Below are 56,235 nucleotides of genomic sequence, written 5' to 3' on the forward strand. Positions count from 1 at the left end.
CCGCCGCCCAGGCGACCGCCGCCGCGCCGACCGCCGAGGCCGACGCCGCGCCCGTCCAGACGGCCGCCGCCGCCCAGGCCGCCGCGCCGGAAGTCGCCTCCGTCACCGCCAAGACCGTCAAGGCCGCCGAGCCGAAGACCGCCTCGACCACGGCCACCGCCGTCGCCGCCGCGGTGGCCGAGGCCGCCGCCGAACCGGCCCACGGCCCGGTAGTCGCCTCGGCCCACGCCGCCACGACGGGCGAGGGCTCGACCCAAGGCGGCTCCCAGGATCAGTCCAGCGCCCAGGGCTCGCCCCTGAAGGAGGCCGCGCCGGTCGTCGCCCAGGCCGACGCCCCGGCGACCGCCCCGACCTTCATGGCCCCCGGCACCGCCGCCGCCCCGGCGCCGGTCGTCGCCGCCCAGCTGCCCAAGGCCGGCCCCGAGACGGTCAGCCACCTGACGACCGAGATCGCCAGCAAGGCGGTGGTCGGCAAGACCAGCCGCTTCGATGTGGTGCTGCAGCCGGAAGGCCTGGGCCGCGTCGACGTGCGCATCGAGATCGCCAAGGACGGCAAGCTGACCGCCGCCCTGAACTTCGACAACCCGGCCGCCGCCGCCGACATGCGCGGCAAGTCGGCCGAGCTGCGCCAGGCCCTGGCCGCAGCCGGCTTCAACGTCGCCGACAACGCCTTGAGCTTCGACAGCTCGAGCCAGAACCAGAGCGGTCAGAGCCAGAACGCCTTCTTCGACTTCCAGAACCAGCAGGGCGGCGACGGCCGGCAGGCCTTCCACGGCCGCGCCTTCCAGTCCGCCCTGAACGAAGACATCCCGCTCGCCCCGTCCGCCCTGCTGCCCGGCCTCCGCGTGGCCGAGGCCAGCGGCGTCGACGTCAGAATCTAGGAGAGCCGCCCATGGTCGCCGCCACCAGCAGCACCGGCACTAGCGTCACCGACAAGATCAACAACTCGCGGAACTCGCTCGCCAACAACGAGCAGACGTTCCTGAAGCTGCTGACCACCCAGCTGAAGAACCAGGACCCGCTGTCGCCCACCGACACGACCCAGATGACCAGCCAGATCACCCAGATGACGGGGGTCGAGCAGCAGCTGGTGACCAACGACCTGCTGACGGCCCTGGTGGGTATGAACACCAGCGGCGGCATCAGCGACGCCGTCAACCTGATGGGCAAGCAAGTCACCGCCGAGACCGACAAGTCGGTGCTCAAGGACGGCAAGGCGACCTGGAGCTACACCCAGAGCCGCTCGGCCACCGGGGTGAAGATCGAGGTCATCGACAAGTTCGGCAAGACCATCCGCACCCAGCTGCCGGACGACATGTCGGGCGGCGACCACACCTTCGAGTGGGACGGCAAGAGCGACGACGGCACGGTGCAGCCCGCCGGCGGCGCCTACACCATCAAGGTCACGGCCACCGACCCCGAGGGCTCGAACATCACCACGACCTCGAAGGGCCGCATCGACGGCGTCGTCACCAAGGTCACCAACGAGAGCGGCGTCAACATGGTCTGGATCGGCGACACCAAGGTGCCGATCGACTCCGTGATCGGCGTCACCGACGCGCCCGCGGCCAGCAGCTAGGCCGGCCAACAAGATGATCGGGCGTCAGAATGACGCCTTTGGGACCCCCGCGGGGGTCCGAACGCAAACCGCGCTGAACCCTCAAACCCCTTCCGTTTTGAATTTCATCGCAGGATCACAGTCATGAGCATCAACAGCGCCATGCTCGCCGGGGTTTCCGGCCTGATCTCGAACTCGTCGGCCCTGGCCGCGATCTCGGATAACATCGCCAACGTCAACACCGTCGGCTACAAGCGCAGCTCGGCGAACTTCTCGACCCTGGTCACCTCGCAGAGCAAGAACGCCACCTACAGCGCCGGCGGCGTGAAGGCCCAGACCCACCAGTTCGTCAGCCAGCAGGGCCTGACGCAGGCCACGACCTCGAACCTGGACCTGTCGATCGCCGGCTCGGGCTTCTTCGTCGGCACCGAGAAGCCGGAAGGCCTGACCGCCACCGACACCCGCTCGTTCACCCGCGCCGGCTCGTTCCAGCTCGACAACCTGGGCTACCTGCGCAACGACGCCGGCCTGTACCTGCAGGGCTGGCTGGCCGATCCGGTGACGGGCACGATAACGCCTGACCCCTCGGACCTGACCCAGCTGTCGTCGATCAACGTCGGCACCGTCGGCGGCACCGCCGAGAAGACCACCCGCGTCGGCGTCAACGCCAACCTGCGCTCGGAACAGCCGGTCTCGGCCGCGGCCAACGCCGTGTCGACCAAGACCGCCCTGGTCGACAGCAGCGGCGCGACCAACAACTACTCGATCTATTACAGCCCGACCGGCAACGGCAACGAGTACGCCGTCGAGATCCGCCAGGCCGGCGTCAGCGTCGCCAAGGGCGTCAACACCTACGACCCGATCACCGGCCTGCTGACGGGCACCACCCTGCCGGGCACGGCTCCGAACGTGCAGATCGCCGCCGGTCCGCCCGCGGTGACCCTGACCCAGACCCAGCTGGGCCTGAACAACAAGACCGACGCGGTCAACAGCGGCGCCTACGACCCGGCGACCCGCTCGATGTCGGACTACGCCGAAGACCCGACCACGGGCGTCAAGCCGGACTTCGAGATCCAGATCCCGGTCTCGGACTCCAAGGGCGGCCAGCGCACCGTCACCCTGTCGCTGCTGAAGGGCCCCGGCCCCAACGAGTGGTTCGCCGAACTGCGCGCCAAGCCGGGCGACCTGGACAACAACACCAACGGCCTGATCAGCTCGGGCAAGGTGACCTTCACCACGGACGGCAAGCTGGCCTCGGTCGGCAACCTGTTCGGCGGCGTCACCCCGACCGCCATCAACATCGGCGCCTCGGACCCGGCCGTGACCAACCTGGCCCCGCCCGCCGTGACCCCGCCCCGCTGGGCCGACGGCCTGGGCATCGACGCCCAGGACATCCAGATCGACCTGGCCAGCGCCGCCGGCGGCCTGACCCAGTACAACAGCCAGTCGGTGGTCCAGTCGGTCAACACCAACGGCACGGCCTTCGGCAACCTGACCAACATCGAGGTCGACGACCAGGGCTACGTTTCGGCGATCTTCGACAACGGCGTCACCCGCCGGATCGCACAGGTTGCGATCGCCACCTTCTCGAACCCCAACGGATTGAAGGGGGTGAACGGAAATGCATATCGCGTCACCAACGAAAGCGGCACCTATAGCTTGAAGACTCCGGGACAAGGGGGAGCGGGCGTGATTGCTCCGTCCACGCTGGAAGCTTCGACGGTCGACCTGTCGACCGAGTTCACGGGGTTGATCACGACGCAAAGAGCCTATTCGGCTTCGTCGAAGATCATCACCACCGCTGACCAGATGCTAGAAGAGCTTCTGAGCATTAAGCGGTAATTACAGGTCTTAACTGACCTTAATTACCCTGTGTCACATTGATACATCACAGGAGTAGGGAGAAAGCCTCGTGTTTCAGTCTTTCTTTACTATTGGAATTAAGCGCCTGTTATTTCCCGGCGCGTATGTTCCTCTCCAACAGTGATGGTTGTGGGAAAGGCGTAAAGCCATGTTGCAGCAGCAGCGCACGAACAGCCGGGGTGAGAAGTACGTGATCGGTCCGACCGGCGCGCCGCTGACTCTCTCCGACTTGCCGCCTCCGGAAACCCAGCGTTGGGTGATCCGGCGCAAGGCCGAGGTGGTGGCCGCCGTCCGCGGTGGTCTCCTCTCGCTCGACGAGGCGTGCGATCGATACAAGTTGACCAACGAGGAATTTCTCGCCTGGCAACAATCGATCGACCGTCACGGCCTGGCGGGTCTTCGGACCACGCGGCTTCAGCAGTACCGCTAGTCGGCGGGCGTTGAAGCGTTAGGAAACGCCGGGGTTTCACCCCTTCGGCGCTTCCCGTTGTACAGATCGGCGGCCGCGTTCCCCTGGGACGCGGCCGCGACCTTTTGGCGCCCCCGCCACCCCCTTGGCGCCCCCTTTTGTAAACGACCCGTTTACCTTGCACTGGGTAAATCCTGCCTAGCGACGGCGTGCTCCGGCGCGTGTGGCTAAGCGTCCTCGTCGGGAGGCCGTTCAGGGTTTGGGGCGTAGGTTGGACAAGTTCCTCGGTGCGATTCAACGATTTGGCGTCGGTCGTCTGGCCGCCCTGATTGGCGTCGCCGCGGGCGCGATCGCCGTGATCGCCGCCGTGATGATGATGATGAGCAAGCAGCCCAACGAGCTGCTGCTGTCGAACGTCGACCCCAAGGAATCCGCCGCCGCCACCGCCGCCCTCGACCAGGCGGGCATCAAGTACGAGACCAAGGCCGACGGTTCGACGATCTATGTCGCCCGCGACAAGGTCAATTCCGCCCGCCAGCTGATCTTCACCAAGGGCCTCGTGACCTCGGGTTCGGTCGGCTACGAGATCTTCGACACCTCCAGCGCCCTGGGCCAGACCGACTTCGTCCAGCAGCTGAACCGCCAGCGCGCCCTGCAGGGCGAGCTGGAGCGCACCATCCAGGGCTGGGACGGCGTGCGCGCCGCCCGCGTCCACCTGGTGATCCCCAAGCGTCAGCTGTTCGAGGAAGACGCCGAGAAGCCGACCGCCGCCGTCACCATCAGCATGGGCCGCGAACCGTCGGCCGACATGGTCCGCGCCGTCCAGAACCTGGTGGCCGGTTCGGTCGCCGGCATGAAGCCCGACGCCGTCAACGTCATCGACCAGCACGGCAAGACCCTGTCGGCCGGCAGCGACGAGAGCCTGGCCGGCAAGCTGGCCCAGGACGCCAAGAGCGAGGCCGAGGGCCGCATCGCCAAGACCGTCAAGGACATGATCGACGGCGTGCTGGGCCCGGGCAAGGCGCGCGTCAACGTCACCGCCGACCTCGACCTGAACCGCGTCACCACCCAGGAGCGCAAGTTCGATCCGGACGGCCAGGTCATCCGCTCGGAAAGCACCAACGCCAACGACGCCAGCGAGACCAAGAACGACGACACCGGCGGCGTCACCTCGACCCAGAACATCCCGGGCCAGACCCCGAACGGCTTCCAGCCGCTGGGCTCCAAGTCCAACAGCAACGAGAGCGTCACCAACTACGAGATCTCGGAAAGCACCACGACCACCGTCCAGGAGCCGGGCAAGGTCCGCAAGGTCGCCGTGGCCGTGGCCGTCGACGGGATCGTCGCCCCTCCGGGCAAGGACGGCAAGCCGGGCGCCTACACCCCGCGCACCGCCGCCGAGATGGCCCAGCTGGAGCAGCTGGTGAAGACCGCGGTCGGCTTCGACGCCTCGCGCGGCGACCAGGTCTCGGTGGTCAACGTCCGCTTCCCGCAGCCCGAGGACCAGGGCCTGGGCAAGGCCGGCCTGCTGGACGGCATGGACAAGAACGACCTGATGCGCATCGCCGAGCTGGGCGTGCTGGCGGTCGTGGCCCTGCTGATCCTGCTGTTCGCGGTCCGCCCGTTCCTGAAGAGCCTGATGAGCCCGCCGCCGACCCCGCTGGGCATGGCCCTGGCCACGCCGCAGGTGACCCGCATGGTCACCCTGTCGGACGGCTCGACGCAGGAAGTCGTCATCGACCAGACGGGCGAGGCCATCGCCATCGCCGGCCCGGTCAGCGACATGGACCAGCGCATCGACATCGCCAAGATCGAAGGCCAGGTGAAGGCCTCGTCGATCAAGCGGGTCTCCGAGTTCGTCGAAAAGCACCCCGAGGAATCCGTCGCGATCCTCCGCTCCTGGCTGCACGAGTCGGAGTAAGCGATGAAGGCCTCAGTCAACGACGTCAAAAGCCTGGCCGGACCCGAGAAGGCCGCCATCGTGCTGCTCGCCCTGGGCGAAGAGCACACGGCGATCTGGGAAGCGCTGGACGACGAAGAGATCAAGGAAGTCTCCCAGGCCATGGCTGGCCTGGGCACGGTCTCGGCCTCGGTCGTGGAAGAGCTGCTGGTCGAGTTCGTCTCGGGCATGAGCTCGACCGGCGCGATCATGGGTTCGTACGAGCAGACCCAGCGCCTGCTGTCGGCCTTCATGCCGCCCGAGAAGGTCGACCAGCTGATGGAAGAGATCCGCGGTCCCGCGGGTCGGACCATGTGGGACAAGCTGGGCAACGTGAACGAGGCGGTGCTCGCCAACTATCTGAAGAACGAATACCCGCAGACCGTCGCCGTGGTGCTGTCGAAGGTGAAGAGCGACCACGCCGCGCGCGTGCTGGCCTCGCTGCCCGAGGACTTCGCCCTGGAATGCGTCACCCGCATGCTGCGGATGGAGCCGGTCCAGCGCGAGATCCTCGACAAGATCGAGCAGACCCTGCGCACCGAATTCATGTCGAACCTGGCGCGCACGTCCAAGCGCGACAGCCACGAGATGATGGCCGAGATCTTCAACAACTTCGACCGCCAGACCGAGGCCCGCTTCATCGCCGCGCTGGAAGAGCGCAACCGCGAGGCGGCCGAGCGCATCCGCGCCCTGATGTTCGTGTTCGAGGACCTGTCGAAGCTGGATCCGGGCGGCGTCCAGACCCTGCTGCGCGCCACCGGCAAGGAACAGCTGGCCCTGGCCCTGAAGGGCGCCTCGGACAAGCTGCGCGAGATGTTCTTCTCGAACATGTCGGAGCGCGCCTCGAAGATCATGCGCGAGGACATGGAAAGCATGGGTCCGGTCCGCCTGAAGGACGTCGACCAGGCCCAGGTCGCCATGGTGCAGGTCGCCAAGGACCTGGCCGCCAAGGGCGAGATCATGCTGGCCGGCGCCGGCGCCGAAGACGAACTGATCTACTAGGGGGATGGCTGAATGACCGACATGACCCCCCGCCGCTTCACCTTCGACACCGTGTTCGACGATCACGGCGGCATGACCGCGCCCGCGCGGGTGAAGAAGAACTTCACGCTGGAGGAGCTGGAGGCCGCCAAGGCCGAGGCCTACGCCGCCGGCGAGCAGTCGGCCGTCGCCCAGGCCGAGCGCGAGGCCGCCATGGCCCTGAACGCGATCGGCCAGGCGATCCACGGCGCCTTCTCGACCCTGACGGCCGTGGCCCACGAGCATCGCGAGGGCTCGGCGATGCTGGCCCTGGCCTGCGGCCGGGCCATCGCCGACGCCGCCCTGGACCAGTTCCCGGCCCAACCCGCCCAGGCGGCCCTGACGGCCCTGGCCCGCGAGGTCGAGGCCAGCCCGAAGCTGACCGTCCGCGTCGCCCCGCACCTGGTCGAGCGCACCCAGGCCGCCCTGGAGCAGACCGCCAACGCCATCGGCTTCCCGGGCCAGATCCTGGCCCGCGCCGACGCCCACCTGCCGGCCGCCGCCTTCGTCCTCGACTGGGGCGACGGCCGCGCGGCCTTCGACCCGACCGACGCGGCCGCCCGCGTCGCCCAAGCCCTGGAAGCCGCCATCGCGGCCGAAGGGCTCCACGCCGAACCCCTTCTGCCTAGCGAAAGCTGACCGCCATGTCCGAAGACAACCTCACCCTCGACGAATTCGGCGGCGCCATGCTGGCCTCCGAAATGCCGGTCGAACTCAGCGACAAGATCGCCTCCGATCTGGCGCCGGTCTTCGACGTGCCGGTCAACATCTCGGCCGTGCTGGGCCGGGCCCACATGTCGGTGGCCCAGCTGCTTCAGCTGTCGGCCGGCTCGATCCTCGAGCTGGACCGCAAGGTCGGCGAGGCGATCGACATCTATGTGAACAACCGCCTGGTGGCGCGCGGCGAGGTCGTCGTCGTCGACGAGCGCCTGGGCGTGACCATGACGGAAATCATCAAGGACGGCGACGCCGCGGGCTAACCCCAGCGACGTCGAGTGAACTTAACCAGTTGAACTGCCGGGGCGGCAAAGCCCCAACGGAGATAGAACGATGCGCCTCCTGGTCGTCGGAAAACTGAACGGACAGCTCTCGGTCGCCGTGAAGATGGCGATGAACACCGGGGCCAAGGTCTCGCACGTCGAGACCACGGAAGCGGCGACCCACGCGCTGCGGGCCGGGCAGGGCGCGGACCTGATGATGGTCGAGTACACGCTCGACATCGCGGGCCTGATCGCCACCAACGAGTCCGAGCGGATCCGGGTGCCGGTGGTGGCCTGCGGCGTCGACGCCGACCCGATGCGGGCCGCCGCGGCGATCAAGGCCGGGGCCAAGGAGTTCATCCCGCTGCCGCCGGACGCCGAGCTGATCGCCGCCGTCCTGGCCGCCGTCACCGACGACAACCGCCCGATGATCGTCCGCGATCCGGCGATGGAGAACGTCATCCGCCTGGCCGACCAGGTGGCCCCGTCGGAAGCCTCGATCCTGATCACCGGCGAAAGCGGTTCGGGTAAGGAAGTGATGGCCCGCTACGTCCACGCCAAGTCGCGTCGGAGCAAGGCCCCCTTCATCTCGGTCAACTGCGCCGCCATCCCCGAGAACCTGCTGGAAAGCGAGCTGTTCGGCCACGAGAAGGGCGCCTTCACCGGCGCCGTGGCCCGCCGCGTGGGCAAGTTCGAGGAAGCCAACGGCGGCACCCTGCTGCTGGACGAAATCAGCGAGATGGACGCCCGCCTGCAGGCCAAGCTGCTGCGCGCCATCCAGGAGCGCGAGATCGACCGCGTCGGCGGCCAAAAGCCGGTCAAGGTCGACATCCGCATCCTGGCCACGTCCAACCGCGACCTGGCCCAGGCCGTGAAGGACGGCACGTTCCGCGAGGATCTGCTCTACCGCCTGAACGTCGTGAACCTGCGCCTGCCGCCGCTGCGCGAGCGTCCGGGCGACGTGATCACCCTGTGCGAGCACTTCGTGAAGAAGTACTCGGCCGCCAACGGCATGCCGGAAAAGCCGATCTCGGCCGAGGCCAAGCGCCGGCTGATCGCCCACCGCTGGCCGGGCAACGTCCGCGAGCTGGAGAACGCCATGCACCGCGCGGTGCTGCTGTCGCCGGGCGCGGAGATCGAGGAGTTCGCCATCCGCCTGCCGGACGGCCAGCCCCTGGCCCCGGCGCCGGACGTTGCGGTGGCCCGCGGCGCCCAGATGGCCGCCGACGCCGTCTCGCGCACCTTCGTCGGCTCGACCGTCGCCGAGGTCGAGCAGCAGCTGATCATCGACACCCTGGAGCACTGCCTGGGCAACCGGACCCACGCGGCCAACATCCTGGGCATCTCGATCCGCACCCTGCGCAACAAGCTGAAGGAATATTCCGACGCCGGCGTGCCGGTGCCGCCGCCGCAGGGCGGGGTGGCCGCGGCCTGATCTGGATGAACTCCGTTCGGGGCCGCGACCATCGGTCCGGCGCCCGACATGGCTAATTTCGATTAAGACCCTGGCGGGTTCGCGCAAATCGCTTCATCGCGGATTCAAGCTCCACTACGGGATCGAAGATTTGAATGGCTGACGCCGCCGTCCCCAAGGCCGCAAGCTCCATCCCCAGCGCCAAGTCGCTGTGGGAAGGGATCCTGCGCGGCGAGATGGGACTGGCCCTGGGCGTCGTGGGCATCATCGTCCTGCTGATCATCCCGGTTCCGGCGATGCTGCTGGACCTGCTGCTGGCCATCTCGCTGACCGGCGCGGTGCTGATCCTGATGACGGCGGTGCTGATCAAGAAGCCGCTGGAATTCACCTCGTTCCCGACCGTCCTGCTGGTCGCCACCCTCTATCGCCTGGGGCTGAACATCGCCTCCACGCGCCTGATCCTGGGCCACGGCCACGAGGGCGGGCACGGGGCCGGCGCGGTCATCGCCGCCTTCGGCAACCTGATGATGCAGGGCAACTTCGTCATCGGGGTGATCGTCTTCATCATCCTGGTGGTGGTGAACTTCATGGTCGTCACCAAGGGTTCGGGCCGGATCGCGGAAGTCGCGGCCCGCTTCACCCTGGACGCCATGCCCGGCAAGCAGATGGCCATCGACGCCGACCTGTCGACCGGCCTGATCGACCAGGACACCGCCAAGCAGCGCCGTAAGGACCTGGAAGCGGAATCCACCTTCTTCGGTGCCATGGACGGCGCCAGCAAGTTCGTGAAGGGCGACGCCGTCGCCGGCCTGATCATCACCGGCATCAACATCGTCGGCGGCATCCTGATCGGCGTCGTCCAGCACAAGGTGCCGATCGGCGAGGCCGCCTCGACCTACACCCTGATGACCATCGGCGACGGCCTGGTCAGCCAGATCCCGGCCCTGATCATCTCGATCGCCGCCGGCATGGTCGTGTCCAAGGCCGGCGTCGAGGGCAGCGCCAACAAGGCCCTGACCACCCAGCTGGCCATGAACCCGGTCGCCCTGGGCATGGTCTCGGCCTCGTCGGGCGTCATCGCCCTGATCCCGGGCATGCCGATCATCCCGTTCGCGGCCCTGGCCGCCGGCGCGGGCTACCTGGCCTATCGCCGGGCCACCGCGCCGCCCAAGCCCGAGCCCCTGACCCCGGCCGAACTGGAAGCCGCCGCGGCCTCCGCGGAGCCGGAGGAGGAGCCGATCAGCGCCTCCCTGGCCATCGACGACGTCAAGATCGAGCTGGGCTACGGCCTGCTGACCCTGATCAACGACCTGGACGGCCGCAAGCTGACCGACCAGATCCGCGCCCTGCGCAAGACCCTGGCCACCGAGTTCGGCTTCGTCATGCCGCCCGTCCGCATCCTGGACAACATGCGCCTGGCCAACCAGGGCTACGCCATCCGCATCAAGGAGATGGAGGCCGGAACCGGCGAGGTGCGCCTGGGCTGCCTGATGGCCATGGACCCGCGCGGCGGCCAGGTGGAGCTGCCCGGCGAGCACGTGCGCGAGCCGGCTTTCGGCCTGCCGGCCACCTGGGTGGAAGAGGCCATGCGCGAGGAGGCCACCTTCCGCGGCTACACCATCGTCGATCCGGCCACCGTGCTGACCACGCACCTAACCGAGATCCTCAAGGAGAACATGGCCGACCTGCTCTCCTACGCCGAGGTGCAGAAGCTGCTGAAGGAGCTGCCCGAGGGGCAGAAGAAGCTGGTCGACGACCTGATCCCCTCGGTGGTCAGCGCCACGACCATCCAGCGCGTGCTGCAGGCCCTGCTGAAGGAGCGCGTGTCGATCCGCGACCTGCCGCAGATCCTGGAAGGCATCGGCGAGGCCGCGCCGCACACCGGCTCGGTGGTGCAACTGACCGAGCAGGTCCGCGCCCGCATCGGCCGCCAGCTGTGCTGGGCCAACCGCGGCGAGGACGGCGCCCTGCCGATCATCACCCTGTCGGCCGAGTGGGAGCAGGCCTTCGCCGAGGCCCTGGTCGGTCCGGGCGAGGACAAGCAGCTGGCCCTGGCGCCGTCGCGCCTGCAGGACTTCATCCGCGGCGTGCGCGAGGCGTTCGACCGCGCCGCCATGGCCGGCGACAGCGCCGTGCTGCTGACCAGCCCGGGCGTGCGGCCTTACGTCCGCTCGATCATCGAGCGCTTCCGCGGCCAGACCGTGGTGATGAGCCAGAACGAAATCCACCCGCGCGCCCGCCTGCGCACGGTGGGGATGGTCTAGGCGAGGCTCGGGCCAGGCTGTAGCTTGGCCTTTTCCTGATCCTCGGGCTTCGATGGCGACGACCACCATAGCGGTACATTGGGCGTTGCGGCGCATGGACGTCGCCGCCTGTTCCAGGCTCGCCCATCGCCACTTCGCCCTGCTCGGGAGGGCGTCTCCCAACCTGGCCGACTGGTACGAGAAGGGGGCGCGCAAGCGTCTCTCGCCGAAGGTCGACGTCGGGTCCGTCGACGCCTTGGAGCGTCGCCTGGCCAAGGGCCTGAACCGGCGCGACATCGACGGCGCGCCGATCTCGGAGCTGGGCTGGAGCCTTGGCCTCTGGAACGGCGACACCGGGGGCTGGTCGTCCAGCACGGCGATTCACTGCGGTCTTTTCTCGCGCAACCCGAACCTGTCCAACGCCGCGAGCGTGTCGGTCGACGGCGACCTGGAGGCCTCCGCCGCGATCGCCCTTTTCCGGGGGCTGATCGAGATCTGGTCGCCCGACAAGGGCTTCGTGAGGCGCAACGAAGGTGGCGTGGAGCAGGGCTGGGCGTCGTACCAGACCTCGCTCGCGGCGCGGCTTTGGGGCAGGGGCGAAAGGTTCGCTCAGGGGCGACTGACGCGCTTCGAGTAGAGCCACGGAGCGGTCCAGCTGTGCGCCCGCCATGGGGGCTTTCGCCCAGAAAACGCCTGGAAACGCCCAGAAATGGTCACGGGTTGTTACTGACTATTTCGGAACCGTTGCCGATAGGTCGCGTTCGTTTTGCCAAGGCGGGGGCCTTCACGACGGAGCGCTACTGATGAAAACCAAGATCGCCATGTTCGCCGCCGCCGCGACTCTCTCGCTGGCCGGCGCCGCTTTCGCCCAATCGACCGCCCCGGCTGCGAAGCCGGCGGCCGCGACCACTTCGACGACCACCACGACGACGGCTCCGGCCCAGTCGACTACTCCGGCCGCGCCCGCGGCCACGACGGCTCCGGCCACGCAGGCGACCCCGTCGGCCGCCCTGCCGGGCGCGCCGACCCAGTCGACCACCAGCAGCACGACCAGCACCACCAGCACCGCCGCCGACGCCGACGCGGCCGGTACGCCGTCCTCGGCCAACGTGGCCCTGGACCTGAAGGTCGGCTCCGAGGTCAAGGACCCCTCGGGCGCCGTCGTCGGCACGATCGCCGGCACCACCACGGGCGCGGACGGCGCCACCAACGTGGTCGTGACCAGCGGTGAGAAGAAGTTCGCCTTGCCCAAGGCCAGCTTCAGCGCCGCCGCCACCGGCGGCCTGCAGACCACGGCCACCAAGGCGCAGATCGACGCCACCCTGGCCGGCGCCAAGCCGCAGTAGGCGAACGTCGCCGCCAACGATCGTCGGCTGACGATCAGCGAGCCCGCTCGGCATTGCCGAGCGGGCTTCGCGCTGCTAGCGATGGGGTCAGTACCCGGCGGAGCTCCCGCTGACATGAGGGGTGTCGGATGGCTCCGGCCAGAAATTCCAGGACAAGTGGTTCGAGCGGTCTGTTCTGGGACCTGCTGACCTTCGACCGTCTGGTCACCGGGCCGGTGATCCACCTGATCTACTGGGCCGGCCTGGGGGTCGTGGCCCTGTTCGCGTTCTCCGTGGTCGGCGCGGCCGTGGGCCTGGCCCTGAAGGAGCCCGGTCTGCAGTCGTTGCTGCTGGCCTTCCCCGTGCTGGTCGCGGGCCTGCTGGTGGCCGCGGCCATGGTGCTGCTTTGGCGCGCGTTCTGCGAGTTCTACGTCGCCATCTTCCGCATCAGCGAGGACCTGCGGGCCCTGCGCCAGGCCAGCGACGCCGACCACGCCGTGGCCGCCGTCACCCGCCCGCCGAACCCGGCGGCGGCTCCCAAGCCTGCGACCGAATAACGCGGTATACGAAAATTCACCCTCAAGCTTGAGGGCAGGGGTCTTCCCCGGCGTCTAAGCGTCGAGGAGACGTATTTCGTCTCCTGCTGGAGACGTATGTTGGCCGCTGATCAAGAACCTCACCTCGTCGACGTCCATGTGGGCGGCCGCGTCCGCATGCGCCGCAAGGCCCTGGGCCTGAGCCAGACCCAGCTGGCCGACAGCGTCGGCATCACCTTCCAGCAGCTGCAGAAGTACGAGCGCGGGACCAACCGCGTCAGCGCCTCCAAGCTCTACGGCATGGCCGTGACCCTGCAGACCTCGGTCGCCTGGTTCTTCGAAGGCATGCCGCCGCTGGAGACCGATGACGGCGACCGGCGCGCCATGGCGGTGCGCCGCTTCATGGCCACGGAGGAAGGGGTGGAGCTGGCCTCGCTGGTGCCGCAGCTGCCGATGGCCCAGCGCCTGCAGATCCTGGCTCTGGCCAAGACCCTGAGCGTGGGCGACGAAGAGCAGGCCTGAGCCGAGGCGGCGGCCGGGCTAGTCCCGCCGCGCCGGCGGGCAGGCGTGATCGATCACCTCCAGCCGCGCGATCGTGTCGCCCACGGCGTGGATCCTCACGCGGCTGTCGGCGTGGATCGGACCGCCGTGCGACTCCGATTGGTTGAAGCCGGAGGTCAGAACGTAGTCTGAATAGGTGAAGAGGCGGCCGCCCACCCGAATCCGCTCGTCGTCGTGGCCGGCCTCCGGCATCGGGTGGAAGGTCTCCAGGCAACCCTCGCTGACGACGGCCTGGCCGGACTCCAGCCCCTGCCGCAGCTCGTCCGAGCCGACGAAATAGCCGCCGATGACCAGGACCGACATCGTGGACGAGAACAGGAAGTAGAACCAGGAGAACACCGTGCGCGCCGCGCCCTTGGGGCCGTTCGGCAGGAGCCTTTCCATGGTCTTGGGCATGAACACCAGCAGCGCGCCGACCCCGGCCAGCACCAGGGGGATCAGCATGAAGGGGCTGAACCCCGCATTCGGAGTCGCGGCGTCGAAAACAGTGCGGTACGGCAACGGAGTCCCCCGACTTCGATGGTGTGCTGGCGACGGCTAGGCCCGGAACGCCTCGACCAGCGCCGCCGCGCCGGCCTTGGGCCGTCCGGCGTCGTCGAACACGGCGGGCGCGTCGCTCGCGTTCTCTTTCTTCAGCCACGAGTCGCGGTCGCGCAAGCCCCACAGGGTGAAGGCGAAGCGCTGGCGCTGGGGCAGGGCCATGAAGGCCTCGGCGGTCTCGGCGTAGACGGCGGTCTGGCGCCGCTGCAGCTCGCCGCGCGACAGCAGCTTGTTCTCCGACCGGGTCAGGGAGACGTCCAGTTCCGACACGTGGATCGGCAGGCCCAGGCCCGCCAGTTCGCGGATCATGCGGGTGATCTTGCCGGGCGCGATGTCGGCCGCCACGTGCATCTGGGTCCCCAGGCCCGTCAGCGGCGCGCCCGAGGCCAGCAGGCGCTCGGCCAGCTTCAGGAAGGTGGAGCGTTTGGTGTCGTTGTATTCGAGATTGTAGTCGTTCAGCAGCAGGGTCGCGCTCGGGTCGGCCTCGCGCGCCGTGCGGTAGGCCAGGGCGATGTGCTCGAACGCGCCCAGGCGTTGGGCCCACAGGCTGTCGCGCCAGCCGTTGCCGTCTTCCGCCACCGCCTCGTTGACCACGTCCCAGCCGACCGCCAGGCCGCGATAGCGCTCGACCACGGCCAGGATGTAGTTGCGATAGGCGTCGCCGAAGGCGATCCGGTTCTCGTCCAGGCGCTGGAAGGCCTCGGGCGCCTGGGCGTACCAGACCAGGGTGTGGCCCAGCAGGCCCATGCCGTGGGCGCGGGCGAAGGCGGCGATGCGGTCGGGGGCGTCGAAGCGGAAGGCGCCGTCCGGCTGGACGATGTACTCCATCTTCATCTGCCACTCAGCGGTCAGCTGGTTGGCCTGGCGGGCGATCAGGGCCGCCAGGGCCGGGTCGTCCAGGTGCAGGGCCTGGACGCAGGTCCCGATCCGGAACGGAGCGACGCTCTTCAGCGGCGGCAGGTCGGCGGGGGCGGACTGGCCCCCAGGGGACTGGCTCTGGGCCTCCTTGGCCCCGCAGGCGGACAGGGCCAGGGCCGAGCCGACGACGGCGCGGCGGGAATAGAGTCCGCTAGCGGCCACCGACCGCCGCCCGGCGCAGGCCCAGCTCGTCCAGGGCCGCGGTCTCCAGCTTGCCGACCAGCTTGGCCTTGGCGACCTTGGCGGCCTCGGCGACGTGCTCGTATTTCTTGAGGTTCTCGAAGGCGTGGGCCAGGGCGTCGCGGGCGCCGGCCTCCTCGATCAGGATCTGGTCGATCTCGAGCAGGAGCTGGTCGCGGCGGATCTTGGAGCCCTGGCGGAAGCCGATCATGTACCAGCCGGCCTCGACGTCGCCCTGGGCCTGCATGGCCTCCAGCTCGGACTCCGCGTCGATAGTCGCGACCTTCATCTCGGCGGCCTGGCGGCGCTCGACGACGTCGGCCAGGCGCTTCTGCAGGGTCTCGACCTCGTGGTTCGAGATGCGGATCAGGGAGTCGGCCCATTTCGTCATCAGGCGGCTTCACTCTGCAGGATGTGGGCGAGGTGGCCGAAGCTGTCGTCGAGGCTGGTGGCCTCGTCGGGGCTCTGGCTGAGGAAGGCCTCGACGGCGGGGTTCAGGCGGATGGCGCGGTCGATGATCGGATCGGCCCCGGCGCGGTAGGCGCCGATACGGATCAGCTCTTCCATGTTGGAATAGGCCGCCAGGCTCTGGCGGGCCATCTTGACCACCTCGCGCTCCTCCAGCGTCTGGCAGCCCGGCATGGTCCGCGAGATCGACTTCAGCACGTTGATGGCCGGGAAGCGGCCGCGCTCGGCGATCGAGCGCTCCATGACGATGTGGCCGTCCAGGATGCCTCGGGCGGCGTCGGCGATCGGCTCGTTGTGGTCGTCGCCGTCGACCAGCACCGTGAACAGGGCGGTGATCGGGGCGGCCGTGGTGCCGTCGGCGCGGATCGGGCCGGGACCGGCCCGCTCCAGCAGCTTGGGCAGCTCGGTGAAGACGGTGGGGGTGTAGCCCTTGGTGGTCGGCGGCTCGCCGGCGGCCAGGCCGATCTCGCGCTGGGCCATGGCGAAGCGGGTGACCGAGTCCATCAGGCAGAGGACTTCCTGATCCTGGTCACGCAGGAACTCGGCGATGGCCAGGGTCATGTAGGCGGCCTGGCGGCGGGTCAGGGCCGGCTCGTCCGAGGTGGCGACCACGACGATGGCGCGCTTGAGGCCTTCCTCGCCCAGGGTCTCCTCGATGAACTCGCGGACCTCGCGGCCCCGCTCGCCGATCAGGCCGACGACGACGGCGTCGCAGGTGGCCTCCTTGGCCAGCATCGACAGCAGCACCGACTTGCCCACGCCCGAACCGGCGAAGATGCCCAGGCGCTGGCCGCGGCAGGTGGTGGTGAAGACGTTCATCGACCGCACGCCCAGGTCCAGGCGCTCGCCGACGCGGCCGCGGGCGTGGGCCGGCGGCGGCGGGGTCTTCAGGGGATAGGGGACGTCGCCCTGGGGCAGCGGGCCCAGGCCGTCGATCGGCTCGCCGAAGGCGTTGATGATGCGGCCCAGCCAGGCCTTGGTCGGACGGACCACCGCGCCCTCGGGCATGATCTTGATCACCGCGCCGGGCGCCACGCCCTCGACGGGGCCGAACGGCATCAGCAGGGCCCGGGTTTCGCGGAAGCCGACCACCTCGGCCGGCAGGGTCGGCAGGTTCAAGCGCTCGATCTCGACCCGCGCGCCGACGGCGAGACGGGTCAGCCCGCCGCGCGCCTCGATCAGGAGGCCGTTCACGGCGGCGACGCGACCGAAGACGGTCAGCGGATCGATACGTTCGACGGCGGCGATCAGGCTACGCAAGCACAACTCCCGACGGCTCAGGGCCAAGCTTTGGGCCCCGGGCGTTAATGGGGAGTGAAGTAGCGGCTTATGGTTAATCGGCTCTTGAGGATTGTGGTTAGGCTGGGGGCTGCGTCCTTATGTCTTGGCCGCGTTCGGCGGTGAGGTCGCACGCTTCGCACCCCCTCCATCCGTCATTCCCGCCCTTGTGGCGGGGCACCCCTGGTTCAGCTCGCAAGTGAAGCGCCTTGGCGCGCCGGCGCGCCACACCACCGCCCTTGCGGCGGACAGAGGGGTTCCCGCAACAAGGGCGGGAATGACGGAGCGTGAGGGGGGGCTAAGGTTTCATCAGATTGGCCTTGAAGAACCCCACCACCTTGGCGTCGAAATCCTTGTGGAAGGCCGTGCGGTCGAAGTCCGGGGCGCTGTTGCAGATGGACGGCACGTTCTTGCGGGTCCAGGCGTCGCAGGGCGCCAGGAAGTCGAAATGCCGCGCCCCGGGCACGAGGTGGAACTCGGTCGAGGCGGCGGGCAGGGCCTTCAGCACGGCGGTGGCGTGGAACGGGTCGGGCAGGATCTCGTCGTCGGACGCGCGCCACAGCTGGACCGGGGCCTTGATCCCCGCCAGGGTCTGCTCACGGAACGCGTAGCCCAGGGCCGGGGCGGCCGAGACCACGGCGCGGATGCGGCTGTCGTGCACCCAGGGCGCGGCCGCCTGGGCGGTGTTCATCGGGACCCTGCCCAGCAGCTGGCAGTCATAGTGGGTGGGGTTGTCGCGGCAGTGGCCCGGGATGCGGCCGAAGTCCAGCTCGCCGCCCGCCGCCGCCAGCACCGTGAAGCCGCCCGACGAGAAGCCGAACGCGCCGACTTTTTCCGGGTCCAGCCGGGCGTGGTCGTTCCAGTCGCCCAGCATGTAGTCGATCAGCACATGCAGCTGGCGCGGACGGTCGACCATGTCGGTGGCGTGGCTCTGGTCCTTGTAGTTGTCGCCGCTGTGGGTCAGGGCGGCCACGACGAAGCCGGCCTTGGCCAGGGCGACGGCGGTGTCCCAATGGCCGCCGAACCAGCCGCCGTTGCCGTGCGACATGACGATCAGCGGCAGGTGGTCGCCGGCCAGCGGGGCGCCGAGCGCCAGGGGCTGGTCGCCCAGGTTGGGCGGCGGGGCCGAGGCGGGGGTGTCGGTGGGGTACCAGATCCCGACCTCGATGGGCTGGCCCTTGGGATCGGGCATGGAGACCGTCTTGAAGCCGACGTCCGCGGCGGCCACGGCGGGCGAGGCCAAGCAGGCGAGGGCGAGGAACAGGGCGGGCAGGCAGGGAAGCAGGCGGCGCATCGGCGGCTCCGAAGTGGAAGAAGGCCCATCGGATGAGGCCGGCGGCGAACCTTCGCCACGCCCGATGCGTGAACGGGCGAATGGGTTCGCGAACCGGCGATCGGTGGGTATAGAAGCGGCATGACCTCCAAGGCCGCGCTCTTCGGCGCTCCCCGCGACTGGGCTGTCGACATCGCCGTGGCGACGGCGGTGGGCGCCTTCCTGGGCGTGGTCGGGCCCTATGGCAGCTACTTCAACGGTCCGCTGATCGTGCGGCTGGCCTACTGGATCACCGGCATGTGGATCGGGGTGGTCGTGTTCGGCCTCGGCGTGCGCCTGGCCCTGGCGGTGGGCCGGCGCTTCGGCGTGCCCGCCTGGTTCATGGCGGCGGTCGCGGCGCTAATCGGGGCGGCGATCCAGACCCTGATCGTCTCGCGCATCGCGGTGTGGCTGTGGCCCCAGCTGTCCTACTTCACCCCGATGGTCTGGTTCGGCCAGTGCCTGGCGATCTCGATCCCGCTGGTGGGCGGCTACCTGCTGCTGCGCCCGCGCCTGCTGCGCTCCGAGGTCGAGCCCGCGCCGGCCCCGGTCGTCGTCGAGGAGGCCCCCGCGCCCGTCGTCGGCCCGGTGCTGTGCCTGCGCATGGAGGACCACTATGTGCGGGTCTGCACCCCCGGCGGCTCACGCCTGGTGGCCGGTCCGTTCGAACGGGTGATCGCCGGCATGGCCGAGGAGGGGATGCGGGTGCACCGCTCGTGGTGGGTGGCCCGGGCGGCCGTCACCGGGGTGGTCGCCGACGGCCGGAACCTGCGCCTAACCCTGAGAGGCGGCCTCACCGCGCCCGTCTCCCGCGCCTCGGTGGCCAAGCTCCGCGAGGCCGGTTGGCTGGCCCCCGAGCCGGTCGGCGAAAAATAGGGTGAAACCCGCCGCGACCGGACGTCGCGGACCGCCTAAGGCCAGGCTCGCGGCGACGCTCCAGGACCTGCGGCCAAGGCTGTAAATTTCTCGCGACAGAACGCCGCAATCTCGCCTCATAGGTGAACGGCCAAGCCGTCCCAGAGGGCCAAAAGCGGAGCAATCAGGTCCTTTACAAGTCCGGGAAATCAAGCATTTCCGGCCAAAAGGAATCGTCTTGACGGACTGTCCACAGGCCCCTGCGACCAATGTGCCAACCGAGTCGTTGACCGCTTGCGCCCGATTCGCAAATCAGATTAACCATTTCTCCAACGAGATCGTTCACCAATTAACCTGTCTTAAATTAACTGTCCGGCAGAGTGCAGGACGGGTTTCACCGGCGGATTCCGCCTAGCTGTCGAATATTGCCGCCCAAGGGCGGGGAGGGCTGCATGCGCGTACTGTTGATCGAGGATGACAGCGCCACCGCGCAGACCATCGAGCTGATGCTGAAGTCTGAGGGCTTCAACGTCTACACGACGGATCTTGGCGAAGAGGGCGTGGATCTGGGCAAGATCTATGACTACGACCTGATCCTGCTGGACCTGAATCTGCCGGACATGAGCGGCCTGGATGTTCTGCGCACCCTGCGGGTGGCGAAGGTGAACACGCCGATCATGATCCTGTCGGGCAGCGCCGAAATCGACACGAAGGTGAAGACCTTCTCGGGCGGCGCCGACGACTACATGACCAAGCCCTTCCACAAGGACGAGATGATCGCCCGCATCCACGCGGTGGTCCGTCGTTCGAAGGGTCACGCCCAGTCGGTCATCAAGACGGGCGACATCATCGTCAACCTGGACGCCAAGACGGTGGAAGTGAACGGCAACCGCGTTCACCTCACCGGCAAGGAATACCAGATGCTGGAGCTGCTCTCCCTGCGCAAGGGCACGACCCTGACCAAGGAGATGTTCCTCAACCACCTGTACGGCGGCATGGACGAGCCCGAGCTGAAGATCATCGACGTCTTCATCTGCAAGCTGCGCAAGAAGCTGGCCGCCTCGGCCCAGGGCAAGCACCACATCGAGACGGTCTGGGGCCGCGGTTATGTGCTGCGTGACCCGAACGAGCAGGTCAACGCGGCGTAATCGCCAGCGAACGAGACCCGAAAAGTTGAGCGCCCGCCTCCTCGAAGGCGGGCGTTTTTCTTTGTGAAGACAGGGGTTTAACCCTGTCCGTGACAAATCGCCCGAAGCACCGAATAGTCCTTGCCCGAAGGTGGCGTCATCCGTCATTTTCCGGCGCGAGGTTTGCTGGGGGGCATCCCAGCCGTGTCATTTTGAACGTCGCGGCATCGCTACCAGTCGGGGCTTACCAGTCGGGGGCTTGATGCAAGAATTCGATCCGAGGCGGCCGACCCTGCGTCTGGCCCCGAAAATCTTCACCGCGATCGCCGGTCTGGCCGCCCTGGGCCTAGGCTGGAAGCTGACCGCCAGCGACGCGCCGGTCCAGGTGGTCCAGGCGCCGCTCGACGCCAACGCCCTGGCCGCGCTCCAGCACGCCGCCTTCGCCAGCGCCGAGGCCCAGCCGGGCTTCGAGCGTCCGGAATCGATCCCGGTCAAGGTGCGTCCGGGCGAGACCCTGGAAGGCGCGGTCCTGCGCACCGGCATCGCCCCCAACGACGCCCACCAGGTGGTGGCCGCCCTGCAGGGCGCGATCGACACCGTCAACATCAAGGCCGGCATGGCCTTCGAGGCCGCCGTCGCCGAGCGCCGCAACGGCCGCGCCGGTTCGGCCCGCCTGATCGGCCTGTCGATGCGCACCGGCCCGTCCTCGACCCTGACCGTCTCGCGCACCTTCGACGGCGCGATGAAGCTGCGCGAGCTGGAGGAGAAGGTCACCGACGAGACCAAGGTCGCCTGCGGCAAGATGGAGGGCTCGTTCTACGAGAGCGTCTCCGACGTCGGCGGCACGCCGGCCATCGTCAGCCAAGCCGCCCAGCTGTTCTCGCACAAGATCGACTTCTCGCGCGACATCCACGAGGGCGACAAGTTCTGCCTGGTGTTCGGCCGCAAGGTCACCGAGAGCGGCCGCACGGTCGAGGCCGGCGACCTGGAATACGCCGAGGTGAAGGGCCAGAAGTTCTACGCCTTCGACCGCGACGGTCCGGACGGCAAGCCGCAGTTCTTCGACGAGCTGGGCAAGAACATCAAAGGCTTCCTGCTGCGCACGCCGGTCGACGGCGCCCGCATCACCTCCACCTTCGGCCAGCGTAAGCACCCGGTGCTGGGCTACACCCGCGCCCACCAGGGCGTGGACTTCGGGGCCGGCACCGGCACCCCGATCCTGGCGGCCGGCGACGGCGTGGTGCTGGAGGCCCGCCGCTGGAGCGGCTACGGCAACTGGCTGCGCATCCGCCATTCGGGCCAGTGGGACACCGGCTACGGCCACATCTCGCGCTACGCCGCCGGCATCCGTCCCGGCGTCCACGTGCGCCAGGGCCAGGTGGTGGCCTATGTCGGGGCCACGGGCCTGGCGACCGGCCCGCACCTGCACTACGAAGTCTGGCTGAACGGCAAGCGGGTCAATCCGATCGGCGCCAAGGTGCCCCAGGGCACCATCCTGGCCGGCGGCGAGCTGAGCCGCTTCAAGGCCCAGCGCGCCCGCATCGACCACCTGCTGGCCGCCGGCGACGCCGTCGAGGACAAGGCCGCGCCAAAGCTGGCCATGGCCTCGCTCGATAAGGGCAAGGGGCCGGCGCTGCGATAGCACGGCCGGGGACATGCCCTTGTGGCGTGTCCCCATGAATGAGCGCCGCGCCTGCTGTTGGGGACACGCCGCAAGGGCATGTCCCCGATCACGAGCTTGACCATCGCCTCGCCGCGTCTCATCCCTGACCGGATGAAAGCGCTACCCGCCCTCAAGCCCGACTCCGAGGACATGCTGCACCTCGACGCCCTGCGGATCGTCGGGGCGCTGATGATCGTGGTCTTCCACTTCAACCGCTACATCAACCTGGACGGCCGCTGGCAGGTGGCCGACGACATGATCAAGGGCTTCAGCCTGATCGTGGACCTGTTCTTCCTGATCTCCGGCTACGTCATGGCGGCGATCTACACCGGCCGGCTGACGAGCTGGGCCAAGTACGGGACCTTCCTGAAGAAGCGGGTGGCGCGGCTGGGGCCGCTGCATTGGGCCACGATGCTGGTGTTCGTGGGCGTCTGGGCGGCCGGGGTGCTGCACTGGGGCGGCGACGTCGACCCCAAGCGCTACGACCTCGCCTGCATCGTCCCCAACGTGCTGTTCGTCCACGCCTGGCATACCTGCCATTCCCAGACCTGGAACTTCGTCAGCTGGGCCATCAGCGCCGAGATGGGCCTCTACCTGGCCCTGCCGCTGCTGTTTTGGATCACCGGGCGCGGGCGGATCGTGACGGCGGTCGTGGCCGTCGCCAGCTTCGTGGTCCTGCTGCTCAATCCCGACGGCGAGATGCCCTTCCACCAGTGGACCTGGAACTTCGGCGTGCTGCGCGCCGTGCCGGGCTTCCTGCTGGGCATGCTGGCCTTCCAGCTGCGCGAGCCGCTGGGCAAGCTGCCCCTGGCGCGCTTCTGGATGTGGGGGCTGCTGGCGGCGTTCCTCGTGGCCTCGACCTTCCGGATCGAGCGGACCCTGCTGCTGCTGATCGTCTACGCCCTGGGCCTGGCCGGCGTGGCGGCCGACGCGGCCGGGACGCAGGGCGGGGTCAGCCGCCGCCTGGCGCCCTGGGCCCAGCTGAGCTTCAGCCTCTACCTGCTGCACCCGATCGCCCTGAAGATGGGGATCAACTGGGTGGGCGTGGCCGCCTGGGGCCTGACCGGCGACGCCCTGCGGCTGTGGGTGCTGTTCTGGGTGCTGGCCCTGATCCCGGCGGCCTATCTGTCGCTGGTGCTGTTCGAGCGGCCGGCGCGGGACTGGATCAGCGGGCTGGGCGCGAAACCGAGAACCCTCTCCCGGAGGGAGAGGGAGGGACCCGCCGCTTAGCGGTGGGAGGGTGAGGGGTTAGGAACGGTTGACGGCGTGCCGGCACGCCGGTCGAGGGTGTAACCCCTCATCCTCCCGCGCCTTCGGCGCGGGCCCCTCCTTCTCCCTCTGGGAGAAGGTTACTTCAGCCCGTCCACCCAGCCCGGCAGCTCGGAAATCGACCCCAGCTCCGCATACCGCTGATGCTCCTTCGGCGCCGTCGCCGCTTCGTGCGCCCAGACCAGCGGATACGGGATCAGCGCCGCCCAGGCGCCGGCGTCCAGGGCCGGGATGATGTCGGACTTCACCGAATTGCCGGCCATCACCGCCTGCTCCGGCCCGGAGCCATGGCGGGCGAAGACGCGGCGATAGGTGTCGGCGTCCTTTTCGGAGACGATCTCGACGGCGGCGAACAGGTCGCCCAGGCCCGAGGCGGCCAGCTTCTGCTCCTGGTGCAGCAGGTCGCCCTTGGTGATCAGCACCAGGCGGTAGCGCTCGGACAGGGTCGCCAGGGCCTTCTCGACGCCGGGCAAGGGCTCGACCGGCTCGGTCAGCATCTCGCGGCCGGCGGCCAGGATCTGCCGGATCACGCCGATGCTGACCTGGCTGTCGGTCAGGTCCATCGCCGTCTCGATCATCGACAGGGTGAAGCCCTTGGCCCCGTAGCCGTAGAGCCGCAGGTTGCGCTTCTCGGTCTCGGCCAGCTTGGCGTCGATCTGTTCGGCGTCGCCGTAGGGGGCCAGCAGTTCGACGAACCGCTTGTGGGTCAGGCGGAAGATCGTCTCGTTGTGCCAAAGGGTGTCGTCGGCGTCGACGCCGACCGTCGTGACGGGCATTGGGGGCTCTCCGGGCCGAAGCCGGGTGATACGCCGCGTCGGGCGTCCAGGCCAAGACGTCGCGTGCGGCCACGCGGCGCGGGCGTCAGCCTTCCTCGCCGTCGCCTTCGACGTCCTGGATCGGCTCGCCCTCGCCGCGGAACGTGCGCTCCTCCAGCTTGAGGCGTTCTTGCTCGAACCGGTTGGTCAGGTGGAGCATCTGCTCCGTCAGGTTCGCCGACACGGCCGAGGCCGGTTCTTGGGCGGGATCGTCATAGGAATCCGACATGCAGACTTACAGACACAGCTAGGGCGCCCCCGCCCATGCCTCTGCAAACGATGTCGGCTGCCCGACGTTCCTAGGGCCAAGCTAGGTTTTTCGACCTAGAACCACTGCGTCACGAAGATCGCCGCGCTGACCGGCACGGCGGCCACGAGCAGCACGCGCAGGCCCGTCTCGACCAGGCCGAACCAGCCGGCGGCGGGGACTGGGGCGATGCGGGCGACGAGGGTGCTCATGGGTCTGCTCCTTGGAGCTTGACTGTAAGCTCCAAGATATTAACGCGCCGCCGTCGCCGACGGATGCGTTCCTGCGACAAGTTGTTCCAGCCGTGGCGCCGAAGCGACAGCTGGACCCCGAGCGCTACAGCCCGGGCGCTACACCCAGGACGGCGGCGGCTGTCGGTTGTCCGTCGGCGCCGGGCGCGCGGCGAAGGTCCGGTGGCCCTTGTAGACACGGCGCAGCGAGGCGGGGAACCGGTGCAGGGCCCCGGCGGGGCGGATCGGGCGAGCCGAGAAGTCGCCGCCGCAGTCGGGGCAGACGCCCGAGAATCGCGTCTCCACGCACGCGATGCAGAAGGTGCTCTCGAAGGTGCAGATCCGCGCGTCCGGGCTGTCGGGCGGCAGGTCGCGGTCGCAGCACTCGCAATTGGGACGCAACTCGAGCATGGGCCGTCCTCCCGTGTTCTCGTGCTTCTTGTGGCGCTTAACCCTTCAAGCATAAGGGCTTGGAGGCTTCCCGCGCGAGGGGACTCTTTCACCGATCACGGGAATGTGGGGCCAAGCTCCGACTCCCGTGATCCAGGGGGTTGACCCCCCCGTCATACCCCCCTAGACACGCCGCCGTTTGCGCGGCGGGTCGGGGTACACCTCGACCCGCCTTTTTGCGACAATAGACACCCCCACCACGCGTTTAGGAGGCGCTTTCCGAGATGTCCCAAGACCTTCTCCCCGGCGTCACCGGTATCCTGGCCCTGGCCGACGGCACCATCCTGCAAGGCGTGGGCTGCGGCGCGATCGGCGATGCGGTCGGCGAGGTGTGCTTCAACACCGCCATGACCGGCTATCAGGAGATCCTGACCGACCCCTCCTACATGGCCCAGATCGTCGCCTTCACCTTCCCGCACGTGGGCAATGTCGGCACGAACGTCGAGGACATCGAGCAGATGGCCGGCGGCGCCGAGACGGCCGCCCGCGGCGCGATCTTCCGCGACGCCCCGACCGACCAGGCCAACTGGCGCGCCGACAGCGACTTCGACGGCTGGATGAAGCGTCGCAACATGATCGGCCTGGCCGGCGTCGACACCCGCGCCCTGACCCGCAAGATCCGCGAGACCGGCATGCCGCACGGCGTGATCGCCCACTCGCCGACCGGTGAATTCGACATCCCCGCCCTGGTCGCCAAGGCCAAGGCCTGGGCCGGCCTGGAAGGCCTGGACCTAGCCAAGGACGCCTCCACCACCCAGACCTTCACCTGGGACGAGGGCCTGTGGTCGTGGCCGGAAGGCTACGCCAAGCTGGACAAGCCCAAGTACGAGGTCGTGGTCCTGGACTACGGCGTCAAGCGCAACATCCTGCGCGCCCTGGCCCATGTCGGCGCCCGCGCCACGGTGGTGCCGGCCAACACCTCGGCCGAGGACATCCTGGCCCGCAATCCCGACGGCGTGCTGCTGTCCAACGGCCCGGGCGACCCGGCCGCTACCGGCGAATACGCCGTGCCCGAGATCAAGAAGCTGGTGGACAGCGGCAAGCCGGTGTTCGGCATCTGCCTGGGCCACCAGATGCTGGCCCTGGCGGTGGGCGCCAAGACCGTGAAGATGGAGCAGGGGCACCACGGGGCCAACCACCCCGTGAAGGACCTGACGACCGGCAAGGTCGAGATCGTCTCGATGAACCACGGCTTCACCGTCGACAGCGCTTCGCTGCCGAAGGCGGTCACCGAGACCCACGTCTCGCTGTTCGACGGCACCAACGCCGGCATCGCCCTGACCGACAAGCCGGTGTTCAGCGTCCAGCACCACCCCGAAGCCTCGCCCGGCCCGACCGACAGCCTCTATCTGTTCGAGCGCTTCGCCGGCCTGATGGACGCGGCGAAGTAAGCCTCGCCCACAAGGCGCAGCTTCCACAAAACGACTACCAGACTGTCATGGCCGCATCACGCTCCCCGCCGGGGAGCGTGATAGCCTTTTCGCGTTCCGGTTCACCTGCGACCCTTCCGCGAGGATCCCATGACCTATGAACGCATCGGCGGCGAGGCCGTCGCCAACGCCGCCCTCGACGACTTCTTCCAGCGCGCCCAGGAAGACGACCTGCTGGCCCATCTGGTCGGCCCGGTGATCTCGCCGGGCGTGCGGGCCTTCATGGCCGCGGCGCTGGACCTCGACAACAACGACGAGACCCGCCTGACGCCGGCCCTGGCCTGGCTGTCGGAAGAAGGGCTGGAGGACGACGACCTCGACCACATGGTCGGCCATCTGGTGCTGGTCCTGGAGGCGCGCGGCCTCGACGACGACCTGACCGCCGAGATCGCCGACCGCGCCGAAGCCCTCCGCGACGCCGCCCTGGGCGTCTGGCCCGAGGACGACGAGGACGAGGATGAAGAGGACGAGGTGGCGGCCTAGCCCTACGTCCCGAACTGCGTGAACGGGACCTTGTTGAACAGCTCGCGCTCGGCCCCGCGCGGGTCGTCCTCCAGGCGCGAGACGGTGTCGAACACCATGGTCTGGCGGCGCGGCAGCTCGTAGGGCTGCCAGTTGGGCAGGGACGAGGTGTTGGGGTTGCCCGTGCGCGCGAAGGCGATGAAGGCGTCGGCCAGGGTCTCGTGCATGGCCACCGCGTCGGGGCCCGAGCCGGTGATCACGCCCGGGGCGTCGAAATTGCCGAACACCAGCTGCATGTCCAGCGTATGGGGCGCGCCCCAGAAGCCGCCGTCCTTGGGCGCGCGCCAGTTCAGCTGGTAGGCCCAGGCGGGGGCGCCGGCCTTGGCCCGTTCCTCGTCCTGGATGATCGCCGCCTTCCACGAGCGGCCGGCGGTGGCCGCCGCGAAGTAAACGTCCGAGGGCGTGTAGTCCGGATAGATCTTGCGATAGGCCGCCACCACCGTGGCCGGATCGATGTCGACGCGGGCGTTGAACTGGCTGGGCAGCTTGGCGATCACCTGCTCCCAGGTCAGGTTCATCAGGCTCTTGTCGTAGCCGACGAAGCCGCGCACCTCGTCGTGGGTGTTGCCGCACATCATCGGCACCGACAGGCCCACGGGCGAGGCGTCAGGGAAGAACGGGTGGCGGGTCAGGGTCCGCTCGTCCAGCACCGGGCCCATATAGACGCCGCCGCTACCGGCGATCGGATCGGTGGCCTTCAGGCCGTTCAGGAAGGTCTCGGCGGGCAGGGCGCGCAGGGCGGCCAGGTCCTTGACCCCCAGCTTGTCGATGAAGCCCTTGGCGCGCTTGGTGGCGTTGAACGGGCCGGCGGCGGTGACCTGCTGGCCGCTCATCGTCGCGGCGCGGTGGAACAGGCCCTTGGCCGTCGGCATGGCCATCAGGGTGGCGATCTTGGCCCCGCCGCCCGACTGGCCGAACAGCATGACATTGCCCGGATCACCGCCGAACGCGGCGATGTTGTCGCGCACCCATTGCAGGGCCAGGACCAGGTCCATCTGGCCGACATTGCCGCTGTCGGCCACCGACGGATCGTCGAACAGTCGGGCCAGGTACAGGTAGCCGAAGGCGTTGAGGCGGTGGTTGACCGTCACCACCACCACGTCGCCGCGCTTGGCCAGCTTGGTCCCGTCGTACCAGGGGCTGGCCCCCGAGCCGGTGTTGTAGGCGCCGCCGTGGATGTAGAACATCACCGGCCGCTTCACGCCGTCGGCCAGCCCGCCCTTCTTGCCGGCTTTCGCGGGAGTCCAGACGTTGAGGAACAGGCAGTCCTCGCTCTGGCTCTCGCCGTCCTCGCCCTTGCCCTGCGGGCAGGCCGCGCCATAGGCCAGGGCGTCGGCGACGCCGGTCCAGGGCTTGGGCGGCTGGGGCGGCATGAAGCGTCCCGCGCCGCCGGTGTCGGCGCCGTAGCGCAGGCCCTTGAACACCTGGACGCCTTCACCCGTCGCGCCCCGCACCTTGCCGTAGGTGGTGGCCACCACCGGACCCGGCTTCGCACTCGCGGCCTGGCCCAGGCTGGGCGCGAGGCCAGCGGCGGCGACCGCGCCCCCGGCGATCAGCAGCTGGCGACGGTCGAGGGGGTTCGAGGTGTCCATGGGCTTCCTCCGGCGTCTTGGCGGCGCACTAGCGGGATAGAAAATGACACCGGTGACAAGGTGCGAAAACCCATTTTCCGCATACCCCGTGACGAGCGGATTTGAGAAAGGTCAGCCCTTCGCGTGGGCCGTCACCCAGTCGACGATCACCGCCAGGGCGGCCGGCGCCATGGTCTCCTCGATCGCGCCGTAGCCGGGGGTCTGGCCCGGCGGCACGGTCTGCAGCAGATGGTTCAGGCCGGGCAACTCCTTGACCGTGGCGTCGGGATTCTGGGCCAGGGCGGCGCGCATCGGCGGCAGGTTGATGGCCGGAATGACGTTCAGGTCCTGGCCGCCGTTGACGTCCAGCACCGGGCATTTCAGCGCCTTCAGGTTCGGGACCGGATCGGCCGTCAGGAAGTAGCGGATCCAGGGCAGGGTCAGCATGGCGGCCTTGCGCTCGGCGGCGGCGTCCGGCGTCCCGCCGGCCACGAACAACGCCTTCAGCTTAGCGGCCGCCGCCGCTTGGTCGGGCTCGGCCTTGACGATCTCGTAAGCGGCGCGGTTCTCGGTCGAGGCCGTCTCGACCTGGGCCAGCGGCGCGCCGTGGGCCAGCATCAGGGCGCGGGTCTGGCTCAGCAGCACCCGCTCGCCGTTCACGCCCGGCCCGCCGATCATCGCCACGAAGGCGATGCGCGGATCCTTGGCCGCCACCATCGGCGCGATCAGCCCGCCCTCGCTGTGGCCGATCAGGCCGACACGCGCGGGATCGATGTCCTTGCGGGTCCGCAGGAAGGCCACGCCGGCCTCGACGTCGGTGGCGAAGTCGGCGCTGGTGGCGGCCATCAGCGTCTTGCCGGCTTCCGAGCCGCCGACGCCGCGGTCATCGACCCGCAGCACGGCCACGCCCTTGCGGGTCAGGGCGTCGGCGATCAGCAGGAACGGCTTGTGGCCCTCGATGGTCTCGTCGCGGTCCTGGCTGCCCGAACCGGTGATCATCAGCGCGACGGGGAAGGGGCCGGCGCCTTGGGGCAGGGTCAGGGTTCCCGCCAGCTTCAGGCCCGAGGCCGGATTGACGTAGGCGACCTCCTCGGCGCGATAGGGGAAGGGCGGCTTGGGCGTCTGGGGACGCACGGCGGCCGCCGGCGCGGTGCGGGTGAAGGTCAGGGGCGCGGAGCCGCCGCCCTGGCGCCAGGCGCCCGCCAGGCTGGCGCCGTCGGCGGCGACCGTTCCCTCGAAGCGGGCGGCGGGGCTGGTCAGCACCACCGTCAGGGACGAGCCGCTTAGGCTGACGGTGGCGGGCAGGCCCGACGCGCCCTGGGAAGGGCTGTCGATGCTGCCGGTTCCGTCGGCCTGGACGTGCAGCACCAGCGGCAGCTTCACCCCGACGTTCAGCGTCCCGTACCAGTCGCCGAGGATCGGCGTCAGGTCCTGGGCCTGGGCGGTCGCGGGAGCCGCGAGGGGGGCGACCAAGGGGATCGCGGCGGACAGGGCGACCAGCGCCGGACGAACAAGCTGAACCATGATCCCCGAACCGTGTTTCGACGGCGGCAGCATAAGCACGGCCAAGCCTGGCTGGGGAGGGGCCTGATGCTAGAGCGCCGCCACGGCCGTGGCGTGGTCGCGGATGACGGCCAGGGTTGAGGCGTCGGCGTCGAACACCCCGAACAGGCCCTGTTCCTCCTGCGGCGGATCGCCGACATAGGCGCGGTCGCCCATCTTGAACCAGGCGTCGGCGTGCTGGGCGCGGCCCTCGCCGTTCCAGGCCCAGAAGTTGGTCCCCGCCAACGGTCCGCCGGCCTTCATGTCGGCTTCCACCAGGCCGAACATCATCCGGTAGAAGCGGTCGCGATAGGCGGTCGGGCTGCCCGGGGTGAAGGCGCGATCCTCGCGGATCAGGCCGAATTCCTCGATCACCAGCGGCTTGCTCATCTGCTTGGCGATGGCGATGTGGCGGGCCACGTAGTCGCGGCACCTGGCCTCGCCGGCGTCGTAGGTGGCCGGCTGGTTCTTGAAGTCGATCCAGCCCCAGTTGTTGGGCCAGACGTGCAGGGTCAGGTAGTCGATGCTGGCCGGCTTGTGGGCCTCGACCACGCAGGCCTCGCGCTCCAGGCAGCCCATGGCGCCCTCGCTGCCGGTGGTGACCAGGTGGTGGGGATCCAGCGTCTTGATCAGGGCCGAGGTCTCGGCGATCCAACGGTAGTAGGTGGGCAGGTTGGGGACGCCGAAGGCCTCGCTGCCGCCCGGGCGCGGCTCGTTGGCCAGTTGCCAGGCCATGATCGTGGGGTCGTCGCGATAGGGCTTGCCGGTCACGCTGCTGACCCGGCCGACCAGGGCCCGCAGGTAGTGACGGAACAGGTCCTGCGCCTTCGCATCGCCGTAGAAGCGGGCCGAGTAGTCGGCGAATTCGGGCCAGGGGTGGGCCGGATCGCCCTGCTGGAACCACGTCCCGTTGCCGGTCCAGCGCAGATAGGCCGGCATGCCGCCCGACCAGTCCCAGAAGTTGTTGACGTAGATCACCGCCTTCATGCCGCGCTTGGCCATCTCGGCCAGCAGCACGTCCAGGCCCTTCAGCAGGTCCTGGTCGTAGTCCTGGCCCGGGCCGCGGAAGGTGGGGTCGATGGCCACCTTGGCCGGCGAGCGCTCGCCGGCGCCCAGGACGCGCAGGTTGGTCACGCCCAGGGCCTTCAGCCGGTCCAGCTCGCGGCCCAGCCGCGCGCGGTCTCCGGATACGCCCGGCGAGCCCAGCCAGGCCCCGTACCACAGGTTCGCGCCGACGAAGCGGTAGGGCTTGCCGCCCAGGCTGAGGCGGCCGTCCTTGACGGTGACGAAGGTGGAAGGCGGCGCGGCGCTCCAGGCGGCCCCGGCCGAGCCCGCGGCCATGGCGGCGGTCCCGGCGACCATCAGACGGCGTCTCGACAGCATGCTTGCCTCCCCTTGTTTTGCCCCAGCCTAGCGGACGGCGGCGGCGCGAGGGAAGGGATTAAATAAATTTGTTTTCGGAATGCCCGCGACCGTCCCGGCATCGCCGCGCGTGGAAAAATGCTGTCCTGTGTCGGGGCGCGCGCCCGCCGCGCGTCCTCGGGACAACCAAGGCGATGCGGAAGACCGTCGCCGTGAGCCACCGGAGAAACGCCATGACCTCGCCGCGCCCCACCATCACCGCCTTCAAGGCCTCGCCCGACCGCGGCCGGGGCCTGGCGCGCGACATGCGCGTGCGCTGGGCGCTGGAGGAGGTGGGCCAGCCCTACGACGTGCGGCTGGTGACCTTTCCCGAGATGAAGGCGCCGGCCCATCGGGCGCTGCACCCGTTCGGCCAGATCCCGACCTACGAGGAAGGCGACCTGGTGCTGTTCGAATCCGGCGGCATCGTCTTCCACATCGCCGACACCCATGCCGGCCTGCTGCCCGACGAGCCCAAGGCCCGGGCGCGGGCGATCACCTGGATGTTCTCCGCGCTCAGCACGGTGGAGCAGTCGATCGTCGAGCTGCAGTTCGTCATGTTCGCCGAGCGCGACAAGAGCTGGCACGACGAGCGGCTGGCCATGGTCCACGACCGCATCCGCGCGCGGCTGGGCGAGCTTTCCGACCGCCTGGGCGAGGCCGACTGGCTGGACGGCGACTTCAGCGCCGCCGACCTGATGATGGCCTCGGTGCTGCTGCGGGTGCGCGGGGCGGGCCTGCTGGACGAGTTTCCCAACCTCGCCGCCTATGTCGCCCGCGCCGAGGCCCGGCCCGCCTACCAGCGCGCGTTCGCCGCTCAGCTGGAGGTCTTCCACGCGTCCCAGGCGCAGGGCGGCTAGACCCCTGTTGCATAACGCCGATGTCTGGGCTACATACTGAACCAAATGGTTCAGTATTCATCAGATCGCCTCGACGCCTCCTTCGCCGCGCTGTCGGACGCCACCCGCCGTGGGGTCCTGGAGCAGCTGGGACAGGGAGACGCGTCGATCACGGAGCTCGCCGACCGGTTCCACATGACCCTCACGGGCATGAAGAAGCACGTCGGCGTCCTGGAGCAGGCGGGGCTGGTGACGACCGAGAAGGTCGGGCGCGTGCGGACCTGCAAGCTGGGTCTGGCCGGGCTCGAGGAGGAGGCGGCCTGGATCGAGAGCCGCCGCCACATCTGGAAGACCCGCTTCGACATGCTGGACCATGTCGTCGAGGCCTTGAAACGGAAGGAAGAGAACGATGGGCGAAAGAATGGGTGACGGCCGCACGGCGGTCGAACGGACGTCCGGGCGCGAGCTGGTCGTGACGCGGGTCTTCGACGGCCCGGTTCGCCTGGTCTACGACGCGTGGACCAAGCCCGAGCTGTTCCAGCTGTGGTGGGCCCCGAAGTCGAGCGGGGTGCCGATGCTGTCCTGCGAGATGGATGTCCGCACCGGCGGCGGCTACCGCGTGGTGTTCGGCAAGGACGCCGCCAATTCCATGGCCTTCTTCGGCAAGTACATCGAGGTGGTGCCGCTGGCGCGCCTGGTCTGGACCAACGAGGAAGGCGACGGCGGCGCGGTCACCACGGTGACCTTCGAGGACAAGGGCGGCAAGACGCTGCTGGTCCTGCAGGAGCTGTATCCCACGCAGGAAGCGCTCGACGAGTCCTTCATCGGGATGGAGGACACCACGCCCGAGCAGTTCAGGCAGCTGGACGACCTTCTGGCCACCCTCGGCGCCAAGGTGTGACGGTCAGGTCGGCCCCCTCCCGCCGGGAGGGGGCCGATCGGCCTTACAGGTTCAGCAGCGACGGGTCGCCGCCCTGGGCGGTGATGTTGATGCTGAGCGCGCGCTCGACCGCGTAGCGCATCAGGGCGTGGGGACCGCCGGCCTTGGGGCCGGTGCCCGACAGGCCCTCGCCGCCGAACGGCTGGACGCCCACCACGGCGCCGGTCATCGAGCGGTTGACGTAGCAGTTGCCGGCCGGGACCAGCCGCTGGACGTCGGCCGCGAAGCTCTCGATCCGCGAATGGACGCCCAGGGTCAGGCCGTAGCGGCGGGCCGCCAGGGCGCCGGCCACCTGTTCCAGGTCCTCGGGCTTGTAGCGGACCACGTGCAGGATCGGGCCGAACACCTCGCGCTCCAGGAAGTCGGCGGCCGGGATCTCGGCCAGGACCGGGGCGAAGAAGGTCCCGGTTTCCGGCGTCGGCAGGCTGTGCAGGACCTTGGCCTCGTGCTTGAGGCGGACCAGGTGCTTGTCCAGCGCCGCCTTGGCCTCGGCGTCGATCACCGGGCCGACATCGGTGACGGCCAGGGCCGGATCGCCGATCACCAGGGCGTCCATCGCGCCCTTCAGGCCGTCGATGATGTGGTCGGCGGTGTCTTCCGGCAGGAACAGCAGGCGCAGGGCCGAGCAGCGCTGGCCGGCGCTGCCGAAGGCCGACAGGATCACGTCGTCGATCACCTGCTCGCGCTGGGCGGTGGTGTCGACGAACATGCCGTTGAGGCCGCCGGTCTCGGCGATGAACGGCACGATCGGGCCTTGCCGCTGGGCCAGGGTCTGGTTGATCCGCCAGGCGGTGTCGGTGCCGCCGGTGAAGGCCACGCCGTCCAGGCCCTCGTGGGCGGTCAGGGCCGCGCCGACCGTCTCGCCGCGACCCGGCAGCAGGGCCAGCAGGCGGTGGTCCAGGCCTGCGGCGTGGTACAGCTTCACCGCCTCGAAGGCGATCAGCGGGGTCTGCTCGGCCGGCTTGGCCAGCACCGCGTTGCCGGCCGCCAGGGCGGCGGCGATCTGGCCGGTGAAGATGGCCAGCGGGAAGTTCCACGGGCTGATGCAGACGAAGACGCCGCGCCCGGCCAGGCGCAGGGTGTTGGTCTCGCCGACCGGGCCGGTCAGGACCTCGCCGGCCAGGCCGAACTGCTCTTCCGCCAGCTTGGCGTAGTAGCGGCAGAAGTCGACGGCCTCGCGCACCTCGGCGATGGCGTCGGGCAGGGTCTTGCCGGCCTCGCGCGAGAGGATGGCGCACAGGCGCTCGATATTGGCTTCCAGGGCGTCGCCCATGGCGCGCAGCACCTCGGCGCGGGCCGGGCCGCCGGCCTGGTCCCAGGCGGGCTGGGCGGCGCGGGCCAGGCGGAAGGCCTGGTCGATCTGCGGCAGCTGGGCCTCGGACACCACGCCCACCACGCGGTCGTGGTCGGTCGGGCTCTGCACCGGCATCGGCGGGGCGCCGGCCGTCAGCTTGCCGCCGATCAGAGGGCCGGCCGACAGGGTCAGCTTGTCCAGCTCGGCGACATGGGCCGAAAGGCGGTCGCGGTCAGCCTTGGTCGACAGGTCCAGGCCGGCGCTGTTCCTGCGGCGCGGACCGTAGACGTCGGTCGGCGTCGGGATCTTGGCGTGGCGGTCGGGGTGGGCCTCGACCGCGGTGATCGGGTCGACCACCACCTTCTCAACGGGCACCCGCTCGTCCAACAGGGCGTGGACGAAGCTTGTGTTGGCGCCGTTCTCCAGCAGGCGGCGGACCAGATAGGGCAGCAGGTCCTCGTGGCCGCCCACCGGCGCGTAGGCCCGCAGGACGACGCCGTCATAGAGGTCGTCGGCGGCTTTGTAGAGCGCCTCGCCCATGCCGTGCAGGCGCTGGTGCTCGATCTTGACGCCGGCGTTCTTGGACATCCGCACCACGGCCGCCAGGGTGTGGGCGTTGTGGGTGGCGAACTGGGCGTAGAGGTGCGGGGCGGCCTCGATCAGGGCCTTGGCGCAGACCAGGTACGACAGGTCGGTGGCGGGCTTGGTGGTGTAGACCGGATAGTCCGGACGGCCGGCCACCTGGGCGCGCTTGATCTCGCTGTCCCAGTAGGCGCCCTTCACGAGGCGGACCATCAGGCGGCGGCCGGTTTCCTGGGACAGGGCCGTCAGGCGCTTGATCACCTCGGGGCAGCGCTTCTGGTAGGCCTGGACGGCCAGGCCCAGGCCGGTCCACTGGCCCAGCTCGGGCTCGCGGCACAGGCGGTCCAGCAGCTTCAGCGACAGGGCCAGGCGGTCGGCCTCTTCGGCGTCGATGGTGAAGTTCAGGTCGTGCTTGGCGGCGATCTTGGCCAGGCGCAGGACGCGCGGATAGAGCTCGTCCCAGACGCGAGCTTCCTGCGTCGCCTCATAGCGCGGGGTGAGGGCCGACAGCTTGACCGACACGCCGTGACCGGCTTCCGGACCCGCCCAGGCGCCGTTGGCCCGTGACAGCTTGCCGACCGTCTCGATGGCGTCGGCGTAGGACTTCTCGTAGCGGGCGGCGTCGGCGGCGGTGCGGGCGCCTTCGCCCAGCATGTCGAAGCTGCAGATGTCGCCGTCGTTGGCGGCGCGCTTGATGGCCGCCTCGATGGTGCGGCCCAGCACGAACTGCTCGCCCATGATGCGGATGGCCTGGCCGACGGCGGCGCGGATCACCGGCTCGCCCAGGCGGCCGGCGATCTTCTTGATGAAGCCGGGCAGGTCGCGCTTGGCGTCCTCGTCGGGCTCGACGATCTTGCCGGTCAGCATCAGGCCCCAGGTCGAGGCGTTGACGAACAGGCTGTCGCTGCCGCCCAGGTGGCTGGCCCAGTCGGCCGAGCCGATCTTCTCGGCGATCAGCTTGTCGCGGGTGTCGTCGTCGGGCGTGCGCAGCAGGGCCTCGGCCAGGCACATCAGGGCCAGGCCCTCGCGGGTGCCCAGGCTGAACTCCTGCAGGAAGCTCTCGACCACGCCCTGCTTGCGGACGCTGCGGCGGGCGCCGCGCACCAGGGCCTCGGCCTCGGCGCGGACCGCGGCGCGGTCTTCGCTGCTCAGGGGCTGGGCGGCCAGCAGGTCGGCGATCACCGCCGCCTCGTCGCGATACTTGCCGTCGTCCAGGGAGTCCCAATCGGTCATGGTCGCCTCGCTATAGGATATCGTCGCTATATCGCCGGCTTGTTCGAAGGTGCTTCGTTTGTTGGGTGGTGGAGGTGTATGATCTTCGGCGAAAACGCCGATTTTCGTCGTCGGCTCCAGCGCGCCCGCGGACGTGCGACAGGCCGCCGCGCGCGAGGCTGGGCGGAGCATGATCGTGCTGGACCGGATGGGGAAGGGGAGAGGTGGGAAGGGACGCGATACGGGGGGAGGTCGCGCGTCCCTTCCGCTCTCACACGGCGCCTACGGGGGAGAGGGCGCCGCGTCTGCGCTCCGCCGGGGGGAGTGGCGGAGGCTGTTCCTGCCCGACCGGGCGCCGAGGGGGGAGTGGCGGGCCGGTTGGCTAGGACGATCGAGGGTATAGTGCGACTTGCGTCGAAGGTGCTTTGTTTGTTGATGTCAATTTCCGAACAATCTTCGGCAAGAATGGAGAATGGCCATGTCTGCTCTGGATGATACCGATCGCAGGCTCCTGAAGGTTCTGCAGGCCGACGGCCGCATCACCAACGCCGAGCTGGCCAAGCGCTGCAACCTGTCGCCGGCCGCCACCTTCGACCGCGTGCGGCGGCTGCGCGAGCGCGGCTTCATCACCGGCTACGCGGCCCTGCTGGACCCGGCCAAGGTGGACCGCGCGCTGCTGATCTTCGTCGAGGTGGTGCTGGACCGCACGACCGGCGACGTCTTCGAGGAGTTCGGCGCGGCCGTGCGGCGCGCGCCCGAGATCCTGGAGTGCCACATGGTGGCCGGCGGCTTCGACTACCTGATCAAGGCCCGGGTGCGCGACATGGAGGCCTATCGCGGCTTCCTGGGCGACATCCTGGTCAAGATGCCCGGCGTGCGCGAGACGCGGACCTATGCGGTGCTGGAAGAGGTGAAGAGCACGGTGCAGCTGCCGTTGTAGGACAAGGCGCCTCCATTGATCCGCTCATCCCGGCGAATGCCGGGACGCAGATGGAATGGCGGTGTGGCTGACGCCAAGAACTCTGAGCCCTTCCAATCGGCCTCCCAGCTTTGGGATCTGGGTCCCGGCATTCGCCGGGATGAGCGGAACTAGGCGGATCGCTCTCTAGCCCTGAACCCCGCCGCCTTGGCCTTGTTCCCGCAGGCGCTCATCGAGCACCAGCGGCGCTCGCCCTTGCGCGAGGTGTCGACGAACAGCACCGCGCAGGGCGGGCCCTCGCACTGGCGGATGCGGTGCGAGAAGTCGCCGCCCAGCAGCGATACGCCCTCGCGCGCCAGCTCGGCCAACAGGCCGCGCACGTCGCCGGCCAGGTGGGCGCGGCCGTCGGCGCCCAGCTGCAGCGGCGCGGCGGGCAGGGCGGCGAAGCCGTTCAGCAGGTCGCGGTCGGCCTCGGGCAGGGCGGTCCCCTCGGCGCGCGACAGGGCCAGGCGGTAGAGCGCCTCGCGCAGCGACCGGGCCTGGACCAGGTTGCCCTCGGTGGCGCCGGGCGCGGTCGGGGCCAGCTCGGCCGCCACCAGCCAGCGGTCCAGGTCGGCGGGCGTGGCTAGCAGGTCGCGGGGCGCAGCGCCCAGTCGGCCGGTCACGGTCGCCGCGAGGTCCAGAGCTGGGCTGCCGCCCCGGAACTTGAACCCATCGCGGATCTCCGCCTTCGCCATGTCGCCCTCCAAACCGGATTGACAGGTTATGGTGCTTCGTGAAGGTTGCGCAAGATAACCCGCCAAATAGGTTATGATTTGGAGCGCGCGATGAAATCGATCCTTGGAGGCCTAGTCCTGGCGACGACCCTGCTGGCCACCGCCGCGACGGCGGCCGAGCCTTCCTTGGCCGGGACCTGGACCCTGACGGCGGCCGATCGCCTCAAGCCCGACGGGACACGGGCCCGCGACTACGGCGAGCACCCGAAGGGCCGCCTGATCATCGACGCCCAGGGCCGCTACAGCCTGCAGATCTTCGATGGCGACCGCCCGCGCGTGGCCTCGGGCGACAAGCGCACGGCCACGCCGGACGAGAACGCCGGCGCGGTTCTGGGCTCGTCCACCCACTACGGGATCGTGGCCGTCGACGAAGCCGCCCACGTGCTGGTGTTCAGGATCGAGGGCGCGTCGTTCGCCAACTGGGAGGGGACCGAACAGCGGCGCAAGTACGTGCTGACGGCGGACACGCTGAGCTACCAAGTCCCGACGCCGCGGCCGGATGGGTCGATCCCGATCTCGGAGTGGAAGCGGGAGAAATGAGGTTTCCCTCCCCCTTGTGGGGAGGGTGGCCAGCGTAGCGGGCCGGGTGGGGGATCGGTGCAGGGTGTCGGATGGGGTTTGCCTGCTGAGTCAGCAGGCCCCACCCGACCCTGGCGCTGCCAGGGCCACCCTCCCCACAAGGGGGAGGGAAGGTCGAACTACGGCTTCACCGCCGCGATCCAGGCCCGTTCGTTGGCCAGGTCCAGCGTCACCACCCAGCCCGCCAGCACCGGGACCCCGATGTTGCCGTCCAGGATCATGTCCTCGACCAGGACCTTGCCGCTGATCTTCGGGCCGCCGACCAGGGTCATGTCCACGGACTGACCCTTCTGGATCGCCGGGTCCAGGCCCACCAGGTCGGCGACGTGCTTGCCGATCACCAGGGCGCCGGTGCTGCCGCAGTCCAGTTCCAGCCAGATGCGGCCCTTGGGCGTCGGGGCGGCGACGAACGGCGTCAGGGCCAGGCCGGTGGCCTCACGGCTGAAGCGGACGGGCACCTCGACGCCCTGGGCGGCGCGGGCCTTCAGGCTGTCGGGCGTCTCGACGATCAGTCGGCGGCCGGCCAGGTCTAGGGTGACAGCGCGGCCGGCGAAGGCGTCCAGGGCCACCGAGCCGTCCAGCGGCGGGGCGTCCTTGGGCAGCAGGGTGGCGAAGTCGATGACCCCGGCGGTCGGCGCCGTCAGCGGCACGCCCGCCGCCTTCAGGCCGACGTCGTCGCAGCGGGGCACGTCCACGCGGTCGCCGCGCATCCGGAAGCCCGTGACCCGGCCCCACGGCTTGCAGCCGATGGCGTCGGCGAAGGGCTGGGCGATCACAGTGATGCCGCCGGCGGTGTCCAGCAGGAAGCGGCGCGGCTTGCCGTCCACCTCGCCCTGGAACGACCAGAGCACGCCCAGATAGGGCTCCAGCGGGATGGTCACGGGCTTGGACGGCGGGGCAGGGCGGACGGGCGCGGCAAGGGCCGGGGCGGTCGTCAGGGCGAGGCTGATCGCGGACAAGACCGCCAAGGAACGCAAGACCGCGCGCATGCTCCGAACACCCCCTGATGCGGACGCCGGAAGCGCGCCCCTGGCGTCTTGGTCGCCGTTCCGCGGGCCTGGGTAAAGTGAACTCGCCGTCATTCGCGGCGAACCGCGCGCGGTGCGCGACAAGCGGTCATCCCCGCCTCCCCCAAAAGAAAGGGGTTGGAAGGGGCGCGCGGGATTTGGGGGGAGCGCGCCCCTTCCGGCTGGAGGCGTCGGGGGGCGACGCCGCCAGCGCTCCCCCGCTGGGGACGGGGGATCTGTCGCCTCAGCGCGGCGCGGGAGCGCCGCCGCCGAGGGCCTTGTACAGCGTCGCCAGATTGGTCTCCCGCGCCAGGCGGGCGACGATCAGGGTCTTCTGCGAGGTGTAGAGCGTGCGCTGGGCGTCCAGCACGGCCAGGGAGCTGTCGATCCCCGCGCCGTAGCGGGCCTGCGAGAGGCGCACGGTGTCGTTGGCGGCGGCCACCAGCCGTTCCTGCGAGCCGACGCGCTCGGCGATCGTCGACTGCACGGCCAGACCGTCGGAGACCTCGCGGAACGCGGTCTGCACCGACTTCTCGTAGTTGGCCACGGCGATGTCGCGGCCGGCCTTGGCGCTGTCGAGATTGGCGATGTTGGCCCCGCCGGCGAAGATCGGCAGGTTGACGCGCGGCACGAAGGTCCAGGCGCCGTTGCCGCTGTCGAACAGGCTGCTGAGGCTGTTGCTGGCCACCCCGGTCGAGGCCGTCAGGCTGATGCTGGGGAAGAAGGCCGCGCGGGCCGCGCCGATATTGGCGTTGGCGGCGGCTAGCTGGTGCTCGGCGGCCAGCACGTCGGGACGGCGGGTCAGCACGTCGGACGGCACGCCGGCCGGCAGGTCGCGCAGGATCTGGGCCGTGACCAGGCCGCCGGCCGGCAGCAGGTCGTTGGGCACGTCGGCCCCGACCACCAGGCGCAGGGCGTTCTTGTCCTGCTCGACCAGGGCGACGGCCGTGGCGACGTCGCTGCGGGCGGCCTCGATCAGGGTCTGGGCCTGGCTGACCTCGAGCTGCGAGATCGCCCCCGCCTCGAAGCGCTTCTGGATCAGGCCCATGGTCTCCTGGCGAGTGCGCAGGGTTTCCTGGGACAGGGCCAGCAGGTCCTCGTCGGCCGCCAGGTTCAGCCAGGCGCTGGCCGTCTGGGCGATCAGGCTGACCTGCACCGAACGGCTGGTCTCCTGGGTGGCCAGGTATTGCTGCAGCGCCGCGTTGCTGAGGCTGCGGACTCGGCCGAACAGGTCGATCTCCCAGGACGAGACGCCCAGGTTGGCCGTGTAGACCTCGACCGAGCGGTCGCCGCCGGCGATCACCTGGGCCGACGAACTCTGGCCCTTGGTGGCGGTGCCGGTGGCGTCGACGGCCGGTACGAGGGCCGCCCGCTGGATGCGGTACTGGGCGCGGGACTGCTCGATGTTCAACACCGCCACGCGCAGGTCGCGGTTGTTGGTCAGGGCCAGGTCGATCACGCCTTGCAGGCGCGGGTCGATGAACACGTCGCGCCAAGCCAGGTCGGCGGCCGAGGCCGTTCCCGTGTTGGACGCGGCGATCGGCCAGGCGTTGTCGACGGCCAGGGCCGGCCGCACGGTCTTGGGCGCCAGGGTGCAGGCGCTCAGGGCCGAGGCGGCCAGCAGGGAGAGGGTCAGGTTACGCAAAAGCATCTCTAGTGGCCCTCGGCCGGAGTCGTGACGGCTTCGTCGTGAGGACGACGCGGCTTGGGTTTGAAGACCCGCTCGACGATCACGAAGAACAGCGGGACGAAGAAGATCGCCAGCAGGGTGGCCGACAGCATGCCGCCGATCACGCCGGTGCCGATGGCGTGCTGGCTGCCCGAGCCGGCCCCGTTGGAGATCGCCAGCGGCAGCACGCCGAACACGAAGGCCAGCGAGGTCATGATGATCGGGCGCAGACGGATGCGGACCGCCTCCACCGTCGCCTCGACCAGCTCCATGCCCTGCTCGTGCAGGTCCTTGGCGAACTCGACGATCAGGATGGCGTTCTTGGACGCCAGGCCCATGGTCGTCAGCAGGCCCACCTGGAAGTAGATGTCGTTGCTGAGGCCGCGCAGGGTAGTGGCCAGCAGGGCGCCGACGATGCCCAGCGGGATGACCATGATCACCGACAGCGGGATCGACCAGCTCTCGTAGAGGGCCGCCAGCAGCAGGAACACCACCAGGATCGAGATGCCGTACAGGGCCGGGGCCTGGTTGCCGGACTCGCGTTCCTGGGCCGACAGGCCGGTCCACTCGTAGCCGATGCCCGGAGGCAGCTGGGCGGCGATCTTCTCCATGGCGGCCATGGCTTGGCCCGAGCTCTTGCCCGGGGCGGGCGAGCCCTGGATGTTCAGCGACGACAGGCCGTTGTAGCGCTCGAGACGCGGCGAGCCGTAGATCCAGTGGGTGGTGGCGAAGGACGAGAACGGGGCCATCGTGCCGCTGCTGGTGCGGACGTACCAGTTGTTCAGGTCTTCCGGACGCATGCGGAAGGGCGCGTCGGCCTGGACGTAGACCTTCTTGACCCGACCGCGATCGATGAAGTCGTTGACGTACGAACCGCCCCACGCGGCGCTGAGCGCGGCGTTGATGTCGGCCGTGGTCAGGCCCATCGCCCCGGCCTTGGCCTGGTCGATGTCGATCTTCAGCTGCGGGGTGTCGTCCTGGCCGTTGGGACGCACGCCGGCCAGGGTGGGATCCTGGGCGGCCATGCCCAGCACCTGGTTGCGCGCGGCGACCAGGGCGTCGTGGCCGACGCCGCCGATGTCCTGCAGCTGGAAGTCGAAGCCCGACGAGGTGCCCAGTTCCGGCACGGCCGGCGGCACGATGGCGAAGACCATGGCGTCGCGGATCTGCAGGAACTTGCCCATGGCCCGGCCGGCGACGGCCTGGGCCTTGCGCTCGGGCGCCTTGCGCTCGTCGAAGTCCTTGAGACGGATGAAGGCCAGGCCGGCGTTCTGGCCGGCGCCGGCGAAGCTGAAGCCGGCGACGGTGAAGACGGCCTGCACCGAGTCCTTCTCGTCCTTCAGGAAGTGGTCGCGCACCTGGGTCAGCACGGCCTGGGTGCGTTCTTCCGGCGCGCCCGGGGGCAGCTGGACGATGGTGAACATCGTGCCCTGGTCTTCTTCCGGCAGGAAGGCGCTGGGCAGGCGGATGAACAGGAAGCCCATGACCAGGATGACCACGCCATAGGCCAGCATCCACCGGCCGCTCTTGCCCAGCAGGCCGCGGACGGTCCCCTGGTAGCGCCGGCTGGTGTCGTTGAAGTTGCGGTTGAACCAGTTGAAGAAGCGGTTGAACAGGTTGGTCACCGCGCCCAGCGCGCCGGGGTGGTCGGTCCGCAGGGCGTCGCCGTGGCCGTGCGCGGACGGCCTCAGCAGGGTGGCGCAGAGGGCCGGGGTCAGGATCAGGGCCACCAGCACCGACAGGCCCATGGCCGAGACGATGGTGATCGAGAACTGGCGGTAGATCACGCCCTGCGAGCCGCCGAAGAAGGCCATGGGCACGAACACCGCGGCCAGGACCAGCGCGATGCCGATCAGGGCGCCGGTGATCTCGTTCATCGACTTGCGCGTGGCCTCGACGGGACTGAGTCCCTCCTCGCTCATCACCCGCTCGACGTTCTCGACCACGACGATGGCGTCGTCGACCAGCAGGCCGATGGCCAGCACCAGGCCGAACATGGTCAGGGTGTTGATCGAGTAGCCGAAGGCCGCCAGCACGCCGAAGGTGCCCAGCAGGACGACCGGCACGGCGATGGTCGGGATCAGGGTCGCGCGCCAGTTCTGCAGGAACAGGAACATGACGATGAAGACCAGCACGATGGCCTCGACCAGGGTCTTGACCACTTCCTCGATCGACAGCTTCACGAACGGCGTGGAGTCGTACGGGATCACGTACTTGAAGTTGGCCGGGAAGTTCTTTTCCAGCTGGCTCATCCGCGCCTTGATGGCGTCGGCGGTGTTCAGGGCGTTGGCGCCCGGGGCCAGGCGGATGGCCAGGCCGGCGGCGGGCTTGCCGTTGTACTTGGCGCCGAAGCCGTAGCTTTCCGCGCCCAGCTCCACGCGGGCGACGTCGCGCAGGTGCACGATGGCGCCGCCGGGGCTGTTCTTGACGATGATGTCCTGGAACTGGGCCGGGGTGGACAGGCGCGACTGGGCCGTGATCGTGGCGTTCAGGCCGATGCCGGGGATGTTGGGCACGCCGCCCAGCTGGCCGGCCGAGACCTGGGCGTTCTGGGCCTTGATCGCGGCGATGACGTCGGCCGGGGTCAGGCTGTAGCTGGCCAGCTTGGTCGGATCCAGCCACACGCGCATGGCGTATTGCGCGCCGAACAGCTGCACCTCGCCCACGCCGTCGACGCGGCTGAGCGGGTCCTGCAGGTTGCTGGCGATGTAGTCGGCCAGGTCGGTGTTGGTGGTCTTGGGATCCTCGGAATACATGCCGACGATCAGCAGGAAGTTACGGGCCGACTTGGTGACCGTCAGGCCTTGCTGCTGCACTTCCTGCGGCAGCAGGGCGGTGGCGGTCTGCAGCTTGTTCTGGACCTGCACCTGGGCGATGTCGATGTTGGTGCCGGCCTTGAAGGTCAGGGTCGTGGTGGCCGCGCCCGAGCTGTCGCTGGTGGACGACATGTAGTCCAGGCCGTCCAGGCCCTTCATCTTCTGCTCGATGACCTGGGTGACGCTGTCCTCGACGGTCTTGGCCGAGGCGCCGGGATAGATGGCGTTCACCGACACCTGGGGCAGGGCGATATTGGGATACTGGGCGATCGGCAGCGTGCGGATGGCCAGGGCCCCCGCCAGCATGATCACGATGGCGACGACCCACGCGAAGATCGGTCTGTCGATGAAGAAACGGGAAAGCATGACAGTCCGGCCTTACTGAGCAGCAGCGGGAGCGGCGGTGATGACGGCCGGCTTCACCGGGGCGCCGGGGCGGACCTTCTGCAGGCCCTCGACGATGACCTGGTCGCCGGGGTTCAGGCCCGACGTGACCAGCCACTTGTCGCCCACCGTCTGGGTGGTGACGATCTGGCGGGGCTCGGCCGCGCCCTTGGCGCCGACCACCATGACGGTGGCGTTGCCCTTCGGGTCACGGCTGACGGCGGCCTGCGGGATCAGCATGCCGCCGTTGGCCACGCCCTTGCCGAGCACGGCGCGGACGTACATGCCCGGCAGCAGCACGCCGTTGGGGTTGTCGAAGGTGGCGCGCAGGCCGACCGAGCCGGTGGTCGGGTCGACCGTGACGTCCGAGAACTCCAGGCGGCCCTGGATCGGATAGGTCGAGCCGTCCTCCAGCTTCAGGGTCACCTGCGCCGAGCCGCTGCGGCCCAGCTGGCCGCTGTTCAGCGCCGACTGCAGCTTCAGCATGTCGGCCGAGGACTGGGTCAGGTCGACATAGACCTTGGACAGGTCCTGGACCGTGGCCAGGGCGGTGGCCTGGCTGGCGGTGACCAGGGCGCCCGGGGTGACCGAGCTCTTGCCGATGCGGCCCGAGATCGGCGAGACCACCTTGGTCCAACCCAGGTTGATGCGGGCGTTGTCGAGGGCGGCCTTCTGGGCGGCGACGTTGGCGGCGGCCTGCAGGGCGGCGGCCTGGGCGTCGTCGTTGTCCTGCTTGGACACGGCGTTGATCTCGACCAGACCCTTGTAGCGGTCGGCCTTCAGCTTGGCGGCCGTGGCGGTGGCCTGGGCCTGGGCCAGGCCCGCGGCGGCGCTGTTGTAGGCGGCCTGATAGGTGGCGGGGTCGATCTGGTACAGCGGCTGGCCGGCGCGGACGTAGCCGCCTTCCTGGAACAGCCGGGCCTTGATGATGCCGCCGACCTGCGGGCGCACTTCCGAGACCAGATAGGCCGAGGTGCGGCCTTGCAGCTCCGAGGTCAGGGTGACCGGCTCGGTCTTGGCGATGACGACGCCGACCGGGGTCGGACCGCCGGCCCCCATGCCGCCGGGCCCGCCCTTGCCTTGGCCGCAAGCCGCCAGGGTTAGAGCGATGGCCGCCAGGGAAGCCGCCGAGAGGACGGCGCGAGAACGGTCGAAAGACATGCAGAAACCCCAGGAGCGACAGGGCGTCGCAGGCCTCCGGCCTTGACGACGCCCTGATGGTAACCAACATGAGAATGAACGTTCATTCTCAACGGGGCTGGACATAGGCACGAGGTTGTCGCAAGTCAACCTCGGGGGTTCCGTCCAGCTTGACGTGACGGAAATTTAATTGGGAAGCGAAGCTTTCGATGATCGACGACGCCAACACGCCGCTTCGGCCGACGCCTGAGGCGCGGCGGCAGCAGATCCTGGACGCGGCGTGCGACTGCGTGCGCCAGGCCGGGTTCCATGGCGCCAGCATGGCCGAGATCGCCAAGGCCGCGGGCCTGAGCGTGGGCCAGATCTACCGCTATTTCGAGAACAAGGAGGCGATCATCGCCGCCATCGTCGCCCAGGACCTGGCCGAGATGCGTGAGAAGTTCGCCGAGATGGAGAGCCGGCCGGGCAACCTGGTCGACGCCCTGTCCGAGCACCTGCCCGAAGCCGTCGACAAGTGCTTCGACCTGGGCCGCGCGGCCCTGACGCTGGAAGTCCTGGCCGAGGCCAGCCGCAATCCGAAGGTCGCCGCCATCCTGCAGGCCGCCGACGCCCAGGAGCGCGTCTACGCCCAGGCCATGCTGGACCGCAGCCGCAAGCCCGAATGGACCGACGCCGAGTTCCAGGCGCGCTGCGAGGCCGTGGGCCTGCTGTTCGACGGCATGATCATCCGGGCGGTCAACCACCCCGACACCGATCGCGGACCCCTGACCGAGGTCCTGCGCCGGACGCTCCGGCAGCTGCTCAGCTAAGACCGCGGGACTGCTCAAGAAGCGTCTCCAGGGAGCGGGGCGGGTCGACGTCGCGATGGACACCATCGCCTCACCTTCCGTAACGTCAAGTCGTGACGAGAAAAAGGGCCCCCCGATGTCGGAACCTCGCGCCTTCCCGCGTCCTTCGTGGGATCGGGCGCCTGGAGGGCGCCCATGCATTAGGGAAGACGACGCCATGACCACTTCGACCGCTCGCCAGACCTCTGTCCGTCTGTACGCCATCCTCCTGGCCGGCGCCGCCGCCCTGGCCCTGACGGCGTGCTCGCCGCCGACCGCCAAGAAGGTGGAGGCCCCCGCCGCCGCGCCCTCGGCGGCCGCCCCAGCCGCCCCGGCCGACAAGTTCGTGATGCCCGACGTCCCGGCCGGCGACTACACGCTGGACAAGGCCCATGCGAGCCTGGAGTTCAAGGTCAGCCACATGGGCTTCTCGCGCTACACCGCGCGGTTCGCCGACTTCGACGCTAAGCTGAAGTTCGACCCGGCCAACCCGTCGGCCTCTAGCATCGAGGCGACCATCGATCCCAAGTCGCTGGCCCTGAACGCCCCGCCGGCCGGCTTCAAGGAAGAGCTGACCGGCAAGGCCTGGCTGGACTCGGCCCAATACCCGGCCATCACCTTCCGCTCGACCAAGGTCGAGGTCACCGGCGCCAACACCGCCAAGGTCACCGGCGACTTCAGCCTGCACGGCGTGACCAAGCCGGTGGTGCTGGACGTCACCTTCAACGGCGGCTACGCGGGCCATCCGATGGACCCGCACGCCCGCGTCGGCTTCTCGGCCAAGGGCGTGTTCAACCGCTCGGAGTTCGGCATGGGCTTCGGCGTGCCCGCGCCCGGCTCGAACATGGGCGTCGGCGACGCGGTGGACGTGACCATCGAGGCCGAGTTCAGCGGCCCGGCCCTGGCCAAGGCCCCGGCGGCCCCGGCTCAGTAATCGCGGACGGGGACATGCCCTTGCGGCGTGTCCCCACCCAAACCCCGCTCATCCCGGCGAATGCCGGGACCCGGATGGAATGGCTTTGAGGCTGGCGCCAAAAGCTCAGCGCTCTTCCAGTCAGCCCCCTCCGCTATAGGACCTGGGTCCCGGCATTCGCCGGGATGAGCGGGATTTTGTTTTAAGGCACCAGATTCCGCGCCAGCGCCGGAACCGCTTTCACCAGTTCCCGCGCGATGATCTCCGAGCACGCCGCCGCGCCCGTCGGGCCCAGGTGGGTGTAGTCGAACAGCGGCTCGAACCGGCCCGTCGCGGCGGGCGTGGCCGGCGCAGGCGCGGGCGGATCCATCGGCACGGGCGCCGCGCCGGGGATCGGCGGCTCGTAGAACTTGACCCCTACGGTCGTACCGCCGGCGATCGCCTTGGCCACGGCGGGCGAGGGTGGGGCCTCGGCCCAGTCGCCGGCCTTCAGCGCGCCCAGGGCCTGGGCGGCGGCGGCGCTGCGGGCGTTCAGGTCGACCAGGGGCGTCCCGGTCTCGGCGGCCACGGCCCGGACGGCGTTCGCCCACGGGACCAGGTCGTCGACCAGCCTGCCGTCCTTGAACTGCCGGCGCGACAGCGGCGTGACCAGCACCGGATGGGCGCCGGCCGCGCGGGCCTCCTCGATATAGCGCTTCAGATTGGCCGGGAACTCGGTCGCAAGATCGGTGAGGCGCTCGGCCCGGCCGTAGGCGTCGTTGTGGCCGAACTGGATCAGCACATAGGTGTCGACGAACGGCCCGCCCGTCATCTCGCCCAGGGCCAGGGTCCACGACCCCTCCGAGCGGTAGGTCTTGGTGCTGCGCCCGCCGCGTCCCAGGTTCACGCAGGCCACGTTCGAGGTCACCCGCGTGGCGCAGAACGCCCCGCCCCAGCCGCTGTTCACCGCCGTGGTCGAGTCGCCGACCAGCACGACCTTGGTCGCCTTGAACGGCGGCGGCTCGGGCGTCTGGGCGAGGGCGGGTGAGGCCAGCAGCAGGGTGGTGGTGAGGACGAGGGGTTTCAGCATGGGTGTTTCACCTCTCTCACCGTCATCCCGGGCCTTGTGCCCGGGACCCCTCTGTCCGCCGCAGGTGCGGGTGGGGCGGACCGCCGACGGTCCGCTTGCGCTTCACGTGCGAGCTGAACCAGGGGTTCCGGGCACAAGGCCCGGAATGACGGTTGAAAATTGGGTTGGGTTTGTCTGAACGATCTAAGCCAGCGCCCGGTACTTGAAGTTCCGGAACCGCGCCGAGCCCTTGCCCGCCGCGTAGAGGCCCGGTTTCAGCATCAGGAAGCCGCCGCGGACGTTGTGGTGATAGCCCGAGACCTCCATGCCGCGGTCGAACCGCTTCCAGGTCGCTCCGCCGTCGCCGCTGGTGTGGAAGGCCACGATGTGGCGGTCGTTGCGCAGCCGCATCAGCATCTTCGACCCATGCGGGTTCGAGGGGCGCCCGCGCTCGATGCCGTACTGGTGGGTGACGAAGTTCTTCGTGTCGAAGCCCAGGCCGCAATAGAGCTGGCGGTCGTAGAACAGGATCAGGCCGGCGCGGGTGTCGGGATCGATCTCGATCTCGCACTCGATCTCATAGGCCTGGTCGCCGTTGACGAAGATCAGCGGCGCGCCGGTCGAAGGGGCCTCGCCCGAACCTTTCAGGGTCAGGACGCCGCCCTCGCGCCTGATGCGGTCGCGCTCGCCCGGCTTGGGATCGAAGAAGCTCCACTGCACGCCGTACTTGTCGGTCGAGAAGTCGTCTGACAGGGCCATGCCGTGCGGGCCCGGCTTGCCGCCCTTGGGCTTAGCGAGAGGCTTTGACAGATCGCCGCCGCCCACCTCGAACCAGCCGTCCTTCGTCCAGGTCACCGGGGCTAGCAGGGTCTGGCGGCCCAGGGTGTAGAAGCCGTTTTCGTAGCCGTGATAGACGGTCCACCAGTCGCCGCCGGGGCCCTCGACCAGGGTGGCGTGACCGCGCGACCACCACTTCTCGGAATTGTTCGTCGTGCGCACGACGGGGTTCTTCGGATCGTCCTCCCACGGGCCGGCCAGCGACTTGGCGCGGGCGACGATGACCATGTGGCCGGTCGGCGGTCCGGCCGTGCCGCCCACGGCGGTGACCAGGTAGTAGTAGTCGCCCTTCTTCATCACCTTGGGCCCCTCGGGCGAGAAGCCCTCGACGTCCCAGTCGTCCGGATAGCGCCACGGATTGTAGACGTGCTGGGGCTCCCCCACCGTCGACAGGCCGTCGGGCGCCAGCTGGATACGGTCGCCGCCCGACAGGAACAGCCAGCGCACGCCCTTCTCGTCGACCACGTGGCCGGGGTCGATGTAGCGCGGCAGCTTCAGGTCGACCGGCTCGCTCCACGGCCCTTCGATCCTGTCGGCCCAGATCACGTAGCTGGTGTTGTTGTCGGGGAACTTGGCCGGCAGGTAGATGTAGTAGCGGCCCTTGTGCTTGCAGAGTTCGGGCGCCCAGATCGAGCCGACATTGGTCTTCAGGGCCGGGCCGACCGGCGACCAGTTCACCAGGTCCTTCGAATGCCAGATCAGCAGGCCAGGATAGGCGTCGAACGACGAGTGGGTCATGTAGTAGTCGTCGCCGTCCTTCAGGATCGACGGGTCGGGATGGTCGCCGGCCAGGATCGGGTTCAGGAAGGTCCCGTTCCCCAGGTCGGCCTTGCGCTGGCCTTCGATCCCCTTGGCCCAGGTCGGACCCTCGCCGGCGGCCGGGGCGGCGGGCAGGGTCCCCATCTGGGCCTGAGCCGCGGCGGGAACGGCGGCGACGGCCGCGCCGGTCAGCAGCGAACCCAGCGCGCCGCGACGGTTGATATCGACCATGGGGTACTCCTCCCGAACTCTACGTTCTTGCCGTCACTTAGCGACAAGCCCGGCGCGATGTCCACCGGTGTCATCGGCTTGAAAGTCCCATTTTTCCGGGTTTTCAGGCAGTAGAAACTCGGCCTTGAAACAACGCCGCCGGCCGCGGAAACCGCACAAAAAAACGCCCGGGAGATGATCCTCCCGGGCGTCTTCGTCTTCGTCTTCGGAGAGGGGAGGCTTCAGCCTTCCATCGCCTCCAGTTCCTTGCCGCGCGTCTCCTGGATCAGCTTCTGGACCAGGAAGTACGAGACCAGGGCGCACAGGGCGTAGAAGCCGTAGGTGGCCGGCAGGCTGATCTTCTTCATGATCGGGAAGCTGAACGAGATCGCGAAGTTGGCGATCCACTGGGCGAAGCCGGCGACGGCCAGGGCCGAGCCGCGCATCTGGTTGGGGAACATCTCGCCCAGCATGACCCACATCACCGGGCCCCAGCTGAGGTTGAAGAACACCACATAGGCGTTGGCCGAGATCAGGGCGGTCAGGCCCACGTTGTCGGCCATGTGCAGCGAGCCGTTCACAGTGGTGGCGGTCGAGAAGCACCAGGTCAGCACGCCCAGGGTCACGGCCATGCCGGCCGAGCCGATCAGCAGCAGCGGCTTGCGGCCGATCTTGTCGATCAGGCCGATGGCCAGGAGGCAGGCCAGGATCGACAGCGAGCCCGACAGGATGTTGATCTTCAGGCTGTCGTTCTCGGTGAAGCCCACCGACTGCCACAGCACCGAGCCGTAGTAGAAGACGATGTTGATGCCGACCAGTTGCTGGAACACGGCCAGGACCAGGCCGGCCCACAGGATCGGGCGCAGCTTCTTGGTCACCGGGTCCAGCAGGTCGGACAGCTTGGGCTGGTGGTCGGCGGCAAGCGAGGCACGGATCTCGGCGACCTTTGCGGCGCCCTGGCCTTCGCCGAACAGCTTGGAGAGGATCTTCTCGGCCTCGGCCTCCTTGCCCTTGGCGACCAGGAAGCGCGGGCTTTCCGGGATGCTCAGCAGGCACAGGAAGAAGACACCGGCCGGGATGGTCTGCATCCAGAACATCCAGCGCCAGGCGGGCAGGCCCAGCCAGAACGGGGCGGTCGAGCTGCCGGCGGTGTGGGCCAGGAAGTAGTTGGCCAGGAACGCGCCGGTCAGGCCGGTGATGATCATGATCTGCTGCACGGACGACATGCGGCCGCGGATGTTCGCGGGCGTGACTTCCGAGATGTAGACCGGGCACAGCACCGAGGCCGCGCCGACGCCCAGGCCGCCGATCAGGCGGAAGATCACGAAGACCAGCGAGGTGTGGGCCGCGCCGGTGCCCAGGGCGCTGACGAGGAACAGCAGGGCCGAGATGATCATCACGGTGCGGCGGCCCCACACGTCGGCCAGGCGGCCGGCGGCGAAGGCGCCGAACGCGCAGCCCAGCAGGATGGCGGCCACGTTCAAGCCTTCGCCGGCCTCGGTCAGGCCGAAGGCGGCCTTCAGGCCGTTCTGAGTGCCGTTGATGACCCCGCTGTCATAGCCGAACATGAAGCCGCCGATGGTCGCGACGGCGACGATGGCGGCGACGAAGGCCATGTTGACCTTCGCGCCGTCCGCGCTCATGCCGGCGCTCGGTCCGGCGTTAGATACAGATGCCACTTTGTTTTCCCCGATAGGCCCGAAGGCCGCGTTTGATCCCTAACGAGCCCTGGACTGGGGCCTTTGATTGGCTCGAACCTTAATGTTAGCGGTATCAGGTCGCAAGCGCCCTTAGATGTCCAGGCTTAAGGCACGATGGCAACGTTGTCATCCGCCGAAGCGGCGATCTGGCGCACGAACATTGCCGAAAAGACATTTGCTTCCGGGCGCGAGTTGGCCTCTTTCGCGCCTCCAAGTCGTGGGCAAGCTTCGCCCTGTCGCACAGTAGCCGTCGGGGGACGTCCTTGCGTTTGAAAGTTCTTTTGCTGGCCGCCGCGGCGGCCCTGTCGCCGAGCCTGGTCCTGGCCCAGACCTCCCCGGGTCCGGCGCCCACGCCGGCCCCCGCCGCCGCCAAGCCGCCCCAGGCCAAACCAGCGGACGGCTCGACCGCGGTCGAGGGCGTGACGGTGACCAGCGACTCCACGGCCATGCGCACCTCGATCGACCGCCGCAGCTACAGCGTCGCCAACGACCTGTCGGCCAAGACCGGCTCGATCGCCGACGCCCTGCGCAACATCCCCTCGGTCGAGGTCGACGTGCAGGGCAATGTCAGCCTGCGCGGCGATCCGAACGTCACGATCATGATCGACGGCAAGCCTTCGAGCATGTTCAACGGCGACGGCAAGGCCGACGCCCTGCAGCAGATGCCGGCCGACCAGATCGACCGCGTCGAGGTGATGACCAACCCGTCGGCCGCCTACCGCCCCGACGGCACGGCCGGGATCATCAACCTGATCACCAAGCAGACCCGCAAGCCCGGCGCGACCGGCTCGGTGAAGCTGAACATCGGCCCCAACGGCCGTTACAACACCGGGATTTCCGGCAACCGGGTCAAGGGCAAGCTGACCCTGTCGGGCGACGCCAGCTATCGCTATGACCGCCAGGAATCCTGGCTGGAAGACTCGCGGCAAAACCCGGTCACGGGCGGCGCGACCCAGCAGGACGGCGCGTACATGAACGCCGGCGGGGCGCTGAGCCTGCGCGGCGGCGCCGACTACGCCCTGACGCCCAAGGACCGGCTGAGCGGCGAGATCCGCTATCGCGACATGAGCTATTTCACCGGCGGGCAGGAGACCTTCACCACCCTGGCCCCGGCCGGCGGCGCGGCCTATTTCCGCGACAGCGGCGCGAACCTTGACCGCGAGAACGGCGCGATCAGCGGCGACTGGCGCCACCAGTTCAAGGGTTCCGAGCACGAACTGGACGCCCACCTGGAATACGAGGTCACCGACTTCAAGCGCAACGGCACGGCCTTTACCGACAACAACCTGAGCCCCGACTTCTACGAGGCCTTCGGCTTCGGCAACAAGCAGGACCGCGCCAACTTCAAGCTGGACTACACCCGTCCGATGTCGGGCGAGGCCAAGCTGAAGACGGGGCTCGACCTGGAGACCACCAGCAACGACTACGACAACCACGGCGCCCGGGGCGCGTCGATGGACAGCCTGGTGGTCGAGCCGGCCCTGACCAACCGCTTCCTGTACGACCAGGACGTCTATGCCGGCTACGTCACCTACGAGCGGCCGTTCGGTCCCGACTTCACGGCCCTGGCCGGCCTGCGGGCGGAACAGGTCGACATCCACACCAATCAGGTGACCTCGGTCCAGAAGGACACGAACAGCTACTTCCGCCTCTATCCGTCGCTGCACCTGGGCTACACGCTCAGCCAGACCCAGAGCCTGACGGCCAACTACAGCCGGCGCGTCCAGCGCCCGCAGCCGCAGGACCTGAACCCCTATCCGGTCTATATCGACCCCAAGAACTTCGCGGCCGGCAATCCCGACCTCAAGCCTCAGGTCACCGACAGCTACGAGCTGGGCTGGCAGTACCGGAAGGGGCCGAACTCGTACCTGGCCACGGCCTATTACCGCGAGAGCCGCGACGGCGTGACCAGCGTGACCCACGACCTGGGCGACGGTACGTTCCTGAACACCCGCGAGAACCTGGCCAAGAGCCGCAACGGCGGGCTGGAGCTGGTGGCCAACGGTAAGCTGACGCCCAAGCTCAGCTACAACGTCAGCGGCAACGCCTACTGGAACGAGATCCAGTCGACGACGCCCGGCCTGGTCGGCACGCGCGAGATGACCACCCTGTCGGGCCGCGCCAGCCTCAGCTGGCAGGCCACGCCCAAGGACTTCTTCCAGCTGAACGGCTTCACCTCGGGCAAGCGCCTGACGCCCCAGGGCTATAACGAGCCGATCTCGCTGCTGAACCTGGGCTATCGCCGCAAGGTCACCGACAAGCTGAACTTCGTGGTCACCGCCAACGACGTGCTGGACTCGTTCAAGAACGTGGGCGTGATCGACACCCCGACCCTGAAGCAGCGGGTCGAACGGACCGGCAATGTGCGGGCGGTGTTCTTCGGCTTCACCTACAGCTTCGGCGGCGGCAAGCCGCGGCCCGAGCAGTTCGACTTCGGCACGGGCGCGGCCGGGGGGTAGGGGTGTTCCGCGAAGCCCAGGGCTTTCACTAAACGGTTGTCATCCCGGAAAGCGCGCAGCGCTTGTCCGGGACCCAGGTGAACCGCACCGCTTCCGCCCAGTCCCCTGGGTCCCGGACAGCCTCTGCGAGGCTTCCGGGATGACAACAGTTTTTGCGTCTAGAGCCTCTTGGACGTTTCGAGCGCCCAAGCTCCACAGCTACCTCAGCGTATAGCCCCGTCCCGTCAGGCAGGCGGCGCGGGCCTGGTCGAAGGCGGCTTGCGTGCCCGCCACCGCCGCGGCGTTGGCCTCGTTCTGGGCCCGGGCCGCGCGCCGGTTCTTGCCGCGCCGCATGACCCCGCCCGCGACCGCGCCGGCCAGGGCCGCGTCACCGGCGTCGCCGCCGGAGACCGCGCCGATGCCCGCCCCCACCAGCGCGCCCTTGGCCCGCGCGCCGCTGCCGGTGACCGGCGCGGCCTGGGCCTGGGCGGGCACGGGCGGGTTCATCGGGTCGAAGCCGCTCTGCTGGGTGGCCCACTGCGAGCAGGACGCCTCGTCCTTCTGCTGCTGGGCCTGGCTCTGGCCCTTGGCGGGATAGGCGTACTGGGCGCCGGCCGTCCCGGCCAGGGCCAGCTCGCCGACCACCAGGACGGTCGCCAGGGTCGCTCGGATCATGGGCGGCATGGCCGTCTCCCGTGAGGACAGCTCGGCCCGCCGCCGTGGCGGGCGAGCCCGATGGGCGAACCTTCGCGCCGCCGTCGCCGCGTCGCCATCGGGCCATGGCCGCAGGCGAGACCAGGCAAAACCCCTAGGTCGGCGGGCGAGGGCGGGCCCGCGGCGGGCCTATCGAAAATAAGAACAAAATAGGAACAAATGACGTCCGAGTCTGACGTAGCGGCCGCCTATCCTTCGAATTGTCCGAGGCGTTCCTCCTGACCGGGAGGCAAGGCGGCGGGCCTGCAATTTTGGCAGATATTTTTGAATTATTTGGAGAATTTTGAAATGACCAACTACGTTTTCGTCGATGACTACAGCCCGGCCCCCAACGGCGACTACGCGCCGGCCTTCGAAGAAGCGTTCACGCACTCGAACGAGGTCCGGATGCTGGCCAAGGAGTATCTGGTCAAGCGGGCCATCATGCTTCCGGCGCGCAACAACATCGCGCTCCGGGGCTGCGGGGTCGGGGTGACCAAGATCAGGTCCGACGCCGCCGACAAGCCGGTGATCATCATCCAGCCGACCACGGACTACCTCACCATGGCCGACTTCACCGTGGAGCACAGCGTTCCCGCCGTGCTCGGCGGCGACGGGATCAAGCTGGACAAGTCGATCACCTACAGCTGGGATAACGGCGTCATCACCAACGTGCGCGCCAATTCCAACTATATCGGCTGGAACCTGGGCATGACGGCCTACACCCTGTTCACCAACTGCGGGGCGGGCAAGAACAAGTCGCACGGCTTCAGCTTCACGGCCAACCCCGACTACGCGCACAACCCGCTCCAGTACTATCTGACCAAGTGCACGGCTTCGGAGAACGGTGGCGACGGCTACCACTACGGCGTCGAGCATGGCGTCAACCAGACCGGGGACGTGACCACCTCGGTCGGCGCCCTGGAGCAATGCGTCACCTGGGCCAACCTCGGCAACGGCGTCAGCGCGGTGGGTCTCCAGACCAAC

The 56,235-nt window shown here is 68.9% G+C and carries 51 protein-coding genes (1 of these 51 only partly in view); 29 read left to right on the forward strand and 22 right to left on the reverse strand.

Annotated elements, in window-relative coordinates; genetic code table 11:
* The 14 genes from AC1U89_RS01620 to AC1U89_RS01685 all read left to right on the forward strand — a co-directional run.
* A partial coding sequence (locus AC1U89_RS01620) for a flagellar hook-length control protein FliK (RefSeq protein ID WP_479897903.1) occupies positions 1-881 on the forward strand: 881 nt, incomplete at its 5' end.
* Between the two features lie 11 nt (positions 882-892).
* Positions 893-1,579, forward strand: coding sequence for a flagellar hook assembly protein FlgD (locus AC1U89_RS01625; protein WP_479897904.1), 687 nt, complete (start codon positions 893-895; stop codon positions 1,577-1,579).
* Positions 1,580-1,702: 123 nt separating this feature from the next.
* On the forward strand, positions 1,703-3,400 hold the full coding sequence (flgE, locus tag AC1U89_RS01630) for a flagellar hook protein FlgE (RefSeq protein ID WP_479897905.1): 1,698 nt from the start codon (positions 1,703-1,705) through the stop codon (positions 3,398-3,400).
* Positions 3,401-3,569: 169 nt separating this feature from the next.
* The gene (gene sciP / locus AC1U89_RS01635; protein WP_007675208.1) at positions 3,570-3,851 is read left to right on the forward strand and encodes a CtrA inhibitor SciP; all 282 of its coding nucleotides are present in this window, start codon (positions 3,570-3,572) and stop codon (positions 3,849-3,851) included.
* Between the two features lie 250 nt (positions 3,852-4,101).
* Positions 4,102-5,751 (forward strand): flagellar basal-body MS-ring/collar protein FliF, encoded by a 1,650-nt coding sequence (gene fliF / locus AC1U89_RS01640; RefSeq protein WP_479897906.1) that lies wholly within the window; start codon positions 4,102-4,104, stop codon positions 5,749-5,751.
* 3 nt (positions 5,752-5,754) lie between these two features.
* Positions 5,755-6,771: a flagellar motor switch protein FliG gene (gene fliG / locus AC1U89_RS01645; RefSeq protein WP_479897907.1), complete on the forward strand. Its 1,017-nt coding sequence runs from the start codon at positions 5,755-5,757 to the stop codon at positions 6,769-6,771.
* A 12-nt stretch (positions 6,772-6,783) separates the two neighbouring features.
* Entirely contained in the window at positions 6,784-7,428 is a 645-nt protein-coding gene (locus AC1U89_RS01650) for a FliH/SctL family protein (RefSeq protein ID WP_479897908.1), read from the forward strand.
* A gap of 5 nt (positions 7,429-7,433) precedes the next feature.
* Positions 7,434-7,769, forward strand: a complete 336-nt coding sequence (gene fliN / locus AC1U89_RS01655) for a flagellar motor switch protein FliN (RefSeq protein WP_479897909.1) — start codon at positions 7,434-7,436, stop codon at positions 7,767-7,769.
* 70 nt (positions 7,770-7,839) lie between these two features.
* Positions 7,840-9,204, forward strand: a complete 1,365-nt coding sequence (flbD, locus tag AC1U89_RS01660; RefSeq protein ID WP_029914088.1) for a sigma-54-dependent transcriptional regulator FlbD — start codon at positions 7,840-7,842, stop codon at positions 9,202-9,204.
* 134 nt (positions 9,205-9,338) lie between these two features.
* Entirely contained in the window at positions 9,339-11,447 is a 2,109-nt protein-coding gene (gene flhA, locus AC1U89_RS01665) for a flagellar biosynthesis protein FlhA (protein WP_479897910.1), read from the forward strand.
* Between the two features lie 52 nt (positions 11,448-11,499).
* The gene (locus tag AC1U89_RS01670; protein WP_479897912.1) at positions 11,500-12,063 is read left to right on the forward strand and encodes an Imm52 family immunity protein; all 564 of its coding nucleotides are present in this window, start codon (positions 11,500-11,502) and stop codon (positions 12,061-12,063) included.
* Between the two features lie 166 nt (positions 12,064-12,229).
* Positions 12,230-12,772: a hypothetical protein gene (locus AC1U89_RS01675; RefSeq protein WP_479897913.1), complete on the forward strand. Its 543-nt coding sequence runs from the start codon at positions 12,230-12,232 to the stop codon at positions 12,770-12,772.
* A 128-nt stretch (positions 12,773-12,900) separates the two neighbouring features.
* Positions 12,901-13,308, forward strand: coding sequence for a DUF4282 domain-containing protein (locus AC1U89_RS01680; protein ID WP_479897914.1), 408 nt, complete (start codon positions 12,901-12,903; stop codon positions 13,306-13,308).
* Between the two features lie 96 nt (positions 13,309-13,404).
* Positions 13,405-13,809, forward strand: a complete 405-nt coding sequence (locus AC1U89_RS01685; protein WP_479897915.1) for a helix-turn-helix domain-containing protein — start codon at positions 13,405-13,407, stop codon at positions 13,807-13,809.
* An 18-nt stretch (positions 13,810-13,827) separates the two neighbouring features.
* Here the strand turns inward: AC1U89_RS01685 and AC1U89_RS01690 are convergent, their stop codons facing one another.
* The 5 genes from AC1U89_RS01690 to AC1U89_RS01710 form a co-directional block, all read right to left on the reverse strand.
* Positions 13,828-14,292, reverse strand: a complete 465-nt coding sequence (locus AC1U89_RS01690; RefSeq protein ID WP_479897917.1) for a hypothetical protein — start codon at positions 14,290-14,292, stop codon at positions 13,828-13,830.
* Between the two features lie 93 nt (positions 14,293-14,385).
* Positions 14,386-15,468: an endo-1,4-beta-xylanase gene (locus AC1U89_RS01695; RefSeq protein WP_479897918.1), complete on the reverse strand. Its 1,083-nt coding sequence runs from the start codon at positions 15,466-15,468 to the stop codon at positions 14,386-14,388.
* Complete coding sequence (locus tag AC1U89_RS01700; protein ID WP_479897919.1) at positions 15,458-15,877, reverse strand: flagellar export protein FliJ; 420 nt, start codon at positions 15,875-15,877, stop codon at positions 15,458-15,460. Before AC1U89_RS01700 ends, AC1U89_RS01695 begins: the two co-directional genes overlap by 11 nt.
* Positions 15,877-17,214 carry a flagellar protein export ATPase FliI gene (fliI, locus tag AC1U89_RS01705; protein ID WP_029914075.1) on the reverse strand — a complete coding sequence of 446 codons (1,338 nt, stop codon included), beginning with the start codon at positions 17,212-17,214 and terminating at the stop codon, positions 15,877-15,879. The genes AC1U89_RS01700 and fliI overlap by 1 nt, the downstream gene beginning before the upstream one ends.
* Before the next feature lie 316 nt (positions 17,215-17,530).
* On the reverse strand, positions 17,531-18,526 hold the full coding sequence (locus AC1U89_RS01710; RefSeq protein WP_479897920.1) for an alpha/beta hydrolase family protein: 996 nt from the start codon (positions 18,524-18,526) through the stop codon (positions 17,531-17,533).
* A gap of 120 nt (positions 18,527-18,646) precedes the next feature.
* On the opposite strand from AC1U89_RS01710, the gene AC1U89_RS01715 reads away from it, so the two are divergent.
* The 4 genes from AC1U89_RS01715 to AC1U89_RS01730 all read left to right on the forward strand — a co-directional run bounded on the left by AC1U89_RS01715 (position 18,647) and on the right by AC1U89_RS01730 (position 23,419).
* On the forward strand, positions 18,647-19,420 hold the full coding sequence (locus AC1U89_RS01715; RefSeq protein ID WP_479897921.1) for a LytTR family DNA-binding domain-containing protein: 774 nt from the start codon (positions 18,647-18,649) through the stop codon (positions 19,418-19,420).
* Positions 19,421-19,851: 431 nt separating this feature from the next.
* Positions 19,852-20,547 carry a response regulator transcription factor CtrA gene (gene ctrA, locus AC1U89_RS01720; RefSeq protein WP_029914069.1) on the forward strand — a complete coding sequence of 232 codons (696 nt, stop codon included), beginning with the start codon at positions 19,852-19,854 and terminating at the stop codon, positions 20,545-20,547.
* 241 nt (positions 20,548-20,788) lie between these two features.
* The gene (locus AC1U89_RS01725) at positions 20,789-22,168 is read left to right on the forward strand and encodes a peptidoglycan DD-metalloendopeptidase family protein (RefSeq protein ID WP_479897922.1); all 1,380 of its coding nucleotides are present in this window, start codon (positions 20,789-20,791) and stop codon (positions 22,166-22,168) included.
* 78 nt (positions 22,169-22,246) lie between these two features.
* Positions 22,247-23,419: an acyltransferase family protein gene (locus AC1U89_RS01730; protein WP_479897923.1), complete on the forward strand. Its 1,173-nt coding sequence runs from the start codon at positions 22,247-22,249 to the stop codon at positions 23,417-23,419.
* 119 nt (positions 23,420-23,538) lie between these two features.
* Here the strand turns inward: AC1U89_RS01730 and AC1U89_RS01735 are convergent, their stop codons facing one another.
* The 4 genes from AC1U89_RS01735 to AC1U89_RS01750 all read right to left on the reverse strand — a co-directional run bounded on the left by AC1U89_RS01735 (position 23,539) and on the right by AC1U89_RS01750 (position 25,161).
* Positions 23,539-24,234 (reverse strand): HAD family hydrolase, encoded by a 696-nt coding sequence (locus AC1U89_RS01735; protein ID WP_479897924.1) that lies wholly within the window; start codon positions 24,232-24,234, stop codon positions 23,539-23,541.
* An 85-nt stretch (positions 24,235-24,319) separates the two neighbouring features.
* Positions 24,320-24,502: a hypothetical protein gene (locus AC1U89_RS01740; protein ID WP_479897926.1), complete on the reverse strand. Its 183-nt coding sequence runs from the start codon at positions 24,500-24,502 to the stop codon at positions 24,320-24,322.
* A 95-nt stretch (positions 24,503-24,597) separates the two neighbouring features.
* Positions 24,598-24,732, reverse strand: coding sequence for a hypothetical protein (locus AC1U89_RS01745; protein WP_479897927.1), 135 nt, complete (start codon positions 24,730-24,732; stop codon positions 24,598-24,600).
* Between the two features lie 138 nt (positions 24,733-24,870).
* Positions 24,871-25,161: a DUF1272 domain-containing protein gene (locus AC1U89_RS01750; protein WP_479897928.1), complete on the reverse strand. Its 291-nt coding sequence runs from the start codon at positions 25,159-25,161 to the stop codon at positions 24,871-24,873.
* A 263-nt stretch (positions 25,162-25,424) separates the two neighbouring features.
* Here AC1U89_RS01750 and carA point away from each other — a divergent pair, with 263 nt between their 5' ends.
* Complete coding sequence (carA, locus tag AC1U89_RS01755; protein WP_479897930.1) at positions 25,425-26,591, forward strand: glutamine-hydrolyzing carbamoyl-phosphate synthase small subunit; 1,167 nt, start codon at positions 25,425-25,427, stop codon at positions 26,589-26,591.
* A gap of 129 nt (positions 26,592-26,720) precedes the next feature.
* Positions 26,721-27,113 carry a globin family protein gene (locus AC1U89_RS01760; protein ID WP_479897931.1) on the forward strand — a complete coding sequence of 131 codons (393 nt, stop codon included), beginning with the start codon at positions 26,721-26,723 and terminating at the stop codon, positions 27,111-27,113.
* 2 nt (positions 27,114-27,115) lie between these two features.
* On the opposite strand, the gene AC1U89_RS01765 is transcribed toward AC1U89_RS01760, so the two are convergent.
* From AC1U89_RS01765 to AC1U89_RS01775, 3 genes are all read right to left on the reverse strand, one after another.
* Positions 27,116-28,744: a carboxylesterase/lipase family protein gene (locus tag AC1U89_RS01765; RefSeq protein WP_479897932.1), complete on the reverse strand. Its 1,629-nt coding sequence runs from the start codon at positions 28,742-28,744 to the stop codon at positions 27,116-27,118.
* A 111-nt stretch (positions 28,745-28,855) separates the two neighbouring features.
* Positions 28,856-30,247 (reverse strand): alpha/beta hydrolase family protein, encoded by a 1,392-nt coding sequence (locus tag AC1U89_RS01770; protein WP_479897933.1) that lies wholly within the window; start codon positions 30,245-30,247, stop codon positions 28,856-28,858.
* Positions 30,248-30,316: 69 nt separating this feature from the next.
* Entirely contained in the window at positions 30,317-31,648 is a 1,332-nt protein-coding gene (locus tag AC1U89_RS01775) for a glycoside hydrolase 5 family protein (protein WP_479897934.1), read from the reverse strand.
* A gap of 212 nt (positions 31,649-31,860) precedes the next feature.
* Between AC1U89_RS01775 and AC1U89_RS01780 the strand changes: the two genes are divergently transcribed.
* The 3 genes from AC1U89_RS01780 to AC1U89_RS01790 are packed head-to-tail and all read left to right on the forward strand — an operon-like array spanning position 31,861 to position 33,406.
* Entirely contained in the window at positions 31,861-32,526 is a 666-nt protein-coding gene (locus AC1U89_RS01780; RefSeq protein WP_479897935.1) for a glutathione S-transferase family protein, read from the forward strand.
* A 45-nt stretch (positions 32,527-32,571) separates the two neighbouring features.
* Complete coding sequence (locus AC1U89_RS01785; RefSeq protein WP_479897936.1) at positions 32,572-32,934, forward strand: ArsR/SmtB family transcription factor; 363 nt, start codon at positions 32,572-32,574, stop codon at positions 32,932-32,934.
* A complete protein-coding gene (locus tag AC1U89_RS01790; RefSeq protein ID WP_479897937.1) occupies positions 32,915-33,406 on the forward strand; it encodes an SRPBCC family protein in 492 nt (163 codons plus the stop codon). The genes AC1U89_RS01785 and AC1U89_RS01790 overlap by 20 nt, the downstream gene beginning before the upstream one ends.
* Positions 33,407-33,449: 43 nt before the next feature.
* Here the strand turns inward: AC1U89_RS01790 and putA are convergent, their stop codons facing one another.
* Positions 33,450-36,554, reverse strand: a complete 3,105-nt coding sequence (putA, locus tag AC1U89_RS01795; RefSeq protein ID WP_479897938.1) for a bifunctional proline dehydrogenase/L-glutamate gamma-semialdehyde dehydrogenase PutA — start codon at positions 36,552-36,554, stop codon at positions 33,450-33,452.
* A gap of 451 nt (positions 36,555-37,005) precedes the next feature.
* Here putA and AC1U89_RS01800 point away from each other — a divergent pair, with 451 nt between their 5' ends.
* Positions 37,006-37,473 carry an Lrp/AsnC ligand binding domain-containing protein gene (locus tag AC1U89_RS01800; protein ID WP_029914036.1) on the forward strand — a complete coding sequence of 156 codons (468 nt, stop codon included), beginning with the start codon at positions 37,006-37,008 and terminating at the stop codon, positions 37,471-37,473.
* Between the two features lie 149 nt (positions 37,474-37,622).
* Here AC1U89_RS01800 and AC1U89_RS01805 read toward each other — a convergent pair whose 3' ends face one another.
* A complete protein-coding gene (locus AC1U89_RS01805; RefSeq protein ID WP_479897940.1) occupies positions 37,623-38,189 on the reverse strand; it encodes a CGNR zinc finger domain-containing protein in 567 nt (188 codons plus the stop codon).
* A 90-nt stretch (positions 38,190-38,279) separates the two neighbouring features.
* Between AC1U89_RS01805 and AC1U89_RS01810 the strand changes: the two genes are divergently transcribed.
* Positions 38,280-38,768 carry a lipocalin-like domain-containing protein gene (locus tag AC1U89_RS01810; RefSeq protein WP_479897941.1) on the forward strand — a complete coding sequence of 163 codons (489 nt, stop codon included), beginning with the start codon at positions 38,280-38,282 and terminating at the stop codon, positions 38,766-38,768.
* Positions 38,769-38,926: 158 nt separating this feature from the next.
* Here the strand turns inward: AC1U89_RS01810 and AC1U89_RS01815 are convergent, their stop codons facing one another.
* The 4 genes from AC1U89_RS01815 to AC1U89_RS01830 all read right to left on the reverse strand — a co-directional run bounded on the left by AC1U89_RS01815 (position 38,927) and on the right by AC1U89_RS01830 (position 45,844).
* Entirely contained in the window at positions 38,927-39,796 is an 870-nt protein-coding gene (locus AC1U89_RS01815; RefSeq protein WP_479897942.1) for a pepsin/retropepsin-like aspartic protease family protein, read from the reverse strand.
* 262 nt (positions 39,797-40,058) lie between these two features.
* Positions 40,059-41,465 carry an efflux transporter outer membrane subunit gene (locus tag AC1U89_RS01820; RefSeq protein WP_479897943.1) on the reverse strand — a complete coding sequence of 469 codons (1,407 nt, stop codon included), beginning with the start codon at positions 41,463-41,465 and terminating at the stop codon, positions 40,059-40,061.
* Positions 41,466-41,467: 2 nt separating this feature from the next.
* Complete coding sequence (locus tag AC1U89_RS01825) at positions 41,468-44,665, reverse strand: efflux RND transporter permease subunit (protein ID WP_479897944.1); 3,198 nt, start codon at positions 44,663-44,665, stop codon at positions 41,468-41,470.
* A 12-nt stretch (positions 44,666-44,677) separates the two neighbouring features.
* Positions 44,678-45,844, reverse strand: coding sequence for an efflux RND transporter periplasmic adaptor subunit (locus tag AC1U89_RS01830; RefSeq protein WP_479897945.1), 1,167 nt, complete (start codon positions 45,842-45,844; stop codon positions 44,678-44,680).
* Positions 45,845-46,032: 188 nt separating this feature from the next.
* Here AC1U89_RS01830 and AC1U89_RS01835 point away from each other — a divergent pair, with 188 nt between their 5' ends.
* Together AC1U89_RS01835 and AC1U89_RS01840 are read left to right on the forward strand one after the other, a co-directional pair.
* Positions 46,033-46,632, forward strand: coding sequence for a TetR/AcrR family transcriptional regulator (locus AC1U89_RS01835; protein ID WP_479897946.1), 600 nt, complete (start codon positions 46,033-46,035; stop codon positions 46,630-46,632).
* Positions 46,633-46,828: 196 nt separating this feature from the next.
* Positions 46,829-47,584: a YceI family protein gene (locus AC1U89_RS01840; RefSeq protein WP_479897947.1), complete on the forward strand. Its 756-nt coding sequence runs from the start codon at positions 46,829-46,831 to the stop codon at positions 47,582-47,584.
* Positions 47,585-47,765: 181 nt separating this feature from the next.
* Here the strand turns inward: AC1U89_RS01840 and AC1U89_RS01845 are convergent, their stop codons facing one another.
* The 3 genes from AC1U89_RS01845 to AC1U89_RS01855 all read right to left on the reverse strand — a co-directional run bounded on the left by AC1U89_RS01845 (position 47,766) and on the right by AC1U89_RS01855 (position 52,096).
* Positions 47,766-48,632 carry a rhamnogalacturonan acetylesterase gene (locus AC1U89_RS01845; protein ID WP_479897948.1) on the reverse strand — a complete coding sequence of 289 codons (867 nt, stop codon included), beginning with the start codon at positions 48,630-48,632 and terminating at the stop codon, positions 47,766-47,768.
* Between the two features lie 183 nt (positions 48,633-48,815).
* Complete coding sequence (locus AC1U89_RS01850; RefSeq protein ID WP_479897949.1) at positions 48,816-50,438, reverse strand: family 43 glycosylhydrolase; 1,623 nt, start codon at positions 50,436-50,438, stop codon at positions 48,816-48,818.
* A gap of 221 nt (positions 50,439-50,659) precedes the next feature.
* Positions 50,660-52,096, reverse strand: coding sequence for a sugar porter family MFS transporter (locus AC1U89_RS01855; RefSeq protein WP_479897950.1), 1,437 nt, complete (start codon positions 52,094-52,096; stop codon positions 50,660-50,662).
* Between the two features lie 284 nt (positions 52,097-52,380).
* Here AC1U89_RS01855 and AC1U89_RS01860 point away from each other — a divergent pair, with 284 nt between their 5' ends.
* A complete protein-coding gene (locus AC1U89_RS01860; protein ID WP_479897951.1) occupies positions 52,381-54,576 on the forward strand; it encodes a TonB-dependent receptor domain-containing protein in 2,196 nt (731 codons plus the stop codon).
* Positions 54,577-54,774: 198 nt separating this feature from the next.
* Here AC1U89_RS01860 and AC1U89_RS01865 read toward each other — a convergent pair whose 3' ends face one another.
* Positions 54,775-55,239, reverse strand: a complete 465-nt coding sequence (locus AC1U89_RS01865; protein WP_479897952.1) for a hypothetical protein — start codon at positions 55,237-55,239, stop codon at positions 54,775-54,777.
* 318 nt (positions 55,240-55,557) lie between these two features.
* On the opposite strand from AC1U89_RS01865, the gene AC1U89_RS01870 reads away from it, so the two are divergent.
* Positions 55,558-56,235, forward strand: partial view of a hypothetical protein gene (locus AC1U89_RS01870; RefSeq protein ID WP_479897953.1) — the 5' portion only. It continues 474 nt past the right edge of the window; 678 of the gene's 1,152 nt are visible here — the first part of the coding sequence; its start codon is at positions 55,558-55,560; its stop codon lies off the right edge, out of view.

The organism is Caulobacter sp. 05T431 (assembly GCF_056665975.1).

Excerpts from the sequence above, each read along its gene's own strand:
- AC1U89_RS01790 (WP_479897937.1), top strand. The coding sequence starts at position 32,915 with ATGGGCGAAAGAATGGGTGACGGCCGCACGGCGGTCGAACGGACGTCC.
- AC1U89_RS01735 (WP_479897924.1), bottom strand. The coding sequence starts at position 24,234 with ATGCCCGTCACGACGGTCGGCGTCGACGCCGACGACACCCTTTGGCAC.
- AC1U89_RS01810 (WP_479897941.1), top strand. The coding sequence starts at position 38,280 with ATGAAATCGATCCTTGGAGGCCTAGTCCTGGCGACGACCCTGCTGGCC.
- AC1U89_RS01685 (WP_479897915.1), top strand. The coding sequence starts at position 13,405 with ATGTTGGCCGCTGATCAAGAACCTCACCTCGTCGACGTCCATGTGGGC.
- AC1U89_RS01765 (WP_479897932.1), bottom strand. The coding sequence starts at position 28,744 with ATGGACACCTCGAACCCCCTCGACCGTCGCCAGCTGCTGATCGCCGGG.
- AC1U89_RS01760 (WP_479897931.1), top strand. The coding sequence starts at position 26,721 with ATGACCTATGAACGCATCGGCGGCGAGGCCGTCGCCAACGCCGCCCTC.
- AC1U89_RS01820 (WP_479897943.1), bottom strand. The coding sequence starts at position 41,465 with ATGCTTTTGCGTAACCTGACCCTCTCCCTGCTGGCCGCCTCGGCCCTG.
- flgE (WP_479897905.1), top strand. The coding sequence starts at position 1,703 with ATGAGCATCAACAGCGCCATGCTCGCCGGGGTTTCCGGCCTGATCTCG.
- AC1U89_RS01825 (WP_479897944.1), bottom strand. The coding sequence starts at position 44,665 with ATGCTTTCCCGTTTCTTCATCGACAGACCGATCTTCGCGTGGGTCGTC.
- AC1U89_RS01780 (WP_479897935.1), top strand. The coding sequence starts at position 31,861 with ATGACCTCGCCGCGCCCCACCATCACCGCCTTCAAGGCCTCGCCCGAC.
- AC1U89_RS01770 (WP_479897933.1), bottom strand. The coding sequence starts at position 30,247 with ATGGTTCAGCTTGTTCGTCCGGCGCTGGTCGCCCTGTCCGCCGCGATC.
- AC1U89_RS01850 (WP_479897949.1), bottom strand. The coding sequence starts at position 50,438 with ATGGTCGATATCAACCGTCGCGGCGCGCTGGGTTCGCTGCTGACCGGC.
- AC1U89_RS01675 (WP_479897913.1), top strand. The coding sequence starts at position 12,230 with ATGAAAACCAAGATCGCCATGTTCGCCGCCGCCGCGACTCTCTCGCTG.
- AC1U89_RS01845 (WP_479897948.1), bottom strand. The coding sequence starts at position 48,632 with ATGCTGAAACCCCTCGTCCTCACCACCACCCTGCTGCTGGCCTCACCC.
- AC1U89_RS01805 (WP_479897940.1), bottom strand. The coding sequence starts at position 38,189 with ATGGCGAAGGCGGAGATCCGCGATGGGTTCAAGTTCCGGGGCGGCAGC.
- AC1U89_RS01680 (WP_479897914.1), top strand. The coding sequence starts at position 12,901 with ATGGCTCCGGCCAGAAATTCCAGGACAAGTGGTTCGAGCGGTCTGTTC.
- fliN (WP_479897909.1), top strand. The coding sequence starts at position 7,434 with ATGTCCGAAGACAACCTCACCCTCGACGAATTCGGCGGCGCCATGCTG.
- AC1U89_RS01815 (WP_479897942.1), bottom strand. The coding sequence starts at position 39,796 with ATGCGCGCGGTCTTGCGTTCCTTGGCGGTCTTGTCCGCGATCAGCCTC.
- AC1U89_RS01700 (WP_479897919.1), bottom strand. The coding sequence starts at position 15,877 with ATGACGAAATGGGCCGACTCCCTGATCCGCATCTCGAACCACGAGGTC.
- AC1U89_RS01745 (WP_479897927.1), bottom strand. The coding sequence starts at position 24,732 with ATGAGCACCCTCGTCGCCCGCATCGCCCCAGTCCCCGCCGCCGGCTGG.
- fliG (WP_479897907.1), top strand. The coding sequence starts at position 5,755 with ATGAAGGCCTCAGTCAACGACGTCAAAAGCCTGGCCGGACCCGAGAAG.
- AC1U89_RS01715 (WP_479897921.1), top strand. The coding sequence starts at position 18,647 with ATGACCTCCAAGGCCGCGCTCTTCGGCGCTCCCCGCGACTGGGCTGTC.
- ctrA (WP_029914069.1), top strand. The coding sequence starts at position 19,852 with ATGCGCGTACTGTTGATCGAGGATGACAGCGCCACCGCGCAGACCATC.
- AC1U89_RS01865 (WP_479897952.1), bottom strand. The coding sequence starts at position 55,239 with ATGCCGCCCATGATCCGAGCGACCCTGGCGACCGTCCTGGTGGTCGGC.
- AC1U89_RS01690 (WP_479897917.1), bottom strand. The coding sequence starts at position 14,292 with ATGCTGATCCCCCTGGTGCTGGCCGGGGTCGGCGCGCTGCTGGTGTTC.
- AC1U89_RS01710 (WP_479897920.1), bottom strand. The coding sequence starts at position 18,526 with ATGCGCCGCCTGCTTCCCTGCCTGCCCGCCCTGTTCCTCGCCCTCGCC.
- AC1U89_RS01625 (WP_479897904.1), top strand. The coding sequence starts at position 893 with ATGGTCGCCGCCACCAGCAGCACCGGCACTAGCGTCACCGACAAGATC.
- AC1U89_RS01670 (WP_479897912.1), top strand. The coding sequence starts at position 11,500 with ATGGCGACGACCACCATAGCGGTACATTGGGCGTTGCGGCGCATGGAC.
- flhA (WP_479897910.1), top strand. The coding sequence starts at position 9,339 with ATGGCTGACGCCGCCGTCCCCAAGGCCGCAAGCTCCATCCCCAGCGCC.
- AC1U89_RS01830 (WP_479897945.1), bottom strand. The coding sequence starts at position 45,844 with ATGTCTTTCGACCGTTCTCGCGCCGTCCTCTCGGCGGCTTCCCTGGCG.
- AC1U89_RS01725 (WP_479897922.1), top strand. The coding sequence starts at position 20,789 with ATGCAAGAATTCGATCCGAGGCGGCCGACCCTGCGTCTGGCCCCGAAA.
- AC1U89_RS01775 (WP_479897934.1), bottom strand. The coding sequence starts at position 31,648 with ATGCTGTCGAGACGCCGTCTGATGGTCGCCGGGACCGCCGCCATGGCC.
- AC1U89_RS01800 (WP_029914036.1), top strand. The coding sequence starts at position 37,006 with ATGGCCATGTCTGCTCTGGATGATACCGATCGCAGGCTCCTGAAGGTT.
- AC1U89_RS01650 (WP_479897908.1), top strand. The coding sequence starts at position 6,784 with ATGACCGACATGACCCCCCGCCGCTTCACCTTCGACACCGTGTTCGAC.
- carA (WP_479897930.1), top strand. The coding sequence starts at position 25,425 with ATGTCCCAAGACCTTCTCCCCGGCGTCACCGGTATCCTGGCCCTGGCC.
- sciP (WP_007675208.1), top strand. The coding sequence starts at position 3,570 with ATGTTGCAGCAGCAGCGCACGAACAGCCGGGGTGAGAAGTACGTGATC.
- AC1U89_RS01835 (WP_479897946.1), top strand. The coding sequence starts at position 46,033 with ATGATCGACGACGCCAACACGCCGCTTCGGCCGACGCCTGAGGCGCGG.
- flbD (WP_029914088.1), top strand. The coding sequence starts at position 7,840 with ATGCGCCTCCTGGTCGTCGGAAAACTGAACGGACAGCTCTCGGTCGCC.
- AC1U89_RS01750 (WP_479897928.1), bottom strand. The coding sequence starts at position 25,161 with ATGCTCGAGTTGCGTCCCAATTGCGAGTGCTGCGACCGCGACCTGCCG.
- putA (WP_479897938.1), bottom strand. The coding sequence starts at position 36,554 with ATGACCGATTGGGACTCCCTGGACGACGGCAAGTATCGCGACGAGGCG.
- AC1U89_RS01730 (WP_479897923.1), top strand. The coding sequence starts at position 22,247 with ATGTCCCCGATCACGAGCTTGACCATCGCCTCGCCGCGTCTCATCCCT.
- AC1U89_RS01785 (WP_479897936.1), top strand. The coding sequence starts at position 32,572 with ATGGTTCAGTATTCATCAGATCGCCTCGACGCCTCCTTCGCCGCGCTG.
- AC1U89_RS01740 (WP_479897926.1), bottom strand. The coding sequence starts at position 24,502 with ATGTCGGATTCCTATGACGATCCCGCCCAAGAACCGGCCTCGGCCGTG.
- AC1U89_RS01840 (WP_479897947.1), top strand. The coding sequence starts at position 46,829 with ATGACCACTTCGACCGCTCGCCAGACCTCTGTCCGTCTGTACGCCATC.